The sequence below is a fragment of the Alkalihalobacillus sp. BA299 genome (genome assembly GCF_017745675.1).
Classification (GTDB): Bacteria; Bacillota; Bacilli; order Bacillales; family Bacillaceae_F; genus Alkalihalobacterium.
In genome coordinates, this window is sequence record NZ_JAFLJM010000006.1 from 230,686 (window position 1) to 272,636 (window position 41,951).

General features: G+C 37.8%; 46 protein-coding genes. 44 read left to right on the top strand and 2 right to left on the bottom strand.

Features of this window, described 5'->3' with window-relative positions; translation table 11 throughout:
- Positions 1–227: 227 nt before the first annotated feature.
- Positions 228–902, top strand: coding sequence for a deoxyribose-phosphate aldolase (deoC, locus tag J0N78_RS10385; protein ID WP_209122987.1), 675 nt, complete (start codon positions 228–230; stop codon positions 900–902).
- A gap of 115 nt (positions 903–1,017) precedes the next feature.
- Here deoC and J0N78_RS10390 read toward each other — a convergent pair whose 3' ends face one another.
- Entirely contained in the window at positions 1,018–1,953 is a 936-nt protein-coding gene (locus J0N78_RS10390) for a Na/Pi symporter (protein ID WP_209122988.1), read from the bottom strand.
- Between the two features lie 192 nt (positions 1,954–2,145).
- Between J0N78_RS10390 and J0N78_RS10395 the strand changes: the two genes are divergently transcribed.
- The 43 genes from J0N78_RS10395 to J0N78_RS10610 all read left to right on the top strand — a co-directional run bounded on the left by J0N78_RS10395 (position 2,146) and on the right by J0N78_RS10610 (position 41,801).
- Complete coding sequence (locus J0N78_RS10395; protein WP_209122989.1) at positions 2,146–3,351, top strand: acyl-CoA dehydrogenase; 1,206 nt, start codon at positions 2,146–2,148, stop codon at positions 3,349–3,351.
- Between the two features lie 84 nt (positions 3,352–3,435).
- On the top strand, positions 3,436–4,209 hold the full coding sequence (locus J0N78_RS10400) for an SDR family oxidoreductase (protein ID WP_209122990.1): 774 nt from the start codon (positions 3,436–3,438) through the stop codon (positions 4,207–4,209).
- Between the two features lie 128 nt (positions 4,210–4,337).
- Positions 4,338–5,513, top strand: coding sequence for a thiolase family protein (locus tag J0N78_RS10405; protein ID WP_209122991.1), 1,176 nt, complete (start codon positions 4,338–4,340; stop codon positions 5,511–5,513).
- A gap of 10 nt (positions 5,514–5,523) precedes the next feature.
- Positions 5,524–6,276 (top strand): SDR family NAD(P)-dependent oxidoreductase, encoded by a 753-nt coding sequence (locus tag J0N78_RS10410; protein ID WP_209122992.1) that lies wholly within the window; start codon positions 5,524–5,526, stop codon positions 6,274–6,276.
- Between the two features lie 17 nt (positions 6,277–6,293).
- A complete protein-coding gene (locus J0N78_RS10415; protein WP_209123044.1) occupies positions 6,294–6,443 on the top strand; it encodes an AMP-binding enzyme in 150 nt (49 codons plus the stop codon).
- Between the two features lie 87 nt (positions 6,444–6,530).
- Positions 6,531–7,094, top strand: a complete 564-nt coding sequence (locus J0N78_RS10420; protein ID WP_209122993.1) for a TetR/AcrR family transcriptional regulator — start codon at positions 6,531–6,533, stop codon at positions 7,092–7,094.
- A 72-nt stretch (positions 7,095–7,166) separates the two neighbouring features.
- A complete protein-coding gene (locus J0N78_RS10425; protein WP_209122994.1) occupies positions 7,167–8,051 on the top strand; it encodes a 3-hydroxyacyl-CoA dehydrogenase family protein in 885 nt (294 codons plus the stop codon).
- Positions 8,051–8,830: an enoyl-CoA hydratase gene (locus tag J0N78_RS10430; RefSeq protein WP_209122995.1), complete on the top strand. Its 780-nt coding sequence runs from the start codon at positions 8,051–8,053 to the stop codon at positions 8,828–8,830. The genes J0N78_RS10425 and J0N78_RS10430 overlap by 1 nt, the downstream gene beginning before the upstream one ends.
- Before the next feature lie 100 nt (positions 8,831–8,930).
- Positions 8,931–9,338: an acyl-CoA thioesterase gene (locus J0N78_RS10435; RefSeq protein ID WP_209122996.1), complete on the top strand. Its 408-nt coding sequence runs from the start codon at positions 8,931–8,933 to the stop codon at positions 9,336–9,338.
- 53 nt (positions 9,339–9,391) lie between these two features.
- Entirely contained in the window at positions 9,392–10,459 is a 1,068-nt protein-coding gene (locus J0N78_RS10440) for a phosphotransferase family protein (RefSeq protein ID WP_209122997.1), read from the top strand.
- A 109-nt stretch (positions 10,460–10,568) separates the two neighbouring features.
- Positions 10,569–11,333 carry an SDR family NAD(P)-dependent oxidoreductase gene (locus J0N78_RS10445; RefSeq protein WP_209122998.1) on the top strand — a complete coding sequence of 255 codons (765 nt, stop codon included), beginning with the start codon at positions 10,569–10,571 and terminating at the stop codon, positions 11,331–11,333.
- Between the two features lie 15 nt (positions 11,334–11,348).
- Positions 11,349–12,128 (top strand): enoyl-CoA hydratase/isomerase family protein, encoded by a 780-nt coding sequence (locus J0N78_RS10450; RefSeq protein WP_209122999.1) that lies wholly within the window; start codon positions 11,349–11,351, stop codon positions 12,126–12,128.
- A gap of 15 nt (positions 12,129–12,143) precedes the next feature.
- Entirely contained in the window at positions 12,144–13,127 is a 984-nt protein-coding gene (locus J0N78_RS10455) for a quinone oxidoreductase family protein (RefSeq protein WP_209123000.1), read from the top strand.
- Between the two features lie 204 nt (positions 13,128–13,331).
- Positions 13,332–14,195 (top strand): branched-chain amino acid ABC transporter permease, encoded by an 864-nt coding sequence (locus J0N78_RS10460; protein WP_209123037.1) that lies wholly within the window; start codon positions 13,332–13,334, stop codon positions 14,193–14,195.
- Positions 14,195–15,190 carry a branched-chain amino acid ABC transporter permease gene (locus J0N78_RS10465; protein WP_209123001.1) on the top strand — a complete coding sequence of 332 codons (996 nt, stop codon included), beginning with the start codon at positions 14,195–14,197 and terminating at the stop codon, positions 15,188–15,190. The genes J0N78_RS10460 and J0N78_RS10465 overlap by 1 nt, the downstream gene beginning before the upstream one ends.
- Before the next feature lie 14 nt (positions 15,191–15,204).
- Positions 15,205–15,990 (top strand): ABC transporter ATP-binding protein, encoded by a 786-nt coding sequence (locus tag J0N78_RS10470; protein ID WP_209123002.1) that lies wholly within the window; start codon positions 15,205–15,207, stop codon positions 15,988–15,990.
- Positions 15,962–16,669, top strand: a complete 708-nt coding sequence (locus J0N78_RS10475; protein WP_209123003.1) for an ABC transporter ATP-binding protein — start codon at positions 15,962–15,964, stop codon at positions 16,667–16,669. The genes J0N78_RS10470 and J0N78_RS10475 overlap by 29 nt, the downstream gene beginning before the upstream one ends.
- A gap of 140 nt (positions 16,670–16,809) precedes the next feature.
- Positions 16,810–18,021: an ABC transporter substrate-binding protein gene (locus tag J0N78_RS10480; RefSeq protein WP_209123004.1), complete on the top strand. Its 1,212-nt coding sequence runs from the start codon at positions 16,810–16,812 to the stop codon at positions 18,019–18,021.
- A gap of 90 nt (positions 18,022–18,111) precedes the next feature.
- Positions 18,112–18,285, top strand: coding sequence for a 30S ribosomal protein S21 (gene rpsU / locus J0N78_RS10485; RefSeq protein WP_003323311.1), 174 nt, complete (start codon positions 18,112–18,114; stop codon positions 18,283–18,285).
- Positions 18,286–18,307: 22 nt separating this feature from the next.
- Positions 18,308–18,751: a GatB/YqeY domain-containing protein gene (locus J0N78_RS10490; RefSeq protein ID WP_209123005.1), complete on the top strand. Its 444-nt coding sequence runs from the start codon at positions 18,308–18,310 to the stop codon at positions 18,749–18,751.
- Positions 18,752–18,920: 169 nt separating this feature from the next.
- Entirely contained in the window at positions 18,921–20,273 is a 1,353-nt protein-coding gene (locus J0N78_RS10495; protein ID WP_247747235.1) for an NfeD family protein, read from the top strand.
- A gap of 4 nt (positions 20,274–20,277) precedes the next feature.
- Positions 20,278–21,276: a flotillin-like protein FloA gene (gene floA, locus J0N78_RS10500; RefSeq protein WP_209123006.1), complete on the top strand. Its 999-nt coding sequence runs from the start codon at positions 20,278–20,280 to the stop codon at positions 21,274–21,276.
- Between the two features lie 23 nt (positions 21,277–21,299).
- Positions 21,300–21,818 (top strand): hypothetical protein, encoded by a 519-nt coding sequence (locus J0N78_RS10510; RefSeq protein ID WP_247747236.1) that lies wholly within the window; start codon positions 21,300–21,302, stop codon positions 21,816–21,818.
- A 419-nt stretch (positions 21,819–22,237) separates the two neighbouring features.
- Positions 22,238–22,522 (top strand): sporulation protein YqfC, encoded by a 285-nt coding sequence (gene yqfC / locus J0N78_RS10515; protein WP_209123039.1) that lies wholly within the window; start codon positions 22,238–22,240, stop codon positions 22,520–22,522.
- 23 nt (positions 22,523–22,545) lie between these two features.
- On the top strand, positions 22,546–23,733 hold the full coding sequence (gene yqfD, locus J0N78_RS10520; RefSeq protein ID WP_209123009.1) for a sporulation protein YqfD: 1,188 nt from the start codon (positions 22,546–22,548) through the stop codon (positions 23,731–23,733).
- Between the two features lie 14 nt (positions 23,734–23,747).
- Positions 23,748–24,716 (top strand): PhoH family protein, encoded by a 969-nt coding sequence (locus J0N78_RS10525; protein WP_209123040.1) that lies wholly within the window; start codon positions 23,748–23,750, stop codon positions 24,714–24,716.
- 226 nt (positions 24,717–24,942) lie between these two features.
- Complete coding sequence (locus J0N78_RS10530) at positions 24,943–27,111, top strand: HD family phosphohydrolase (RefSeq protein ID WP_209123010.1); 2,169 nt, start codon at positions 24,943–24,945, stop codon at positions 27,109–27,111.
- Complete coding sequence (gene ybeY / locus J0N78_RS10535) at positions 27,108–27,587, top strand: rRNA maturation RNase YbeY (protein ID WP_209123011.1); 480 nt, start codon at positions 27,108–27,110, stop codon at positions 27,585–27,587. Before J0N78_RS10530 ends, ybeY begins: the two co-directional genes overlap by 4 nt.
- Positions 27,571–27,972 (top strand): diacylglycerol kinase, encoded by a 402-nt coding sequence (locus tag J0N78_RS10540; RefSeq protein ID WP_209123012.1) that lies wholly within the window; start codon positions 27,571–27,573, stop codon positions 27,970–27,972. Before ybeY ends, J0N78_RS10540 begins: the two co-directional genes overlap by 17 nt.
- A gap of 29 nt (positions 27,973–28,001) precedes the next feature.
- Complete coding sequence (locus J0N78_RS10545; RefSeq protein WP_209123013.1) at positions 28,002–28,736, top strand: DUF502 domain-containing protein; 735 nt, start codon at positions 28,002–28,004, stop codon at positions 28,734–28,736.
- A gap of 20 nt (positions 28,737–28,756) precedes the next feature.
- Entirely contained in the window at positions 28,757–29,137 is a 381-nt protein-coding gene (locus tag J0N78_RS10550; RefSeq protein WP_374193899.1) for a cytidine deaminase, read from the top strand.
- A complete protein-coding gene (gene era / locus J0N78_RS10555) occupies positions 29,130–30,041 on the top strand; it encodes a GTPase Era (protein WP_209123015.1) in 912 nt (303 codons plus the stop codon). The genes J0N78_RS10550 and era overlap by 8 nt, the downstream gene beginning before the upstream one ends.
- 230 nt (positions 30,042–30,271) lie before the next feature.
- The gene (locus J0N78_RS10560) at positions 30,272–30,412 is read left to right on the top strand and encodes a YqzL family protein (RefSeq protein WP_209123016.1); all 141 of its coding nucleotides are present in this window, start codon (positions 30,272–30,274) and stop codon (positions 30,410–30,412) included.
- A gap of 40 nt (positions 30,413–30,452) precedes the next feature.
- Complete coding sequence (gene recO / locus J0N78_RS10565) at positions 30,453–31,217, top strand: DNA repair protein RecO (protein WP_209123017.1); 765 nt, start codon at positions 30,453–30,455, stop codon at positions 31,215–31,217.
- 566 nt (positions 31,218–31,783) lie between these two features.
- Positions 31,784–32,674: a glycine--tRNA ligase subunit alpha gene (gene glyQ / locus J0N78_RS10570; protein WP_209123018.1), complete on the top strand. Its 891-nt coding sequence runs from the start codon at positions 31,784–31,786 to the stop codon at positions 32,672–32,674.
- Positions 32,667–34,742, top strand: coding sequence for a glycine--tRNA ligase subunit beta (glyS, locus tag J0N78_RS10575; RefSeq protein ID WP_209123019.1), 2,076 nt, complete (start codon positions 32,667–32,669; stop codon positions 34,740–34,742). Before glyQ ends, glyS begins: the two co-directional genes overlap by 8 nt.
- 216 nt (positions 34,743–34,958) lie before the next feature.
- Positions 34,959–35,594 (top strand): transcriptional regulator CcpN, encoded by a 636-nt coding sequence (gene ccpN / locus J0N78_RS10580; RefSeq protein ID WP_209123041.1) that lies wholly within the window; start codon positions 34,959–34,961, stop codon positions 35,592–35,594.
- Positions 35,595–35,629: 35 nt separating this feature from the next.
- Positions 35,630–36,445: a pyruvate, water dikinase regulatory protein gene (locus tag J0N78_RS10585; protein ID WP_209123020.1), complete on the top strand. Its 816-nt coding sequence runs from the start codon at positions 35,630–35,632 to the stop codon at positions 36,443–36,445.
- A gap of 607 nt (positions 36,446–37,052) precedes the next feature.
- Positions 37,053–37,559: a YaiI/YqxD family protein gene (locus J0N78_RS10590; RefSeq protein WP_209123021.1), complete on the top strand. Its 507-nt coding sequence runs from the start codon at positions 37,053–37,055 to the stop codon at positions 37,557–37,559.
- Positions 37,560–37,576: 17 nt separating this feature from the next.
- A complete protein-coding gene (dnaG, locus tag J0N78_RS10595) occupies positions 37,577–39,385 on the top strand; it encodes a DNA primase (RefSeq protein WP_209123022.1) in 1,809 nt (602 codons plus the stop codon).
- Positions 39,386–39,455: 70 nt separating this feature from the next.
- Positions 39,456–40,574: an RNA polymerase sigma factor RpoD gene (gene rpoD / locus J0N78_RS10600; protein WP_209123023.1), complete on the top strand. Its 1,119-nt coding sequence runs from the start codon at positions 39,456–39,458 to the stop codon at positions 40,572–40,574.
- A gap of 106 nt (positions 40,575–40,680) precedes the next feature.
- On the top strand, positions 40,681–41,223 hold the full coding sequence (locus J0N78_RS10605; RefSeq protein ID WP_209123024.1) for a hypothetical protein: 543 nt from the start codon (positions 40,681–40,683) through the stop codon (positions 41,221–41,223).
- A gap of 200 nt (positions 41,224–41,423) precedes the next feature.
- A complete protein-coding gene (locus tag J0N78_RS10610; protein WP_209123025.1) occupies positions 41,424–41,801 on the top strand; it encodes a c-type cytochrome in 378 nt (125 codons plus the stop codon).
- Between the two features lie 52 nt (positions 41,802–41,853).
- Here the strand turns inward: J0N78_RS10610 and J0N78_RS26505 are convergent, their stop codons facing one another.
- A complete protein-coding gene (locus J0N78_RS26505) occupies positions 41,854–41,946 on the bottom strand; it encodes an IS3 family transposase (protein ID WP_374193901.1) in 93 nt (30 codons plus the stop codon).
- Positions 41,947–41,951: the final 5 nt, after the last annotated feature.

Sequence of the window (41,951 nt, forward strand, 5' to 3'; positions counted from 1 at the left end):
ATGATTTATAGAACCTATGTAATGGGTAATACTATATATCGTAAACTGAGGCGCTTTTAAAAACTTTATAAGTTAGCTTCTTTATTTAACTCTTAAAATTTACAATTCAGCTAATAACATAGCTATTTTGGACAATCTTTTTGAAAATGATTGAACTTGCAGAGTGCTCTAAATATATGTTAGGATAGAAGAGGTACGTACAACTGAATGAGAGTGAGGATTTACAGATGAGTGACAATATCGCTAAAATGATCGACCATACATTATTAAAAGCTGAAACTACGAAGGATCAAATTATTCAACTTTGTAAAGAAGCAAAGGAGTACAAGTTTGCATCGGTTTGTGTAAATCCAACATGGGTTCAAACTGCATATGAACAACTAAAGGATACACCAGAAGTAAAAGTATGTACGGTTATCGGTTTTCCATTAGGTGCAAATACATCCGAAGTAAAAGCATTTGAAACGACGAAAGCAATTGAAGAAGGTGCGACTGAAGTTGATATGGTTATTAATGTTGGTGCATTAAAGGATAACAACGACCAGCTTGTTGAAGCAGATATTCGTGCTGTTGTTGAAGCGGCTAAAGGAAAGGCGTTAACAAAAGTAATTATCGAAACAAGCTTACTAACAGAGGAAGAAAAAGTTCGTGCATGTAAGCTTTCTGTGCAAGCAGGTGCAGATTACGTAAAAACATCGACTGGATTCTCTACAGGTGGTGCAACGATTGAGGATATTCGCCTAATGAGAGAAACAGTCGGTCCTGATATTGGGGTAAAAGCTTCAGGTGGCGTCCGAGACCGCGAAGGTGCATTGGCAATGATTGAAGCTGGTGCAACGCGCATTGGTGCAAGTGCAGGAATTGTTATCGTAAATGGTGGGCAATCCCAATCTGATTATTAAAAAATGAAACGGGTGACACGAATTTAGGTTAACTCATAAACAATGTGTCGTGCAGCACAACGAACTAATTTAGAACAGTGCAGACATTTATGAAGCCTTCCTACTTTAGAAAACGTCACCCGTTTTTTCCATGAACGAAAATAATAAACTTAGCATACCAATGGACAAAAGGTAGAAGCACTAATGAAGATATAATGTTAAAAATTGTACTCGCATGAGCGAGCTGTAAGCTCGGTAAGTGGGTTAATGAGCTAGAGATCTCGCTTAACCAGCCAATGAATGGAAAGAATAATACAACACCTAATAAATTTAACCAAATGTGTGCAAAAGCAACTAATTTTGCAGATTGGTTCGCACCAACGCTCGCCAAGAAAGCACTGAAGCACGTTCCAATATTAGCCCCTAGCATAATGGCAATACCCGATGGTAACCCAAAGATTTCATCGTTCATAAAACCCATTGCAATCGCCGTTGTTGCTGTACTTGATTGAATAATGGCTGAGAAAACGGTGCCTAAACCGATGCCAAACAATTCACTATTATTTGTCCAAGTAAAAAAAGCATGAGCGAAAGGTAAAGACGATATCGGGTATGCAAGTCCCTCCAATCCATGCATCGCAACAAAAATACAGCCCAATCCAAAAGAGATACAACCGATGAAATACGAAATTGGATTTTTAAGGAAAAGTAAAAACACCCCAATAAGCAGTAATGGCATGATAAAAAAAGATAAATCAATTGCTAAAATTTCCAGTGTAAGACATGTACCGATATTCGTTCCAAGTATAATTCCTATTGACTTTTGAAAACTAAGTACGCCAGCTGCTACAAGACCAACTGCCATAATCATAACTGCAGAACTGCTTTGGAGAATTGCGGTTACTCCAGCACCTAATAATAAACCTTTCCAAGGAGTATCAGTCATTCCTTCTAATATATATTTAAAGCGATTTCCTGCTAAGTTATGCAGTCCTGCTCTCATAATCGTCATGCCAAATAGAAATAAGGCGATAAAAACAATAAACAATGTAAACAACTCTTTATGAGTCATAAAATCACCTCTTATACATCCTATGGACAAGACGTTTCAAGCATGACAATTACATTCTTAAAATTTAATACTTGAATATTCTGAAAATGTGTTCTATTATATATATGAGAATAAAATATGTGGCAAAGTCATATATTTTTTGAATAAAACATACTAACCGGTTAGTAAATTAAATAATTAGGAGGGTGTAATATGAATTTCGACCATAGCCCGAAGGTAATTGAATTACAGGAAAAGCTGACTGCTTTTATGGATGAAGTGGTGTACCCAAATGAAAGGGTTTACAAAGAACAGCTTAACCAACAAGAGACACGCTGGAGTGCAGTTCCAAAAGTGATGGAAGACATGAAGATTAAAGCAAAAGAAGCTGGACTATGGAATTTATTTTTACCAGAAAGTGAATATGGAGCTGGCCTAACAAATTTAGAGTATGCTCCATTATGTGAAATTATGGGTCGTTCAATGATTGCTCCGGAAGTTTTTAACTGTAGTGCACCAGATACAGGAAACATGGAAGTGCTTGTTCGTTACGGAGCAGAAGAACATAAGGAGAAATGGTTAAAACCACTTTTAGAAGGTGAAATTCGTTCAGCGTTTTGCATGACTGAGCCTGAAGTTGCCTCTTCTGACGCAACGAATATTCAAGCAGAAATTCGCAGGGAAGGGGACGAATATATAATAAATGGAAGGAAATGGTGGTCTTCAGGAGCAGGTGATCCACGTTGTGAAATTTTGATTGTCATGGGGAAAACAGATCCTTCTGCTGCCAGGCATGAACAGCAATCGATGATCCTCGTTCCGATGGATACGCCAGGTGTGAATGTGATTCGTATGCTACCGGTGTTTGGATATGATGATGCACCACATGGTCATGCTGAAATTGAATTTAAAGATGTCCGTGTACCAGCATCTAATATCCTTTGGGGAGAAGGAAAAGGGTTTGCGATTGCTCAAGGTAGATTAGGGCCGGGAAGGATTCACCATTGTATGCGAACAATCGGTGCAGCTGAACGAGCGCTTGAACTACTTTGTAAACGAGCAAAGGAAAGAGTAGCTTTTGGTAAAACATTGGCAGAACAGGGCGTTACTAGAGAAGCGATTGCAAATTCAAGAATTGAGATCGAACAAGCCCGTCTGCTCACATTAAAAGCAGCCTATATGATGGATACAGTAGGGAATAAAATTGCCAAAAAAGAAATTGCGATGATTAAAGTTATTGCACCACAAATGGCTCTAAATGTTATAGATCGAGCGATTCAGGTGCATGGAGGAGCAGGTGTAAGTGAAGACTTCCCACTTGCAAATCAATACGCTGCAATTCGAACACTTCGCTTAGCTGATGGGCCAGATGAGGTACATCGAGAATCAATTGCAAAACTAGAGTTAAAGAATTACTAAATTCGAGTCAGTAAAAATGAGTAAGAGCCATTTACCCCTAGTTACTATTATATTATGAAAACATAAGTGAGAGGTGGAAACGATTTGAATGCATTAGATTTGTTTAAATTAGATGGAAAAACAGCAATCGTCACTGGTGGAGGACGCGGTTTAGGTCAACAGATGGCAGAAGCGTTTGCAGAAGCTGGGGCTAATGTCGTTGTATGCTCCAGAAAACTTGAAGCTTGTGAAGAAGTTAGTCAAAAGTTAAGAGAAAAAGGTGTCCGTTCTCTTGCATTTCAATGTGATGTAACGAACCCAAGTGACGTTCAAGATGTTGTTGATGGGACTCTCGAAGAGTTTGGCTCGATTGATATACTTGTCAATAATAGTGGCGCAACATGGGGAGCTCCTGCTGTTGAAATGCCCCTTGAAGCCTGGAATAAAGTAATGAATGTTAATGTGACAGGTACTTTTTTGATGTCTCAGGCGGTTGGGCGAGAAATGATTAAACAACAATCAGGTAAGATTATCAATATTGCGTCTGTTGCTGGATTGGGTGGTGCTGATCCTCGGGTTATGGATACTGTTGGTTATAACACTAGTAAAGGTGCTGTCATTACATTTACAAAAGATCTAGCAACGAAATGGGGCCAATATAATATTAACGTTAACGCGATTGCGCCAGGCTTTTTCCCGACGAAAATGTCCAAAGGTTTATTAGATAAAGGATCAACGTTAATTTTAGAACGGACGCCGTTAAATCGTTTCGGTAGCGATTATGATTTGAAAGGAGCAGCATTGTTTTTAGCCTCTAATGCCTCTAACTTTGTTACAGGTGATGTTCTCGTCGTTGATGGTGGCTCGCATGCTATGTAAGTGAGTCTATTCAATTAAGGTTAAAGTATGTTACACAAGGTGTAACGTTCTCGATCTTGGATCAACTTATACTTTATCTTTTGAGCAAATTTTTAGAAATCTCATTCAAAAACTAAGGAGGAGAAGGTATGTCGAAAAGAGATGCGGTTATCGTTTCCGCTGTTCGTACAGCGATCGCAAGACAAGGGGGGGCATTAGCAAGTCTACAAGCCCATGAATATGGTGCAGTGGTAATTAAAGAAGCTATGAAAAGGGCAAATGTAACTTCTGAAATGGTAGATGACGTTATTTTTGGAAACGTTTTAAGTGGAGGAGGAAATATCGCACGTTTAACAGCATTACAAACAGGACTTTCTTTAGAGTTGCCAGGATTAACAGTTGATCGTCAATGTGGTTCTGGAATTAATGCTGTAAATCTAGCAGCACAAGCTGTTAAAGCTGGAGATGGGGATGTCTTTATTGCTGGGGGAACAGAGAGTATGAGTCGAGCACCGTATTTAATGGATCGGCCGACTAAAGCGTATAGCATGATGCCACCACAATTTAGATCCTCCCAGTTATCGCCAAAAGAAATTGGTAATCCACCGATGGGAATTACTGCTGAAAACTTAGCCAAAAAGTATTCTATTTCTCGTGAAGAGCAGGATGAATACTCGTTGATGAGCCAGCAAAGAATGGCTGCTGCGATGGAAGCAGGCTATTATAACGAGCAAATCGTTTCAATAGATGTGCCTGTTCGAAAAGGAGAACCGATTCGTTTTTCTGTTGATGAGCATCCTCGTGCGAATACGACGATCGAAGGGCTGCAAAAGTTACTCCCTGCTTTCCTGAAAGACGGAACAGTAACAGCAGGAAGTAGCTCTGGATTAAATGATGCAGCGAGTGCCCTAGTCATTATGTCTCGTGAAAAGGCAGAGGAATTAGGATTGAAGCCATTAGCTGTTGTGAGAGACTATACTGTAAGTGGGGTAGACCCAAATATTATGGGAATTGGGCCGGTACCGGCAACTCGTAAACTATTAAATAAAACGGGGTTAAAGATAGAAGATATTGACTTAATAGAGTTAAATGAAGCGTTTGCAGCTCAAGTTATCGCTTGTAACAGAGAGCTCGAAATGGATTTAGCAAAGCTCAATGTGAACGGTGGAGCAATTGCTCATGGTCACCCGCTTGGTGCAACAGGAGCGATTCTTATGACAAAAGCGGTATATGAATTAGAGCGTAGAAAGGCTAGAACTGCATTAATAACGGCTTGTATTGGCGGAGGGCAAGGAATCGCCACATTAATAGAGAGAGAAGGATAGAGGTGTTTATATGCGGGTAAAAAACAAAGTAGCCATAGTTACAGGAGGGAGCAGCGGAATTGGTCGCTCTGCTGCTCTGCGTTTAGCTGAAGAAGGTGCAAAGGTGATTGTATCTGATGTCAATGAACAAGCTGGTGAGGAAACGGTTTCTGCCATTCATAAAAATGGTGGTGAAGCTTCTTTCATTAAAGCTGATGTTTCGAATGAAGAAGAAATAAAACGACTGATGAATTCAACTTTTAAGCAGTACGGTTCAATCGATATTGTTTTTAATAATGCAGGTGTTGGTAATCAACAATTAAAGATTACCGAACTTGAGACTGAAGAGTGGGATAAAGTTGTGAACATTAATTTAAAGGGTGTTTATTTAGGGATGAAGCATGCCATTCCATACATGGAAAAAGGAAATGGTGGTTCGATTATTAATACTTCTAGTGTTCTCGGAATAAAAGGGATGAAATTTCAAGGCCCTTATAATGCAGCAAAAGGCGGGGTCATCACATTAACCAAAAATGCAGCACTGGAATTTGGTAAAAAAAATATTCGTGTGAATGCGATAGCACCAGGTGTTATTGATACGCCAATTATAAATGATTGGCGCGAAGATGAGTGGAAATGGGGGATTATTTCCAAAGCGAATGCCTTAAGACGTTTAGGAAAACCAGAAGAGGTTGCTAATGTCGTCCTGTTTTTAGCTTCAGATGAGGCATCGTTTGTAACCGGTTCGACAGTCATGGTGGATGGTGGTGGACTAACGTTTTAAGCTTCAATGGAGAGAGTATGTTCGATGAACAATCTGAAGTTGAAATCAAGAGGTATTTTGAAAAGCATTTAGCCGCTTATAAAGTTCCTAAAATCTTTGAGTTTCGTGGCGAACTTCCTAAAACGAGTGTAGGAAAAATATTATGGGAAGAACATCAAGTGAAATAAAAACATCGCAGAAGCTCTAGAAAAGGAGTGTGAAGGTTGGTATGCTATAATAACTAACAGAATACACTGAAGATGGTGGGGTTGACAATGAAGAATAAAATTTTTGAAAAAAGTGTTGAGTTATTTGATAGTAAAGGATTTTCTGAGACGTCCATTCAACATATTGTGGATGAACTAGGAGTTACAAAGGGAACTTTTTATTATTACTTTACGAGTAAAGAGCAACTCCTAATGGAAATTCATATGCAGTTTATAGATGATATACTCTCAAGGCAAGGAAAAATTATTGATGATTCAAACTTATCCTGTCAGGAGAAGCTATATAGAATTGTCACGATGTTAATTAAAAATATAGAGAGTCAGGGGAAAAGCGCTAGAATATTTTTTCGTGAAATGCAAAATCTTTCCCAAGAACATCTCTCAAAAATTTTTGAAAAGCGTGATCAATTCAGGATTAACCTACAACAATTAGTTAAACTAGGGATCGAAAAAGGTGAATTCCGACAAGATTTGGACTCTCATATCGTTACACTTGGGATTTTAGGAATGTGTAATTGGTCGTATCATTGGTTTGAACCAGATGGACCATTACCAGACGTAGCGGTGGCAAAGATTTACATGGATTTAATTTTGAATGGCATTAAATCATAAAAAAACATCTCTGTGGTTCAGAGGTGTGATTTAAAGATACTGACTGTTTAGTATGTGAGGGAGGAATAAGTAATGGGAATTAATGAAGTTAAACATATAACGGTGATTGGTGCAGGATCTATGGGACACCAAATTGCGATGCTTTGTGCATTAGGAGGATATGAAACTAAACTTCAAGATATTCAAGAAACGGCCTTGCAAAAAGCAAAAGAAAGCCTCCACTTTCAAATGAGCAAGTGGGTAAAAAAAGGGAAGATTAGCCAAGAAGATTTGGACCGTGCATTTTCTCGTTTAGTATTCACGACGAGCTTGGAAGAAGCTGCTGTAAATACAGATTTTGTAATCGAGGCCGTTGTTGAGAAGTTAGCTGTAAAAAGAGAATTGTTTGAAAAACTAGATCGTCTTACGCCGCCGCATGCGATATTAGCTACAAACAGCTCAACCATTATTAATTCTCAAATAGCAGATGTTACGTCTCGTCCAGAAAAGGTTTGTAATATGCATTTCTTTTTCCCTCCTCTAGTGATGGACTGTGTTGAAGTGGTGATGAGTGAGCAAACATCTGAAGAAACTGCTCAAATAACGATGGATGTATGTGAACAAATAAATCGTACAGCTGTCTTACTTAAAAAAGAGATTTGGGGCTTTGTTGCAAATCGACTATTATTCGCCCTTCATGCGGAAGCGATTAAGCTTTACGAAGATGGAATATGCGACTTTAAAGATATCGATATTATTACAAAAAAGGCTTTAAATCACCCGCTCGGTCCATTCGAGTTAATGGATTTATCTGGAATTGATGTAGGTTACTTTGCTCAAGAACAGCGTTATAAAGAAACGGGAGACCCAAAAGACAAACCGGCAAAATGTATTGAAGAAAAAGTTAAAGCAGGGACATTAGGAAGAAAAACGGGCAATGGTTGGTACGATTATGAACAAGTAGAGGTGAAGAAATAATGGGACAATTAGTCACTTTAAGAAAAGAAGCAGGAATTGGAATTGTGACAATTGATAATCCACCACTTAACGTTCTTAGTCAACAAGTTGTAGCTGAGTTAAGTGATGTTTTTTCTACGATTGAACAGGATCAAGAAGTAGTTACTGTTATTTTAACAGGTGCTGGGAATAAGGCATTTATGGCAGGAGCAGATATTAAAGAATTCCCACAAACGATTGGGAAACCAAATATGAAAGAAAATGTTATGAAATCACATCAAGTACTTAATCAAATTGACTTTTTACCAAAGCCAACAATTGCTGTCTTAAACGGTTTAACTTTCGGTGGTGGTTGTGAGCTAGCGTTAACTTGTGACTTAAGAATTGCAGAGGAGCATAGTCAGCTAGGGTTACCTGAGATTAAACTCGGTATTTTCCCAGGTGGTGGAGGGACACAACGATTGCCACGCCTAATAGGAGAGGCTAAGGCTAAAGAACTTATGTTTATTGGAGATCCAATTACAGCCAAGGAAGCAGAGAATATCGGCCTTGTGAATAAAGTCGTTCCAAGTGGAAGTGGAATGGAGGAAGCTTTAACTATTGCCAAAAAAATAAGTGGATATTCGCTACAAGCTCTTTCAAGAATTAAGAAAGCAGTTGATGAAGGCACCAATATGGAATTTAATGAGGCAATTGACCGAGAAGCAGAGCTTTTTGCAGAAGTATTCCAAACTGAAGATGTTCGAGAAGGCGTTCAAGCTTTTATTGAAAAGAGACGACCTGTGTTTACTCATAAGTAACGGAATAAATAGAGGTAAAGTAGATTTCTGTAGTTAAGTCATTTCTGCATGATGTGTATGAAAACAGAAAGGTCTATAGCAAATAGAAAGGGGCGAGTCGATGTTCCATGAAATTACAGTAAAAGTACGGGCATGTGAAACAGATGGCCTAGGACATGTAAGTAATATCAGTTATTTTATCTATTTAGAAGAAGCACGAATAGAATTTTTTAAATTATTTTCTACTGATATGGATATGAAGAGTTGGAAATTCATTTTAGCGCATACAGGCTGTGATTTTATTCATCAAGCCTATTTTGATGAGCGTCTGACAATAAAAACATCTATTGAACATGTTGGAAATTCGAGCTTTCAAGTTATTCATCACATGTACAACCGTGACCAAAAGCTCATTGCAAAAGGAAAAGCTGTAGTCGTGTACTTTGATTTTCAAGAACAAAAAAGTAAACTCATACCAGATGAAATAAAAGAAAAATTAAATCAATTTTTAATAGGTACTCCATCTTAATAATGATTCAGTTTCAGTTAAAAAGATAATTTTCAAAAAGAAGGAGTTTTAAGATGAGTTTTAAAGATACCATACCTGTTCGTAAGGGGGAAGAGCTTGATCATAGGAAGCTTGAGACCTATTTACGAGACTATGTTCAAGAACTTGAAGAACACTCACTTGAGATTGAACAATTTCCTTCGGGTCACTCCAATTTAACCTACTCTTTAAAAGCTGGTCTATGGGAGGCAGTTCTCCGCCGTCCTCCTTTAGGACCTGTAGCACCTAAAGCTCACGATATGAAACGAGAGTACTATATTTTAAAGGAAGTTCATCCAGTTTTTCCAGGCGCTCCTAAACCGATTGTATTTTGTGAGGATGAAAGTATCATTGGTAGACCTTTTTTTATTATGGAACGTCGCCATGGGATTGTCATAGATACCGAATTTCCACCTGAAATCGAGGTTACCGCTGACATCTGTAGAAAGATTTCTGAAACGATGATTCATACTTTAGTTGATTTGCATAGCATTGATTATCGATCGACAAGGTTAATAGAAATAAGCCGTCCTGAAGGTTTTATGGAACGTCAAGTAAATGGTTGGATTGGCAGATACGCTAAAGCAAAAACGGATGATATTAAAGGTGTAGAAGAGCTAACGAATTGGTTAGTGAAGAACGTGCCAACATCTCCAGATCCTTCAGTCATTCACTATGATTTTAAATTGAATAATTCGATGTTTGCACATGATGATATTACTAAAATTGTCGGTTTATTTGATTGGGAAATGACGACTGTGGGGGATCCGTTAGCAGACTTAGGAGTTGCTTTAGGTTATTGGATCGAGGACAGTGACCCAGATCTATTAAAGATTGGTTTTGGAAAACCTCCTGTTACTGTACTCCCTGGCTTTATGTCTAGGAGTGAAATGGTTGAACACTATGCCAAAAAAAGTGGACGTGACGTTTCAAGTGTTCATTATTATCTAACCTTCGCTTATTTCAAACTAGCTGTTATTGCCCAACAAATCTACTATCGTTATAAAAAGGGGCAAACGAAAGACGCTCGTTTTTCAAAATTTAACTCTACAGTTGCTAGTTTAATTCATCATGGACTATCAGTTTCAAAGGAGCCTTTTTAGCCCCTATGAGGGTTATGTATAATGCATGTTCAAAGATCAACAGCTAGTGACATCAGCTTATGTCAATGAAGTGGTCAATATACGTCATAATTTGCTAGGGGGAAATTCGATGTCACGATTTAACGATCGAGTTTGTGTTATTACAGGTGCAGGTAGTGGGATTGGAAAGGAAACAGCTATTAGACTTGCTAAAGAAGGAGCGAAAGTAGTACTAGTTGGCCGAACAGAATCAAAGCTAAATAAAGTGGCTACTGAAATAGTCACAGCCTATGGGGAAGGTTCAGCTCTTTCTTTTCCAGCTGATGTGACAAAAGAGGAAGATGTATTAAAATTAGCACAGTTTGTCAAAGGTCAATATGGACGTCTGGAAGTGGTTATTAATAATGCTGGCGGCTCAGGTTCATCGTCCATTTTAGAAATGAATGTGGATGAATGGGACCGAACTCAGGCTACAAATTTAAAAAGTGTGTTTCTAGTATCTAAGCAATTAAGTAAGGTGATGATTGAGACCAAAGCACAACAGGGGGCAATTGTTAATGTTGCGTCATTATCAGGCTATAAAGCAGGTGCAAAGATCCCTCATTACAGTGCAGCAAAAGCAGGTGTTATTAATTTTACAAGAGCACTGGCAAATGAGTTAGCCCCATTTGTGATTCGTGTGAACTCAGTTTCACCAGGATTTATTGAAACTCCTTTAACGGAAAAAGGTTTAGAAAATGAACATTTTACAGCCGCGATTGAGCGAAACACAGCGTTGAAGAGAGTTGGAAAAGCAAAGGAAATTGCTAATGTTATTACGTTTGTTGCATCTAGTGAAGCAAGTTACATGACAGGATCTGATGTATTAGTTGATGGTGGTTGGCTTATTACCTAAAAGGAGGTTGAAAGAATGGATAATCAACATTTATTAACTCATATTGAATCAGGTGTAATGAGACTTACTTTAAATCGCCCAGAAGCGTTAAATGCATTTAGTCCAGAAATGATCACAGGCTTAATGGATTCGATTAAAGAAGCAAAGGAAAATCAAGATGTTAAAGTAATAGTTATTAATGGAGCGGGGCGTGCATTTAGCTCTGGTGGTGATGTAAAAACTATGGGAAAGGCATCTGGCGTTGAAGTTTACGAGCATATCGGTAAGCTGAACGATCTCATTTTAGAAATACAATCGTTAGAAAAACCAGTCGTTGCCGCTGTTCATGGTTTTGCAGCTGGAGCAGGCTTTAATTTAGCATTAGCGTGTGATTTAATCGTTGCCGCTGATGATAGCAAATTTGTACTTAGTTTTGCACAAGTAGGGTTAATTTCAGATGGAGGAGGATTATATTTCCTACCTAAAGTACTCGGACCTTATCGAGCAAAAGAATTATTATTTAGTGCAAAGCCAATAGAAGCTAAAAAAGCAAAAGAATGGGGAATCGTGAATGAAATTGTCCCGTTAGAGGAACTTGAAGCTACATTAGAAGTTTTTGCAAATCAATTAGCTAATGGTCCGACACGTGCAATTGGATTAATGAAAAAAATTGTAGATGAAGCAGCTACGATGACATTAGAAGATATCTTAAAGCGTGAGCAAATAACACAAACTTTGATGGTTACCACAGATGACCATCTTGAAGGTGTTCAAGCGTTTGTTGAGAAAAGAAAAGCAAAATTTACTGGTAAATGAATAGGAGAGTATAAAATGAGAGCGATTCAGTTTAAAGAATATGGTAGTCCAGATGTATTGCAAATGGTAGATTTGGAGAAAACAATGCCAGTTGGGAAAGAAGTATTAATTGAAATAAAAGCCATTGGTGTTAATTATGCAGATATAGCAAGAAGAGAAGGTCAGTATGTTGTTCCTACTCCGTTACCATACGTTCCAGGAGCTGAAGTGGCTGGTATTATTGCAGAGGTTGGTGACGAAGTAACGAGTGTTCAAGTTGGAACGCCAGTAGTCACATTATTAGGGACAAATAAATCGACAGGCTATGCCGAATATACGATTGCTGATGAGCGTGGATTAATTCCCATTCCTAAAGGTGTAGACTTTAATCTTGCGGTTGCATTGCCACTGCAGGGATTAAGTGCTTACCATGTGATTAAAACAATGGGACGTTTAGAAGAAGGTGAATCAGTTTTAGTTCATGCTGCAGCTGGTGGAGTAGGAACGATCGCCGTACAGTTAGCTAAATTAATGGGGGCTGGAAAAGTCATTGCAACAGCGAGTAATAATGAAAAGCTAACGTTGGCAAAAGAATTAGGTGCAGATGTATTAATTAATTACACTGAAGAAGGTTGGGAAAAGAAAGTTCTTGAGTATACGAATGGTAATGGAGTGGATGTTGCTCTTGAAATGGCTGGTGGGGATGTGTTCTATAAGACTCTTGCATGCCTCGCTCCGTTTGGAAGACTCGTTATTTATGGGGTGGCTAGCGGTCAACAAAGTAAATTTTATCCGTCATCTCTAATGGCCAAAAATCAATCTGTCATCGGTTTTTTCCTGCCTCAAATTATGAGAAAACCAGAATTATATAAACAAAGTTTAACAGAATTGCTACAATATGTGCAAAATGGACAATTGAAATTACAAATAGGTGGAACTTATCCGTTAGGAGACGCGGCAAAGGTACATGAGTTAATGCAAGGAAGACAAACGAGTGGAAAACTAATATTAGTGCCTTAGAAACTACCATTTAATGTCGAAATAAGAGGGGACAAAGGAAGTTTTGTCGTCTATCCCTTTTTATTTAAAATACTAGTTTACAAATTTTCTTAATTTTTAGTATAATAATTCCAAGGTGCTAACCGGTCAGTATGATAGCGAGAAAACACAATACTAACCGGTTAGTATTTGCAAGAATACAAAATTAAAAGGGGGTTGACGGTGTTGGAATTATTTTTTCAACAGCTTCTTAATGGCCTGACTACTGGAAGCGTTTACAGTCTTGTCGCACTAGGATTAACACTAGTTTTTGGTATTTTGCATGTTCCAAATTTTGCCCATGGGGCCTTTTATATGGTAGGTGCTTATGTGACATTAACTGTCATGACGGCTCTCGGGGTTCATTATTGGGTGGCAATCGGAATTTCTGTATTAGTTATCGCTGTACTATCTGTCATTACTGAACGTTTAATCTTCAGCAAACTCGGTACAGCAGATCCTCTTTCTTTAATGATTGCAGCGATCGGAATACTATTTTTCCTCGAGTCATTTGCTCAATATTTATGGGGGACAGAATATCAAAGAATGTTCACTCCATATGGAGATACGATAAATTTATTTGGATTAACGGTTACTTTTCAAAGGGTACTTATTATTATTGCAGCAGTCGTGCTGATGCTCTTATTACATTTATTCTTAACTCGTACGATGACTGGGGCGGCGATTGTCGCAATGTCTCAAAATCGTGATGGAGCCTTCCTTGTGGGAATAAATGCTAATAAAGTGGCGATGCTTACGTTTGCTATAGCTGGTGGTTTTGCAGCAGCTGCAGCCTCTCTAGCAGCACCTATTAATCTAGTGTTTCCAAGTATGGGAAACCTCGTAATTATGAAAGCGTTTGTCATAATTATAATCGGTGGAATGGGAAGTATACCAGGAGCAATTCTTGGTGGATACATACTAGGTATTGCTGAGAGTATGGGTGCAACATATATTTCGGCGGATTATAAAGACATTATCGCATTTGTTTTACTTGTTATCATTTTGACTATTAAGCCAACAGGTATTTTTGCGAAGGGGGTTCATTAATGAAATCGTTTTTTAGTGAAAAAAATAATCTACTCCTTTTGCTCGTCATCGCTATTTTGTTTCCTCTTGTTATTCAAAATAACTATTACATTCAAGTGGTGATCCTTGTCTTTATTTGGTCAATTGCTGTATATGGTTTAAATACTATTACAGGTTTTATAGGCCAACTATCTTTAGCACATGCAGGGTTCTTTGCAATCGGTGCCTATTCACTAGGGCTTCTTACAGTAAATGGGAATTTCTATTTCTGGTTAGCATTTGTTTTTGCCATTGCAATAGCAGCTGCTGTTGGACTCCTAGTAGGAATAGTCGCGCTGCGAACGAAGTCTCACTTTTTTGCTATCTACACAATGTCAGTCGGTTTCTTAATTTATTTAATTATATATAAAGCTGAGTTTACGGGTGGAGTAAGGGGTTTGATTGGAATTCCAAATCCGCCTTCATTAGGGCCGATTACGTTTGATTCTATGCAATCTCAATACTATTTAGTTCTGTTCTTCTTAATCTTAACCATCTTTTTTATGAGACGAATGGTCAGGTCGCTTATTGGACGAACCTTTGTTGCGATCCGAAATAGTGATGAGTTAGCGCAAACACTTGGTATTTCCGTTATGAGAAATAAGTTAATCGCTTTTGTAATCTCTGCAGCTTTTGCTGGTTTAGCAGGCGCATTATATGCATCGTTTATTCGATTTATTGGTCCAGAAGTTGCTTATATTCACGTCGCCTTTGAAATTCTTCTCTACTTATTAGTTGGAGGAATCGGAACGTTAACTGGGCCAGTATTAGGAACATTAATTGTTGTCGTATTAACACAAATGCTTCAATTCTTAGAGCAATTCCGAATGCTTATTTTCGGACCGATCGTTGTTCTACTTATACTATTTTATCCTCGTGGTATCGTAGGTGGTTTTCTTATGTGGAAATTTAAGCAAAGACAAAAAGAAAAAGCAAAAATTAAAACAGAAACTGCAAAACAACAACAATCAGCATAGGAGGTGTACGAGCATTGCTATTAAAAATAGAGCAATTAACAAAAGCATTTGGTGGACTAACAGCAGTCAATCAAGTTGATTTAGAAATAGAAAAAGGAAAGATCACAGCAGTAATTGGACCAAATGGAGCCGGTAAATCGACGTTCTTTAACCTTATTAGCGGCTTTCATTTACCGACCTCGGGAAAAATTATTTACAAAGGTGAGGATATTACTAGGTTAACTGCAGAAAAGGTTGCACGGTTAGGGATCGGCCGGACATTTCAAACGACACACTTATTTGAACAATCTACTGTTATTGATAATGTCATTGTTGGCCACCGTTTAAGGACGAAATCAGGTTTATTTGATGCCATTTTTCGAACTTCAAGAGAGAAGATGGAAGAGAAACAGTGTTTTGATAAGGCAATGGAATCATTAGACTTTGTCGGATTAACACACCTTGCTGAATATCCGATTTCTTCGATTACTCAAGAGGAAAAAAAGCGAGTAGCTTTTGCGTTAGCTTTAGCAACAGATCCTGAATTGATCTTACTGGATGAACCAGCAGCTGGGGTTAACCCTGATGAAACTGATGGCCTAGCAGAACTAATGAAAAAAATGGTCAATCGAGGAATTACTGTTTGTTTAATTGAACATAAAATGCCGATGGTTATGTCTTTAGCAGACAAAGTTGTCGTATTAAACCATGGTAAAAAGATTGCAGAAGGTACTCCAGATGAAATTCGAAACAATGAGTTAGTCATAGAAGCTTATTTAGGAGGGAGTATTGATGCTAAAGCTCACCAATTTAACAGTTAATTACGGTAAATTTGAAGCGTTAAGAGATATTACTTTAAATGTTGAACAAGGGGAGTTAGTCGTTTTACTAGGTGCAAATGGTGCTGGGAAAAGTACGTTATTTAAGGCGATAAGCGGACTAGTAAAGCCGGTTAAAGGAGAGTATCTCTTTGATGGTGAACAAGTAATTGGAATATCACCTGACAAGATGGTCGCAAAAGGCGTCGTCCAATGTGCTGAAGGGAGAATGTTGTTCCCACAAATGTCAGTCTATGAAAATTTGAAAATGGGCGGGTTCGTTTATCGAAAAAATAAAAACATTATAAAAGAATCACTAGAAGAAGTTTATGAACTATTTCCCATTTTACGTGATAAGAAGGATGACCCTGCTGGATCATTGAGTGGTGGTCAACAACAAATGGTGGCTATCGGGAGAGCACTAATGTCAAAACCAAAGTTGTTAATGTTAGATGAACCATCCCTCGGCCTTGCTCCACTTATCGTTGAACAAATGTTCAGTATTATTAAACAGATTAACGAGAACGGAGTAACGGTATTGCTAGCAGAACAAAATGCAAGCGCTGCGTTGTCGATTTCATCTCGTGGATACGTTATTGAAAATGGAAAGCTCGTAATGAGTGGCTCTAAAGAGGAGTTATTTAATAATGATGAAATCCGAAAAGCATATATTGGTGCTTAACTAAGTTGTAAACGCTTTATTTTCTAGAAGCTAATTCTAATTTATAGGGGGTGATGTCGACAAAACGGAGGGTGTTATGTTTGATCAATTTTTGTTGTCTTTTAAAATGATTCACTACAATTTAAGGGGGAATTAAAAAGATGAAAAAAGGAAAACAGTGGTTACTAGCTTGTTTATTATTTGGGTTAATGCTATTTGTTGCAGCTTGCGGCAATACTCCTTCGACATCAGAACCAGCTGAAAATAACAATGATCAAGAACTAGCACCTGAAGTAAGTGAAGGTGAAAAAGTAGTTACTATCGGGTATACAGGGCCATTAAGTGGACCAGCAGCATTTTATGGTGAAAATACAGTTAGTGGACTACGTATGGCAGCTGATGAAATTAATGAAACAGGCTTTGAAATAGATGGTCAAACATACAAAATTAATTTAGTAACATTAGACGATAAATATGCACCAAATGAATCTGGTACAAATGCACGTCGCCTTAAACAAGAACATGACACACCGATTATTTTCGTCCCACATAGTGGTGGAGTGTTTGCAACACAAGTATTTAATGAACAAGAAGAATTTTTAATTGCAGCTTACACAAGTGAGCCGACGATTTTAGAGCAAGATAATGAGCTGACATTACGAATTCCACCTGCATATACAGCATATCCAGAGACATTTACAAAATATTCACAAGAGCGTTTTGGTAAAAAGCTAGCATTACTTCCTACAGCTACTCAATATGGTAAAGACTGGACTGAAGCATTATTACCAGTATGGGAATCACACGGAGGAGAAGTTGTATTTAAAGGAGAAGTGGATTTTAGTAAAGACACTGATTTCTTTACAATTGTTACAAATGCACTTGCTGAAAAACCAGATGTTATATTTGTAGGTGGACCTTCCCAACCGACAGCTCTTATTATTAAGCAAGCTCGTGAGTTAGGATTTGAAGGTGGATTTATGGTTATGGACCAAGCAAAATTAGAGGAAATGGCACCGATTCTTGAAGGCTATGAAATGCTAGAAGGGGCTATTGGCGCGTTACCAATCATTGATAGTGATGCGGGCGGTGCTTCAGATTTCGTAAGTAAGTATGAGGCTGAATTTGGTCGTATTCCTACTGCAGAAGGTGCTTTTAACTATCAAGCTCTTTATGTTCTTGTAGAAGCGATGAAAGCTGCAGGAACTGTTGAAGATGCCCATGCGATTATGGCAAAAGTGGATCAAGGAATTCAACAACTTCCAGATGACAAGATGGTATGGCATCTAACTGGATTAGATGGTCAAGGCTTTGATTGGTTACCGTCGATCGGTTATGTTGAAAACGGAGAAGTTGTATTAATCTCAGAATAAGGTTGACCGATACAACCTCTTGTATTATAATCAAAAAAGACTTGTTTTTTTCAAGTCGCTAGTTGGTTGTTTCGGAGGGAGGGAAATAAAATGGCAGAAACTCGTGTTCGCAAAAATGAATCGATCGATGCTGCTCTTCGTCGCTTCAAGAGATCACTTTCAAAAGAAGGTACTTTAGCTGAAGTGAAAAAGCGTAAGCACTATGAAAAGCCTAGTGTAAAACGTAAGAAAAAATCTGAGGCAGCAAGAAAGCGTAAGTTCTAATTCGTAAGAGAGGGTGTATCGATTGAATCTTCTAGATCGTCTTACTGATGATATGAAGGCAGCAATGAAGAACAAAGAGAAGGAAAAGCTCTCTGTTATTCGCATGGTGAAGTCTTCATTGCAAAACGAACAAATCAAACTTGGACGTGAGCTTTCTGAAGATGAAACACTGACGGTACTTAACCGCGAACTCAAGCAACGCAGGGAATCCCTCCATGAGTTTGAAAAGGCCAACCGTGATGATTTAGCTTCAAAGTTGTATGGGGAAATTGAAGTTCTTCAGCAGTACTTGCCAGAACAGCTTTCAGATGAGGAAATAACTCGAATTGTCCAAGAAACAATTCAAGAAGTAGGTGCTACTTCTAAGGCTGATTTTGGGAAAGTAATGGGAGCGATCATGCCAAAGGTAAAGGGAAAAGCTGATGGCGGTCTTGTTAACCGTCTCGTTCAACAGCATTTATCATAAATAAAGAAGCGTCTTGCGTGGTGCAAGACGCTTCTTTATTTTTAGCTTCAACCTTAAATAAATTAATTAATAATTAATCTTTTAATATTCGTTAAAAAAGTGAAACCTTGTTATACTAGTATCGTATATCTACTATGAGATTAATCCTTTAGAAAGGGGGGGCGAGAGCTTGAGGAGTAAACTTCGGGTTAGAATTTATCTATTTTTAATGGCTACTGCTTTTTGTCTTATTCCATTACAATTATTTGTACATAGTCAAACGACGACAGCACAACCATTAGTTTACTACATTCCTGTTGAACAAACAGTTGAGCGAGGATTAGAGGCGTTCATGAAACGTTCGATTGAGGGTGCAGTAGTTGACGGTGCTAATCATATCGTTTTGGAAATTGATACACCAGGTGGTGCGGTTGATGCAGCAGGGAACATCGCTAGGCTCCTAAGAGCAACGGACATTCCGATTACAGCGTATGTAACAAAGAATGCCATTTCTGCTGGTGCATATATAGCATTAAATGCCGATCAAATTGTAATGGCTCCTGGTGCGCTTATGGGTTCAGCTGGTGTCATTGATTCTGCTGGTAATGCTGCAGAAGAAAAAATGCAATCGTATTGGATTGCTGAGATGGAAGAATCGGCAAAGCTAAATGACCGAGACCCACTTTATGCAAGAGCGATGGCCGATAATTCTGTTGATTTACCAGAGTATAACGCAGAAAAAGGACGTTTTTTAACTTTAACATCAGGTGATGCATTTGAAGTGGGGTATGCTGATGCGTTAGCAAGTAATCGTGCAGAGCTGCTTGAATTTCTACAGTTAGAAAACGCGATTGAAAAAGATATGGAAGTAAGTTTTGCAGAACAAATTGCCCGTTTTGTCACTCACCCTGTAGTTATACCTATTTTATTGTCCGTTGGAAGCTTAGGTTTAGTGCTTGAGTTGTATTCACCAGGGTTTGGTGTGCCTGGAATTATGGGGCTTTCAGCATTACTTCTTTTTTTCTTTGGACATTTATTTGCAGGCTTTGCAGGTTGGGAATCTGTAATTCTTTTTGCGGCTGGAATAGTTCTCATATTAATAGAAATATTTGTTCCGGGTTTCGGTATTTTTGGCATACTAGGGATAGGTTCTATTATTGGAAGTATGATTTTAGCCTCTTATTCAACGGTCAATATTTTAGTTTCAATATTGATTGCTGTTGTTGTAACTGCTATCGTTTCGATTTTAACGTTTAAGTTTTTCGGCTATCGTGGTCCGATGAAGAAAATTGTTTTTACGGGTGCTACTACGACAGAACAGGGGTATATTTCAAATGTCACTCGAAAAGAACTTGTAGGTCAAATCGGTGAAACGATTACCCCCCTTCGACCTTCTGGTGTGGCTATAGTCGGTAATGATCGTCTTGACGTCGTGTCAGAGGGAGGTTATATTGAACAAGGTAAGAAGGTAGAGGTTGTTTATACCTCTGGATCTCGTATCGTTGTAAGAGAAGTAAAAGAACATTCACAAAGGGAGGAATAAGGAAATGCCTACAGGAGATATTTTCTTTCTCATTATTTTAGGTCTAATCATTGTTGCATTTGCGATACTATTTACGTTTGTTCCAGTCATGCTATGGATTTCAGCACTAGCTGCTGGAGTGAGAATCGGTATTTTTGAACTAGTTGGAATGAGGCTTCGACGTGTTATTCCTGCTCGTGTTGTAAACCCGTTAATTAAAGCGGTTAAAGCAGGGCTCGATTTAAATACCAGTAAATTAGAGGGCCACTATTTAGCAGGTGGTAATGTTGACCGTGTTGTAAACGCATTAATTGCTGCTCAACGTGCAAATATTGATTTAAGCTTTGAAAGAGCAGCAGCTATTGACTTAGCTGGTCGTGACGTATTAGAAGCGGTACAAATGAGCGTAAATCCGAAAGTCATTGAAACACCTTTTATTGCCGGTGTGGCGATGGACGGAATTGAAGTAAAAGCGAAGGCACGTATAACGGTGCGTGCAAACATTGACCGACTAGTAGGGGGAGCTGGTGAAGATACAGTTATTGCTCGTGTTGGTGAAGGGATTGTATCAACGATTGGTTCCGCTAGTAACCATAAAAAGGTACTTGAAAACCCTGATATGATTTCACAAACGGTATTAACGAAAGGTTTAGATGCTGGAACAGCGTTTGAAATCCTTTCAATTGATATTGCAGACATCGATATCGGTAAAAACATCGGCGCTGAGCTTCAAACGGATCAAGCAGAGGCTGACAAGAAGATTGCTCAAGCAAAAGCTGAAGAACGTCGTGCAATGGCGGTCGCGAAAGAACAAGAAATGAAAGCGAAAGTAGAAGAGATGAGAGCGAAGGTTGTAGAAGCGGAAGCTGAAGTTCCAATGGCTCTTTCTGAAGCACTTCGTAGTGGTCATATGGGTGTCATGGACTACGTAAACTATCAAAACATTATGGCTGATACAGACATGAGAGACTCGATTGGAAAAGCTACAAATGATGACGATAATAACCCAAAGCACGGTAAATAATCCTCTAAGAGGAGGAGTTAGAATTGCAAATCCTTGATTTCCTATTTGGAAATATGTTTTTCGTTTTACTTATTTTAGGGGCATTGTGGAATTTCTTTAGCAAGCAAGCAGAATCTAAGAAAGAAGCAGAGCAAGGAAAAAAACCACAAAGAGAACAGGAAATCGATTGGAAAGAAATTTTCCGTCAAGAACAAGCTCCTGTTGAAAGAGATAAACCTCAACCGACAGTTGCAAGAAAAGTTGAACCTTCATTCGAGCCTGTTCAGCCAGAAGTCGCGATTCCAACAGATGATCGTCGAACAGAAATGGAAAAGCTTCGTGATCAACTAGAAGAAAAGCGTAAGCAGTTAAGACAAACAGAAAGCAGAGCACCAGATGCTATTGCTGATTCGCCTGTAATCCAAAAGGAAATAGGCAAGAAGCCAACTAAGCTTGATCTAAACTTCTCAAATATTTCTCAAAAAGAGGCCATGAAAGGAATTATTTGGTCTGAGATATTAGGAAAGCCACGAGCTAAGCGTTCCTACTCGAACAAACGATAATCCGATAAAAAATACGTTAAGAGTAAATTTTATCGGGTTTAGGCCAATTGGAAAAATATTAAAAACTTTGAGACGGAAACCAGACGGGTTTTCGTCTCTTTTTTAAATTTCGAGGATGTCTAGCTTCAGCGCCCAGCGTCTAGTGGACTTCGCTCTCCTCCTTACGATAAGTTAACATCGGATCGCTTGCGCTTCTCCGTGTTTCCTTTATCTCATACGGAGGGCTCCAGTGCATACGCCGCTGAACGGGCGCTTCCACTTTTCTTAAATGGCGTGCCGCAGTCGTAATTATCTTAGTTAATAAATAACTAATTTAGATGTTTTCCCTTCAACTGAAAGGGTTAGGAATTCATGTTTTTCTAATTTTCTAGTGATAGTCAATCTCTTCCTGTCATAAAAATGAGAGGAGAGGAGGTTCTCTGATGAAAAAGTGGCGACAACAGGTAAAAAAATTTCTTACAGACCAGATGGAGCTTCCAGCAGATGTGATGATGGATATGCCCCGAATTACCATGATCGGTCAAATTCATATTTATATTGAAAATCATCGCGGTGTCCTTCAATTTTCTAATGAAGAGCTCCGTTTATTATTATCTCAAGGTCAGCTCTTAATCAAAGGAGAACAATTTGTCATCAAGACGATTTTACCCGAAGAACTCCTATTAGAAGGAAAAATCGATAAAGTCATATTTATCAATGAATGATCATAGTTAGTAGGAGGATGGCAATGAAAAATGTATGGTTAAACTTTATATATGGTTATGCCAGAATGAGAATAGATGGCCCTTATGGAGAACGATTTTTAAACCGGTGTATAGAATATAATATTCATATTTGGAGTATTAAAAGAGTGGGAGAAGAACGGATTGTTTGTTATATTGCCTTAGAAGACGTAAAACGTCTCAGGCCTCTTTTACGTATGACAAGCTGTAAAGTAACCTTTACTGAAAGACGGGGTTTACCATTCTTTTATAAGAAGATGTGGAAAAGAGGAGGCTTTACCGCAGGGATCTTTTCTTTTGTAATCGTACTCCTTGTTCTTTCTAATATGGTTTGGAACATTTCAATAGAGGGCGCTTCACCTAAAGTGGAACACGAATTACGTCTAGCTGTTCAAGAGATAGGGATTAAGCGAGGGAACTTTATTTTTATGCTTCCTAGTGTCGAAGAAATTCAGAAAAAAGTAACTGACCAAATTGAAGATGCGACGTGGATTGGTGTGAAATTAAATGGTACAACCTTCCAATTTAAAGTTGTAGAACAAACGTTACCTGAAAAACAGGAAAGGTTAAACCCGAGGCATTTAGTTGCGAAGAAAAAGGCGATCATTCATGATATGTTTATCGAACAAGGTCAAGTGCTTGTGAAACGAAATGAATATGTGGATAAAGGAGATTTACTTGTTTCAGGATTTATTGGAAAAGAAGGAAATACTCAACTAGTTCCAGCGAAAGGAAGTGTACTTGGCGAAATTTGGTACAAGTCTGAAGTGACGATTCCACTCGTCAATCAATTTGAAACGTTAACTGGAGAAGGGAAAACTTATCATTATTTAAGTATTTTTAACTTTGACTTACCTGTATGGGGATGGAAAAAACATAGGTTTGAAAAAGCAGAAGCTTTTGAGAGAAAACATTCAATACGGCTTTTAAATTGGACCTTACCTGTGCAATATAAGAAAAAGCAGTGGTTAGAGAAAAATGAAGTGGAAAGAGAGTATACTGTTGATGAAGCTGTCGAGGTTGCAAAAAAAATGGCTAGGGAAGAGCTGAAGGAACGCTTACCAGATGATGCCGTAATAAAAGGTGAAAAAGTTTTGCACCAAGACGTAGAGAATGGTAAAGTTAAATTAAAGCTACACTACCAAGTTATAGAAGATATTACGACGGAGCAACCGATCATTCAAGGAGATTGAGGCTATTGTCACAGATGAAGGTCATTCCATTAGAAATAAAAGATCAAAATGAAGTCCAAAGATTATATGGGCCAAACGATGCTCACCTAAAACGAATTGAAGAAAAGCTCGATGTTCAAATTACGACGCGAGGCGAAGATCTTTCCATTAAAGGAGAAGACGCCGCAGTACAAATCGTAAAGGACGTATTAGAGATGATGTTGAAGTTGTTAAGACAGGGAACAACTTTGTCAGAACGAGACGTCGTCTATGCTATCCAGTTAGCTGAGAAAGGTATGCTTGAAGAACTTCTTAATTTATACCAAGAGAAACTGACAGTGAATGCAAAAGGTAAGCCAGTACTCATTAAAACGCTTGGACAAAAACATTATGTTTCTGCAATACGTAAGCGCGATCTCGTTTTTGGAATAGGACCGGCTGGTACTGGAAAAACGTATTTGGCAGTTGTCATGGCGGTTACAGCTTTGAAAGAAGGACAAGTCAAAAAGATCGTACTTACTCGTCCAGCAGTTGAAGCTGGAGAAAGTTTAGGCTTTTTACCAGGTGATTTAAAAGAAAAGGTGGATCCGTATTTACGTCCACTTTACGATGCTCTACATGATATTTTAGGTGTTGAACAGACACTTAGATTGTTGGAGAGAGGAACGATTGAAGTTGCACCATTAGCGTATATGAGAGGTCGAACTTTAGACGATTCTTTTGTTATTTTAGATGAAGCGCAAAATACAACACAAGAACAAATGAAAATGTTCTTAACGAGACTAGGTTTCGGTTCAAAAATGGTAGTCAATGGTGACTTAACTCAAATTGACTTACCAAAAGGAAAAAAGTCTGGATTGAAGGTAGGAATCGAAGTTCTAGGTCAAGTTCAAGGAGTAGATTTCATTTATTTACAGCAGTCTGATGTCGTTCGTCATACACTCGTTCAACGTATACTAGATGCGTACGATCAATCAGAAAAAAGGGATAAAGAAGAAAACTAACAAATTTGTCTTGAGGGTGACCCATTGCAAGAGTGCTAAGCACCTCGTCGTGATATATAGCTGCTCAAATCGATTGAAAGCAACGTATATCTCTATTACGAGGAGCAGAAGTGCTTATGAGTCGCCCTCTTTATCCTTATTTCGAACAAAGTGCTATAAGTTTAAAATAGTATGATGTTGGACAAACAGAAAGAAGTATAGGTATGAAAATAAGAGGTGACGGATCTTGAGTAAACGTTCCCCGATCGATCAAATGACGTGGTGGAAAAGAATAAAAGATCATCGCTATCTGCGTGGTGTTCTTTTTATTATATTGGCGATATTTTTGTATGCTGCAATGCTTGATAATGTTATTCCTGAAAAAATAGAAGTCCGGATGTCGCAGGTTGCGGAACAAGATATCCGTTCTCCGATAACAGTCGAAAACAAAATAGCAACTGAACAGTACAGAAAAGAAGTTTTAGAGTCTGTTCAACCAGTTTATGTATTAAAAAAAGAATATGCTCAAATGCAAGTTGAAAAAGTAAACGACATTTTTGACCTTATTCATTTAGTAAATGAAGAAATGAGGAAAACAGAACTAGAGGCAGCAGAAGGGCAAGAAACTGAAAAAATAAGTTTAGAAGATCGCTTAAAATATGTTCAAGAAGTGATTTCTTCGGGGACTACAAATGATCTTTCAGATGAAACCGTTCGAACGTTGTTATTATCTACGAGTAATCAATTACAAGTAGCTAGAGAAACGACGACAAATGCTGTACATTCGGTAATGAGTGAAAGAATTGCCATCAATGATTTGGAGCAAGCGAAACAGTCAGTTAAAGAAAAAATTGTTATTTCCACAGTTTCGAATCGCTTACATGACGCTATGATAGAAACGGCACAATTTGCCATTATACCAAACTATATTTACGATGATAAAGCAACTGAACGTCTTCAGCAAGAAGCTGTTGAATCTGTAGAACCTGTCATCATTCGGGAAGGGCAATTGTTAGTTAAACAAGGCGAAATGATTAATCATGAAATTTTTGAACAAATACGAATGGTTGGCCTTTTAGATGATGCATTTAATATTTATCCGTATGTAGGGTTAGCCATTCTCGTCCTACTAATGGTCGGCATGCTCTCATATTATCTTAATGAGGCACAATCAACTGTAAAGACGAACAATAGCCATTTACTCATGTTTGTACTTATTTTCTTTATTACCGTTTCGGTAATGAAAATTACAAGTTTAATTGAAAGATTAGATATTACGGCGATTGGTTTAATTGTACCTGTAGCAGTTGGTGCGATGTTATTGACGACTTTAATTCATGAACGAATAGCTTTATTCTCAAGTATCTTTTTTGCGATAATCGGAAGCATTGTTTTTAATAATGAGGCAGTCGGTACATTTAATTTTACGTTTGGGGTTTATGTTTTATTCAGTTGTTTTGCCGGAGTCTATTTTTTAGGCCGATCAACAAGTATGACGAGAATTTTAAAAGCGGGATTGTTTGTTTCGTTTATTAATATAGTGACAATCTTATCCATTTTATTACTTAAAAGCTTTCAACAAAGCTGGATTGAGCTAGGGATGTTCTTAGGTTTTGCATTTTTATCAGGATTTATTGCTGCTGTTTTAACACTCGGCCTCGTTCCGTTTTTTGAAGCGGGCTTTGGGATTTTATCGACGACTAAACTCATTGAACTTTCCAATCCGAATCATCCATTGTTACGAAAAATCCTATTGGAAGCACCTGGAACGTATCATCATAGTGTTGTTGTCGGGAACTTAGCAGAGGCGGCGTGTGAAGCTATTGGTGCAAATGGATTATTAGCAAGAGTAGGATCTTATTATCATGATACTGGTAAGACAAAACGACCGCATTTTTTCATTGAAAACCAAATGAAAATGGATAATCCACATGATAAAATTTCACCTCAACTAAGTAAGACGATTATCATTTCGCATCCTTACGACGGTGCAGATATGTTAAAGGAATTTAAAATGCCTAAAGAAATTATTGATATTGCTGAACAACACCATGGTACAACATTGCTTAAATTTTTCTATCATAAAGCCAATCAAGAAACCGATCAAACGATACCAGAAGAACAATTTAGATACCCTGGTCCAAAAGCTCAGACGAAAGAAGCCGCAATAGTAGGGATAGCAGATTGCATTGAAGCAGCTGTTAGATCATTAAATAAACCTACTCCGGATAAAATTGCGGCCATGGTACGAAAAATAGTAAATGATCGTCTTGAAGATGGTCAATTTAATGAGTGTGATCTTACGCTTAAGGAGTTAGATAAAGTTTCTGTCTCTATGTGTGAGACATTGCAAGGAACCTTTCATTCTCGGATAGAATATCCAGACGATCCTAAAGAAAAAGGAGCGAAATCATGAACATCGAAAACTTCGAGATTGACATTTTAGATGAAACTAGTAAGGTGACAAAAGACCAAATCCTTTTGACAAAAAACATTTTAATTGAAGCGGCTAAAATGGAAGGATTAACAGGCCCTACTGAAATTTCTGTTACATTTGTAGACGATAATCGAATTCAAGAAATAAACCGTGACTATCGAGGGAAAGATACACCTACTGACGTAATATCTTTTGCGTTGAATGAAGAAGGTGAAGAGGAAATTCAAATTATAGACCCTGAAGGCCCTAATGTATTAGGAGATATAATCATTTCCATTCCACGTACGATTGAACAGTCTCATAATTATGAGCATTCTTTTGAAAGAGAGCTTGGCTTTCTCCTTGTCCATGGTTTTCTTCACCTCTTAGGTTATAACCACCATACTGAGGAAGAGGAAAAAAGAATGTTTTCTAGACAAGAGGAAATTTTAAACGCTTATGGACTTAAAAGATAAAAATTTATGGGGCTTTAAGCGTCTGCTTCGTTCTTTCGTATACGCATGGACTGGTTTGAAATATGTAGTTCGGTATGAACAAAATATGAGGATCCATCTAATATTAAGCTTGATCGTAATGGTATTAGCATTTGTCCTAGATGTTCCTTTAAATCAAAAAGTTATTTTATTGTTAGTCATAGGAATAGTTCTTTCTTTAGAAGTGATGAATACGGCAATTGAACGAACGGTGGATATGATAACAAAAGATTATCATCCAAAAGCTAAGATAGCAAAAGATATTGCAGCAGCAGCTGTTTTTATCTTTAGTATCATTTCCGTCCTCATAGGATTATCGATATTTTTACCACCGATTGTAGAACGACTAATGATTATTTTAGGCTGATGGTGTAAGAGAGGGGTTTACTGCGAGACATGTGGAAATGGCTTCAAAAAAATATTATCGCTGGACTTATTTTTCTGTTGCCAGCAATTGCCACAATCTATGTCATTCAATTTTTGTTCACATTAATTGATGCATTTTTAGGCTCATTTATTACTGGCATCTTAAAAGGATTAAATATTATTACGACTCATGACGGTAGTATTTACTTTCTTGGTGTCTATACTCCATTTTCTGAACGGATCTTTGGTATTGGCTTTATTTTAACAATTATACTCATTACTTGGATTGGCTCGATGCGTCTAACTGGTAAAGGCAGTGGAATTCTGAATGCGATTGATCGAGGATTCAGGAGGGTACCGATTGCCAATTCTATCTACACTTCAGTTGAGCAAGTAATTCATGCTTTCGCGCAGGAGCGTTCTTCCTTTAAAAATGTCGTTCTGTTAGAATATCCTAGGAAAGGACTTTACACGATTGGATTTCAAACGGGCGAATCAAGAGGAGAAGTTCAGCGTTTAACTTCAAAAGAATGTATTAATGTATTTTTGCCGACGACACCGAACCCGACTTCAGGGTGGTTAGTCCTCGTACCTCGGGAAGATGTCATCGTTCTTAATATGTCTGTGGAACAAGGCTTAAAATTTATTATTTCTGGTGGTGTAGTCGTTCCTCCAGATTCCTTAGATGAAGAACGTGAGAAAGAGGGAGTAATTGATAAATCAAACATGAAAGTTTATATACGTGACAAAAGAAAGGAAGAGTGAATTTGGAAAAAATAAAACTTATGGACGAAGCAAAATCCGCAAGAAAGAAAGCATATGTGCCATATTCAAAATTTCCTGTCGGGGCGGCTTTACTTACAAAAAATGGTCAAGTTTACAAAGGATGTAATATTGAAAATGCTTCCTTTGGGCTTACTAATTGTGCAGAGAGAACAGCTATTTTTAAGGCAGTATCTGAAGGTGTAAATGAATTTTCTGCGATTGCCATTGTGGCAGACACTGATCGACCTGTACCTCCATGTGGCGCATGTAGACAAGTACTTACTGAGTTTTGCCAACCGGAAATGCCTGTATATTTAACAAATTTAAAAGGTGATGTGCAAGAAACAACAATAGGAGACCTTTTACCTGGAGCTTTTACTGCGGGGGATTTAAATGAATAGTAGAGAAGGATATAAATCAGGCTTTGTAGCAATTATAGGACGACCGAATGTAGGGAAGTCTACATTGTTAAATTATATCGTAGGTCAAAAGATTGCAATTATGAGTGATAAGCCACAGACTACAAGAAATAAAATTCAAGGTGTATACACGAATAATGATGCACAAATTGTTTTTTTAGATACGCCAGGCATACATAGACCTAAGCATAAGCTTGGTGATTTTATGATGAAAATTGCAAATAATACATTACGTGAAGTGGATTTGATCATGTTTGTAGTCGATGCAGGTGAAGGATTCGGCTCAGGGGAACAATTTATTTTAGATCGCCTGAAAGAATCAAAAACACCTGTATTTCTTGTCGTAAATAAAATAGATAAAGTACATCCTGACAAGCTACTTGATATTATTAGTGGTTATAATGAACGTCATCCTTTTGAAGAAATTGTACCTGTTTCCGCTTTAGAAGGAAATAATGTTACAAAATTATTAGAGCAAATTACAAAACACCTTCCAGAAGGTCCACAATATTATCCTGCAGATCAAGTAACGGACCACCCTGAACGATTTATAGTTGCTGAATTAATTCGTGAAAAAGCACTACACTTGACCCGTGAGGAAATTCCTCATTCATTGGCTGTTGTGATTGAGCAAATGAAGCAACGTGAAGGCAGTGAGACTGTTTATATTGGTGCAACAATCGTAGTAGAACGTTCATCACAAAAGGGGATTATTATCGGAAAGCAAGGTAGTATGTTAAAGGAAATAGGTAAGCGTGCTCGTACAGATATCGAGGCACTGCTTGGCTCGAAAGTTTTCTTAGAGTTATGGGTAAAAGTACAAAAAGATTGGAGAAATAAAGGACATCAGTTGCGTGACTTCGGCTTCAACGAAGATGAATATTAATTTGTCAATATTTCGTAATCAGTTGTTAATAAAGATTTAACAATGGCTCCTTCTAAAGCCATTGTTTTTTTATAAAAAAATCTCTAAGATAGATGTATGAAGTAAATGAATGTTGCATACAACTAGTTGTCTTAATTGACAATTATTCCATAACATGAATTTGCAAAACAAGGTCAAGCTATAGAGTATAGAGCGGTCTAACAATCCTTAAACGAAAGGTGGAATTCCAAGTGCTTGATTTTTCCTGGAAAGTATTTTCGATGACAGGTAGTGTGGATACTTATTTATTAATCAAGGAACTGGAAAAGGAGCATGGAGAATTATCAGCTCAAGATCATGAAGAGGAGTATACAAATTTAGACGCTCACTAATCTTGCTTGCACCTCACGACTTCTTAGTGTGGTGACGAGAATGTTTCAAAAAGTTGAAGGAATTGTTATTCGTACTTCGGATTACGGTGAAGCCAATAAAATTGTAACTTTGCTGACGAGGGAATTGGGCAAGATCGGTGTTATGGCAAGAGGAGCCAAAAAACCTAAAAGTCGATTAGCTGCAGTTTCTCAATTGTTTATCTATGGCACCTTCCTAATACAAAAAGGCTCAGGGCTTGGTACTCTTCAACAAGGAGAGATTATTCAATCTTATCGAGAGGTTCGAAATGATTTACTTCGAGCCTCTTATGCAACTTACATAGTTGAACTAACAGATAAACTGACCAATGAGCTTGAACGTAATCCATTTTTATTTGAATTATTAATGCAAACCCTGCATTATATTGATGAAGAAGTAGATCCTGAAATATTAGTCCGTCTCTATGAAGTAAAAATGCTTTTTGTAGCTGGAATTGGTCCACAGTTAAATGGGTGTTCTAGTTGCGGAAGTGTGGATGGAGAGTTTTCCTTTTCGATTAGGGAAGGTGGTTTTTTATGCCACCGTTGTTTTGCGAAAGACCCCTATCACTTAAAAGTCTCACAAGCAACAATTAAACTCCTCAGACTTTTTTATCATTTTGACTTAAAGCGACTTGGTAATATTTCTGTAAAAAAAGAGACCAAACAAGAGCTCAAACAAGTTTTAACCTCTTATTATGATGAATATTCAGGTCTAAGGCTAAAATCCAGATCGTTTTTAGACCAATTAGAGAAAATGAACTGGTTAGGTCCAAATGAAAGTTGACAGCGGGTCGCTTTTTGAGTATTATGCTTTTAAAGAACAACCTGTTAAAATGTAAGTTCAAAAGGAAGGATAAAAAGAGCCGAGAAGATCGAGGCGCGGAAGTTTCGAAGCCCGAAGCGTAGATTCTACTACGTGAGGACTGGAGAGACGACGCTACAAAGAGATTCGACAGCTGTTTTTCCCGGACTTTTTGAACAACCTCAAAACATACGGTGCAAAGAAGGAAGAGAAGTATTTATCCTCTCTATAAAAAGCGAACCTAGGATGGTGTGAGCTAGGGATATAGATGATAAAGAAAGGCAGTCTGGAGCACTATTTATTTAAAGTGGCTTTTCGCATTTCTGATGTGATGAGCAAATAGGGTGGAACCGCGGGTAACTCTCGTCCCTATGCTATAGGATTAGCATAGAGACGGGAGTTTTTTATATTTTTTAACAAAACTATCCTTTACGTAAGTGATGTTTTTGTGAAGAATACAAATGTGCTACCCTATTATTCTCTATGTGGTTTAACAAGCGAACTATAGTTTACTATATGGAAGCTTTATTTGATAAGGAGGAAAAAAGATGAATGTACAAAATATGATTTTAACGTTACAAAACTTTTGGGCGAAACAAAACTGCATCATTATGCAGGCGTACGACGTTGAAAAAGGTGCTGGAACGATGAATCCGATGACTTATTTAAGAAGTATTGGTCCTGAACCTTGGAATGTCGCTTATGTTGAGCCTTCAAGACGTCCCGTAGATGGACGATATGGTGAAAACCCTAACCGTCTTTATCAGCATCACCAGTTCCAAGTCATTATGAAGCCGTCTCCTGATAATATTCAAGAGCTCTATTTAGACAGCTTGAAGGAGTTAGGTATAAACCCTCTCGAACACGACATTCGGTTCGTAGAGGATAATTGGGAAGCTCCTACTCTTGGTGCCTGGGGATTAGGCTGGGAAGTTTGGCTAGATGGAATGGAAATTACGCAATTTACATACTTTCAGCAAGTTGGTGGAATTGATGCGAACCCCGTAGCGGTTGAGATCACTTACGGCATTGAACGATTAGCATCGTATATTCAAGATAAGGAAAATGTATTTGATCTTGAATGGGTTAACGGTGTGACGTACGGAGATATCTTTTTGCAGCCAGAATATGAGCACTCAAAATATACATTTGAAGTTTCAGATAGTGCGATGTTGTTTCAATTGTTTAGTACATATGAGCAGGAAGCAAGGCGTGCGCTCAATGAAAATTTAGTATTTCCAGCCTATGACTATGTGCTGAAATGTTCTCATGTATTTAACCAGCTAGATGCTAGAGGAGCGATTTCGGTTACAGAACGAACAGGATATATTGGTCGTGTACGTAATTTAGCAAGAGATTGTGCGAAAGTTTATGTAGCAGAGCGCGAACGGTTAGGCTTCCCGATGCTAAAGGAAAAGGAGGAATTGTCAAATGAGTAAAAAAGATTTTTTACTTGAAATTGGTTTAGAAGAAATGCCAGCACGTTTTGTCACCGATGCTATGGAACAATTAAAAAATAAAGTTGAATCTTGGTTAAAAAACGGAAACATAGCATATGACACGATCGATACTTATTCAACACCGCGACGACTAGCTATCTCGATTACTGGATTAGCAGAAAAGCAGGAAGATACCGTAGAGGAAGCAAGAGGACCCGCAAAAAAAATTGCTGTCGATGAAGAGGGCAATTGGACAAAAGCTGCTTTAGGGTTTGCAAGAGGGCAAGGACTTAATGCAGAAGATTTATTTTTTAAAGAATTAAACGGCCAAGAGTATGTCTTTGCTAAAAAGCATATTATAGGTCAGGAAACGAAGGCTGTTTTACCAGAAATAGAAGAGATTATTAAAAACCTTCACTTTCCAAAGAATATGCGTTGGAATCAATATGACTTACGCTACGTTCGTCCGATTCAATGGCTTGTTGCTTTATATGGAAGTGAAGTTATTCCTTTTGAGATTACGAATGTGCAAACAAGTCGGATTTCTTATGGACATCGTTTTTTAGGCAGTGAGACGGCGATAGAGGAACCAAAGGACTATGTACAGGCTCTTTTAGCTGAACATGTTATCGTAAGCCCTACTGAAAGAAAAGAGGCGATCCGAAATCAAATCAAACAAATTGAAGAGCAAAATGGATGGATCGTACCTATTGACGAGGATTTACTTGAAGAAGTAAATAATTTAGTCGAGTATCCGACGGCTCTTCATGGAAGTTTCGATGAGAGCTTTCTCGAGGTACCAGAAGAAGTACTAATAACTTCAATGAGAGAGCACCAACGTTATTTTCCAGTACAAACTGTAGAGGGTAAACTTTTACCTCACTTTATTACAGTAAGAAATGGAAACCATGAGTTTTTAGAAAATGTTGTTAAGGGAAATGAGAAAGTGTTACGTGCACGTCTCTCAGATGCACAATTTTTCTATCGTGAAGATCAAAAACTTAAAATTGACGATGCCTTACAACGTTTAGAGACAATTGTCTACCATGAAGAATTAGGCTCTCTTGGTGAGAAAGTAAGACGTGTCCAGACGGTTTCTAACCAACTAGCTAAGAAATTAGGCATAAATGAGAAATCGAATATTAATCGAGCAGCGGAATTATGTAAATTTGATTTAGTTACGCAAATGGTTTATGAATTCCCAGAATTGCAAGGCCGTATGGGAGAAGAATATGCGTTAAAAGCAGGAGAAAAACCAGAGGTTGCTTTAGCTATTAAAGAACACTATATGCCACGCTTTGCCAATGATCAAAGTCCATCAACCGTTACAGGTACTGTGGTAAGTATTGCTGATAAATTAGATACAATTATTACGTGTTTTGGTATTGGGCTTATTCCATCAGGCTCACAAGATCCATATGCATTACGTCGTCAAGCAGCAGGTATTATTCAAATGATTCTTGATAATAATCTTTCATTATCAGTTGAAGAAGTTCTTGACATTGGATTACAAATAATAGATGATAATCAGCTTCTCAAGCGAAGCAGAGAAGAAGTGAGGAAAGACTTGCTCGAGTTCTTTAAATTACGTGTGAAAAATACACTTCAAGAACGAGGTGTAAGGTATGATATTGTAGATGCTGTTTTGCAGGATTCGATTGGGAATGTAGATACAATTGTGAAAAAAGCACAACTTCTTATGGAGCAGCTTGAAGCACCAAGTTTTAAAGAAACTGTAGAGGCGTTGAGTCGAGTAACGAATATTTCTTCTAAAGCTAATGGTTTAACGGAATTATCCGAAAGCCTATTTGAACAAGATGAAGAGAAGACGCTTTATAACGTGTACTTAGAGACGGATCAAAAAGTGAAACAGGCCTTAGAAAATGGGGATGTAAAAGAAGCCTATTTAGCGTTGGCGAATATTCAAGAAACGATAAACTTATATTTTGATAATATTATGGTTATGGCAGAAGATGAAACAGTAAAACAAAATCGCTTAGTTCAAATGAAGTTACTTGCTCATACCATTCAAAGTTTCGCTAACTTTAACTCGATTGTGTTTGCATAAAATACAATGGGGGTCATACCAAGCCCGTAAATGTTTGTAATTTTTACTCTAGAACCATTTAAATGTAAAAATAGCGTTTAGATGCATCCCTTCATTTAATGGTAAGTACTAAAATCAAAAAAAAATGTGCCGCATATTTCAAAATTCATTGTATTAGTATATAATAATAGAATAAAAAGCATAACACATTTTGTGTTATGAAGGCGGTGAAATACAATCGAACTAACGGTTAGACAAGAGCAGATAATAGATATTGTTAAAAGTAGTGGTCCAATTACAGGAGAACAAATTGCAGAACGATTAAATTTAACGAGAGCGACATTAAGACCCGATTTGGCCATTTTAACAATGGCAGGATTTTTAGACGCAAGACCTAGAGTAGGCTATTTTTATACCGGTAAAACGGGTTCACAATTATTAACAGAAAAAGTAAAGAAAATAACGGTGCAGCAATACCAGTCAATCCCAGTAGTTGTCAATGAATCTTCTTCTGTATATGACGCAATCGTCACGATGTTTTTAGAGGATGTTGGGACTTTATTTGTTGTCGATCAAAGCTCATCGTTGATGGGGGTACTTTCTCGTAAAGATTTGCTTCGAGCGAGCATCGGTAGTCAAAAAATTGAAACGATGCCAGTGAGCATTATTATGACAAGAATGCCTAATATTACGATGTGCCAAAAGGATGATTTAATTATAGATGTGGCCAATAAGCTAATTGATAAGCAAATAGATGCCTTACCTGTTGTCCGTGAATTTGATAAAGGTTCTGGGCTAGAAGTGATCGGTAGAATAACGAAAACGAACATTACGAAAGTGTTAGTGGACTTAGCGAACGATGACTTAATTTAATTAGGTGGTTTGTTTGCGCTAATGAGGAGGTAGTAATGGAAGTATTTAATCATCGCCCAATTGTTTATGTTGTATCAGATTCAGTAGGTGAAACAGCTGAATTAGTTGTACGTGCTGCAGCAAGTCAATATAGTGGTTCTGGGGTAGAAGTCCGAAGGATTCCGTATGTTGATGATAAAAGTACAATAGATGAAGTGATCGGTTTAGCAAAACAGGCTCAAGCTCTTATCGCTTTTACGTTAGTTATTCCAGAAGTAAAGGAATATTTAATAGAACAAGCTCAAGCAGCAAGTGTCGAGATTGTCGATATTCTAGGTCCAACAATGGAAAAAATTGGATTAATCACACAAAAACAACCACGATATGAGCCTGGACTTGTATATAAACTAGATGAAGATTATTTTCGAAAAGTTGAAGCGATTGAGTTTGCTGTAAAGTATGATGATGGGAGAGACCCTAGGGGAATTGTTCGGGCAGATATTGTTTTGATTGGTGTGTCAAGAACATCAAAAACGCCTCTATCACAATACTTAGCCCATAAGCGATTTAAAGTAGCAAATGTACCACTCGTTCCTGAAGTAGAACCACCTGAAGAATTATTTAAGGTGTCACCGAAGAAATGTATTGGTCTTATCATCAATGCTGAAAAATTGAATGATATTCGAACTGAACGGTTAAAAGCTTTAGGGTTAAAAGCAGAGGCGAACTACGCAAATATTGAAAGAATTAAGCAAGAGTTAGAGTACGCTGAAAAAATTATGAATCGAATTGGGTGTACAGTTATTGATGTTTCGAGCAAAGCTGTAGAGGAAACAGCAAACCTTATTTCAAATATGTTTCAGGGGAAATAGAGGCTGATATTCAGCCTCTATTCTGTTGTCTAGCTTCAGCGACCAGCGTCTAGTGAACTTCGCTCTCCTCCTTGTGATAAGTCAACATCGGCTCACTAACGTTCACCGTGTTTCCTTTATCTCATACGGAGGGCTCCAGTCCATACGTCGCTAAACGGCCGCTTCCGCTTTTCTGTCTAGCTGCAGGTGTCATCGGCTCGAGGTCGCTTCGGTCCATCAAGCGTGTCCGAAAACCAGGACACTAATTGCTGGTCCTCCAGCGCTTGTCGCCGATAAGCCGACCCCTTCCGCTTTTCTGTCTAGCTTCAGCGCCCAGCGTCTAGTGGACTTCGCTCTCCTCCTTACGATAAGTCAACATCGGCTCACAGGAAAAATTTTTAAGCATGATAGTAGTCAAAATAAGAAATAATTATTATAATGAAAATTTGTGATAAAAAAAACAACAAGATTAGCATAAAACAAAAAAAGAACAAATAAATTGAAAAAGTCAAGACTTTTTCTGTGTTTTTTGGTAATGATAGTTATTGATGAGGATTTGTCGACATATTTCATTCTGATTAACACTATTTAAAAAAGGATTTTGTTAGGAGATGTAGAAATAGAGACCATGTTAACGAAATCGTATGTATATGTTGATGCTGATTCCTGTCCAGTAAAGGAAGAAATTTTGACGATATCATCAGAGTTTAATGTAGAGGTGATTTTTGTCTCTTCGTATTCCCATCAGATTCAAAATGAACAAGCCAAAGTTGTGATGGTTGACCCAGACAAAGAAGCAGCAGATTTGTTTATTATGAATCATGCAAAGGAAAGTGATGTTGTAATAACCCAAGATCATGCGCTTGCTTCCATATTAGTGGGGCGCAGGCTGTCAGTTTTGTCACCTCGGGGAAAAATTTTTTCTGAAGATGAAATGATTACGATCCTTCAATTAAGGCATTGGTCTCAAAAACAAAGGAGGGCTGGAAACAAAACAAAAGGACCTAAAGCATTTACATCATTGGATCGTAAACATTTTTGTACCAATTTGAGAAAAATATTTCTTCAGAAGAAGGAATTTGCCGAAAAAGGTCGAAAACATAGTAACCGGAATGGTAATCCAAATGATATGTAGAAGATTGGTGATGAGAGATGGGCTACCGCATCCCGGAAGAAAAGATAGAAGAAGTTCGTAAGTCTGCAGACATTGTGGAAGTCATTAATGAATATGTTCAGTTAAAAAAACAAGGTAGAAATTACATCGGTCTTTGTCCTTTCCACGGAGAAAAGACACCTTCTTTCTCAGTTTCACCAGATAAACAACTTTATCATTGCTTTGGGTGTGGAGCAGGTGGTAATGTCTTTTCGTTTCTTATGGAATTAGAAGGTCTTTCGTTCATTGAGGCCGTTGCCATGCTTGGAAAAAAAACAAATATCGATATACCTAACATCAATCGTGATAAAAGTAAGTCAAATGATCAATCTGTAATAGAAGCTGCGCATGAGCTTGCCATGAAATTTTACCATCATATACTACTTAAATCAGATATGGGAGCGATTGGATTAAACTATTTGGAGCAACGAGGATTTACAAAAGAGATGATTAAGACGTTTCAACTTGGCTTCGCTCCAAACCATTGGGATAGCTTAACTAGTCTTTTAGAGAAGAGGGGCTTTAACTTAAAGACGATTGAAAAAGCAGGCCTATTGTCTGTTCGTGAGTTTGACGGTAAGTTATTTGATCGCTTTCGTAATCGAGTGATGTTTCCCATTTGGGACGGTCAAGGAAATGTGATTGCATTTGGTGGACGTATTATCGATGATGGAAAGCCTAAATATTTAAATAGTCCAGAAACGATTCTTTTTAACAAAAGTCGTACCCTTTATGGAATTCATTTAGCTAGACCGAGCATTAGGAAATTAAATCAAGCCGTACTTTTTGAAGGTTATGTTGATGTAATTTCAGCTTGGGGAGCAGGAATTTTAAATGGTATTGCTACTTTAGGGACTGCGCTAACAGAAGAGCAAGCAAAGGTTATACGAAGGAATGCAGAAACAGTTATCTTATGTTATGACTCAGATGAAGCTGGAATACAAGCGACCTCAAGAGCAGCTTCCATACTTATCCAAGCAGGTTGTTATGTTAAAGTTGCTTTACTACCGGAAGGGCAAGATCCAGATGATTATATCCGAGTTCACGGTGGAGAGCAATTTAAACGTGACATTATTGATGGTAGTCTAACACTAATGTCCTTCAAGATGCAGTATTTAAGACGAGGGAAAAACCTCCTTGATGAAGGAGAAAGGATGAGGTATATCGAAGAAGTACTTAATGAAATATCTGATCTACCTCGTGCAATAGAAAGAGATCATTATCTAAGGCAATTGGCTAGTGAATTTTCATTGTCATTAGATGCATTAAAGCAAGAACAATATCGAATGTTTCGAGAGAAGCGCGATAAGGGAGGACAACAAAAAACTGCGCGCTCCTTCGTAGAAGTGAAGAAACACCGAGGGTTTGAACAGAAAAAATTACTTCCCGCTTATCACAATGCTGAAAGAATCCTTTTAGCACATATGATGAAAAATGCTGAGATAGCTGCTACCGTCCAAGAAAAAGTTGGTGGGGCGTTTAACATAGATGAGTATCACGCGATCGTTGCGCATCTCTTTGCTTATTATGGTGAAGGGTATGAGCCGAATCCGAGCTTTTTCATCGAAAGACTTGCCGATGAAAAATTAAGAAGGGTCGCTGCAGAAGTTGCCATGCTAGATATAAGTGATGATTTGTCTGATCAAGAATTATCTGATTACATTAAAAAGATTGAAACCTATCCAAAATGGGTAGAAATAGAACAAAAAGAGAAAGAGAAAAAAGAAGCAGAAAAACAAAATGATGTATTGTTGGCAGCGCAAATTGCCATGGAAATCATACGAATGAAACAAGATTTAAAACGATAGCACCTGCTAGAGAGATGATCATTCATCTAATGAGAGTTGACGTGTTGTATCAATGGAAGGAGGGGATCGAATGGCTGAGAAACCATTACGCCCACTCGCGGATGGCGATTTGACCATCGATCAAGTGAAAGAACAACTAGTTGAGCTAGGTAAAAAAAGAGGAGTACTAACTTACGCAGAAATTACAGAAAAACTTGCAGTATTTGACCAAGATTCAGATCAAATTGATGAGTTTTTCGAATACTTAGGTGAGCAAGGTATTGAAATATTAAATGATAATGATGATGTACCAAATATGCAGCAAATGGAAAAAGAAGAAGAAGAATTTGACTTAAATGATTTAAGTGTGCCCCCTGGCATTAAGATCAATGATCCAGTACGTATGTACTTAAAAGAAATTGGTCGAGTTCCACTTCTATCTGCTGAAGAAGAGATTAACTTAGCTAAGAAAATCGAAGACGGTGACGAAGAAGCGAAACGCCGTTTAGCTGAAGCGAACCTTCGCCTTGTTGTTAGTATCGCCAAGCGATATGTAGGTCGTGGAATGTTGTTCTTGGACTTAATTCAAGAAGGAAATATGGGATTAATTAAAGCAGTTGAAAAATTTGATTATCGCAAAGGATATAAATTTAGTACGTATGCAACGTGGTGGATCCGTCAGGCGATAACTCGAGCGATTGCAGACCAAGCTCGTACGATCCGTATTCCTGTTCATATGGTTGAAACGATTAATAAACTAATTCGTGTACAACGTCAATTACTTCAAGATTTAGGTAGAGAACCAACACCAGAAGAAGTGTCTGAAGAAATGGACTTAACACCGGAAAAAGTCAGAGAAATTCTTAAGATCGCTCAAGAACCTGTTTCTTTAGAAACTCCGATTGGTGAGGAGGACGATTCTCATCTTGGTGATTTTATCGAAGATCAAGATGCACTAGCACCTTCAGATGCAGCAGCCTATGAGTTATTAAAAGAGCAATTAGAAGACGTACTGGACACGTTAACAGATCGAGAAGAAAATGTATTACGCCTTCGGTTTGGTCTAGATGACGGTCGAACGCGAACACTTGAAGAAGTCGGAAAAGTGTTCGGTGTCACTCGCGAAAGAATTCGTCAAATTGAAGCGAAAGCATTAAGGAAGTTAAGACATCCAAGCAGAAGTAAGCGGCTTAAGGATTTCTTAGATTAAATTTTTTATTCAACGCTGACTCATGGAGTCAGCGTTTTTTTACTTCAATTTTTTAAACGTTTGTACGATATTAAATATAATTAGTAACCCACCAGGAGGAGAAGGGATGAACCAAGAGCGAAAAGAAATCATCATTAAAGAGATCAAGTATTGGAAACAAACGAGACTACTTCCTGAACAATATTGTAATTATCTTCTTACCCTTTATACAGAGGGAGAGGAAGAACAATTAACGACAAATAACAAGCGTTCTAGTGTGAACATCAAATCCATGATTACTTTTTTTATTGTGCAATTTCTTTTACTATTATCAGTTGTTGTCATTTATTTTACTGATTTTCCATTTTTATTGCAAATGGCTTTTGGTATTTTTTGTGTATTTCTTATTTCTTACATTGCTAGAAAGACGACCAAATACTTATCGCAATTAGCTCATCTGTATTTATTAATATCAGCAATTATTTTATTGCTCGTAATCGTCCAAAGCATTGATCAGGTCTTACCTAGCCATCGCTTAGCTATGTCATTAGTCGTTCTTTTAAATTGTATTGTTTGGTTGTTTATAGGTTTGAAATTTAAGTTGAAGTATTTTATGATTGGTGGAAGTGTAGGAGTTCTGCTCATTATCATATTTTTCTTATTCTATTGAAAACAGTATCTTTAAAGTTTATTTTAAGTGAGTTTTTGATAAAATGAGAAAGACAATAGAAAACAATGACAAAAAAAGCAATTCTTTAGTTAACTCTTTTCTCTTTCATTGTTTTCAAGTAAAATGGTAGAGGGAATTCATGTTGGATTCACTTTCGTTTTTTTATATGTCATAATTATAGTGTAAAGGGGGACAAGATAGTGAAAGGCAGACCGTTATTTCCTTTTGCAGTCATCGCAATAGCAGGAATTCTTCTGATGTTAGCACTATCATTCCAAGGCTTATTAACTAGTCATGCGGATGAAGAAGCTGAAGTCGAAGAAGAAGTCGTGATTGATGATCCAATTGCAGCTGGTGAAGAGCTTGTACAAAAAAGCTGTATAGCTTGTCACGGACAAGATTTAAGTGGGTTAGGTGGTAATCCTGCAATCAATGCTTTAGAAGGCAAGTATACTGAAGAAGAAATTGTAAAAATCATTTTTGGTCAAAACCCAGATGTTAGTATGCCGCCTCTCAGCAATTTGCATCAGGCTGAGGCAGAAGCAATTGCTACATACTTACTATCAATTTCTGAATAATAGGTAAGAAAAAAGAGGGTCAGGGTGCTTACCCCTAAAAGTTAGAGTTTTATTATGCAGCTGATTGGCTGGAGTGAGTTCGATATTCAACTGGACTCATCCCAGCCAATTTTTCTTTTGATCGTTCATGGTTATACCAGTAGATATATT

Bases quoted from the DNA above. Each gene is read 5' to 3' on its own strand.
- deoC (WP_209122987.1), top strand. From the start codon at position 228: ATGAGTGACAATATCGCTAAAATGATCGACCATACATTATTAAAAGCT.
- J0N78_RS10390 (WP_209122988.1), bottom strand. From the start codon at position 1,953: ATGACTCATAAAGAGTTGTTTACATTGTTTATTGTTTTTATCGCCTTA.
- J0N78_RS10395 (WP_209122989.1), top strand. From the start codon at position 2,146: ATGAATTTCGACCATAGCCCGAAGGTAATTGAATTACAGGAAAAGCTG.
- J0N78_RS10405 (WP_209122991.1), top strand. From the start codon at position 4,338: ATGTCGAAAAGAGATGCGGTTATCGTTTCCGCTGTTCGTACAGCGATC.
- J0N78_RS10410 (WP_209122992.1), top strand. From the start codon at position 5,524: ATGCGGGTAAAAAACAAAGTAGCCATAGTTACAGGAGGGAGCAGCGGA.
- J0N78_RS10415 (WP_209123044.1), top strand. From the start codon at position 6,294: ATGTTCGATGAACAATCTGAAGTTGAAATCAAGAGGTATTTTGAAAAG.
- J0N78_RS10420 (WP_209122993.1), top strand. From the start codon at position 6,531: ATGAAGAATAAAATTTTTGAAAAAAGTGTTGAGTTATTTGATAGTAAA.
- J0N78_RS10425 (WP_209122994.1), top strand. From the start codon at position 7,167: ATGGGAATTAATGAAGTTAAACATATAACGGTGATTGGTGCAGGATCT.
- J0N78_RS10430 (WP_209122995.1), top strand. From the start codon at position 8,051: ATGGGACAATTAGTCACTTTAAGAAAAGAAGCAGGAATTGGAATTGTG.
- J0N78_RS10435 (WP_209122996.1), top strand. From the start codon at position 8,931: ATGTTCCATGAAATTACAGTAAAAGTACGGGCATGTGAAACAGATGGC.
- J0N78_RS10440 (WP_209122997.1), top strand. From the start codon at position 9,392: ATGAGTTTTAAAGATACCATACCTGTTCGTAAGGGGGAAGAGCTTGAT.
- J0N78_RS10445 (WP_209122998.1), top strand. From the start codon at position 10,569: ATGTCACGATTTAACGATCGAGTTTGTGTTATTACAGGTGCAGGTAGT.
- J0N78_RS10450 (WP_209122999.1), top strand. From the start codon at position 11,349: ATGGATAATCAACATTTATTAACTCATATTGAATCAGGTGTAATGAGA.
- J0N78_RS10455 (WP_209123000.1), top strand. From the start codon at position 12,144: ATGAGAGCGATTCAGTTTAAAGAATATGGTAGTCCAGATGTATTGCAA.
- J0N78_RS10465 (WP_209123001.1), top strand. From the start codon at position 14,195: ATGAAATCGTTTTTTAGTGAAAAAAATAATCTACTCCTTTTGCTCGTC.
- J0N78_RS10475 (WP_209123003.1), top strand. From the start codon at position 15,962: ATGCTAAAGCTCACCAATTTAACAGTTAATTACGGTAAATTTGAAGCG.
- J0N78_RS10480 (WP_209123004.1), top strand. From the start codon at position 16,810: ATGAAAAAAGGAAAACAGTGGTTACTAGCTTGTTTATTATTTGGGTTA.
- rpsU (WP_003323311.1), top strand. From the start codon at position 18,112: ATGGCAGAAACTCGTGTTCGCAAAAATGAATCGATCGATGCTGCTCTT.
- floA (WP_209123006.1), top strand. From the start codon at position 20,278: ATGCCTACAGGAGATATTTTCTTTCTCATTATTTTAGGTCTAATCATT.
- yqfD (WP_209123009.1), top strand. From the start codon at position 22,546: ATGAAAAATGTATGGTTAAACTTTATATATGGTTATGCCAGAATGAGA.
- J0N78_RS10525 (WP_209123040.1), top strand. From the start codon at position 23,748: ATGAAGGTCATTCCATTAGAAATAAAAGATCAAAATGAAGTCCAAAGA.
- ybeY (WP_209123011.1), top strand. From the start codon at position 27,108: ATGAACATCGAAAACTTCGAGATTGACATTTTAGATGAAACTAGTAAG.
- J0N78_RS10540 (WP_209123012.1), top strand. From the start codon at position 27,571: ATGGACTTAAAAGATAAAAATTTATGGGGCTTTAAGCGTCTGCTTCGT.
- J0N78_RS10545 (WP_209123013.1), top strand. From the start codon at position 28,002: ATGTGGAAATGGCTTCAAAAAAATATTATCGCTGGACTTATTTTTCTG.
- J0N78_RS10550 (WP_374193899.1), top strand. From the start codon at position 28,757: ATGGACGAAGCAAAATCCGCAAGAAAGAAAGCATATGTGCCATATTCA.
- era (WP_209123015.1), top strand. From the start codon at position 29,130: ATGAATAGTAGAGAAGGATATAAATCAGGCTTTGTAGCAATTATAGGA.
- recO (WP_209123017.1), top strand. From the start codon at position 30,453: ATGTTTCAAAAAGTTGAAGGAATTGTTATTCGTACTTCGGATTACGGT.
- glyQ (WP_209123018.1), top strand. From the start codon at position 31,784: ATGAATGTACAAAATATGATTTTAACGTTACAAAACTTTTGGGCGAAA.
- glyS (WP_209123019.1), top strand. From the start codon at position 32,667: ATGAGTAAAAAAGATTTTTTACTTGAAATTGGTTTAGAAGAAATGCCA.
- J0N78_RS10585 (WP_209123020.1), top strand. From the start codon at position 35,630: ATGGAAGTATTTAATCATCGCCCAATTGTTTATGTTGTATCAGATTCA.
- J0N78_RS10590 (WP_209123021.1), top strand. From the start codon at position 37,053: ATGTTAACGAAATCGTATGTATATGTTGATGCTGATTCCTGTCCAGTA.
- dnaG (WP_209123022.1), top strand. From the start codon at position 37,577: ATGGGCTACCGCATCCCGGAAGAAAAGATAGAAGAAGTTCGTAAGTCT.
- rpoD (WP_209123023.1), top strand. From the start codon at position 39,456: ATGGCTGAGAAACCATTACGCCCACTCGCGGATGGCGATTTGACCATC.
- J0N78_RS10605 (WP_209123024.1), top strand. From the start codon at position 40,681: ATGAACCAAGAGCGAAAAGAAATCATCATTAAAGAGATCAAGTATTGG.